This window comes from Streptomyces sp. NPDC047130 (assembly GCF_040643475.1).
Lineage (GTDB): Bacteria > Actinomycetota > Actinomycetes > Streptomycetales > Streptomycetaceae > Streptomyces.
Map to the genome: position 1 here is coordinate 390,450 of NZ_JBEYUK010000003.1, position 57,383 is coordinate 447,832.

The 57,383-nt window shown below is 74.2% G+C and carries 44 protein-coding genes and 2 pseudogenes (2 of these 46 cut by a window edge); 25 read left to right on the forward strand and 21 right to left on the reverse strand.

The window, feature by feature from the left end; translation table 11 throughout:
• From ABZ836_RS06905 to ABZ836_RS06925, 5 genes are all read left to right on the forward strand, one after another.
• Positions 1–1,422, forward strand: the 3' portion of a protein-coding gene (locus ABZ836_RS06905) for an ABC transporter substrate-binding protein (RefSeq protein WP_361140059.1). Its footprint begins 72 nt before the window's first position; only the last 1,422 of its 1,494 coding nucleotides appear in the window; its start codon lies off the left edge, out of view; it ends in the stop codon at positions 1,420–1,422.
• A gap of 82 nt (positions 1,423–1,504) precedes the next feature.
• Entirely contained in the window at positions 1,505–3,343 is a 1,839-nt protein-coding gene (locus ABZ836_RS06910; protein ID WP_361140062.1) for an ABC transporter permease subunit, read from the forward strand.
• Complete coding sequence (locus tag ABZ836_RS06915) at positions 3,340–4,410, forward strand: ABC transporter ATP-binding protein (RefSeq protein ID WP_361140065.1); 1,071 nt, start codon at positions 3,340–3,342, stop codon at positions 4,408–4,410. Before ABZ836_RS06910 ends, ABZ836_RS06915 begins: the two co-directional genes overlap by 4 nt.
• A gap of 14 nt (positions 4,411–4,424) precedes the next feature.
• A complete protein-coding gene (locus ABZ836_RS06920) occupies positions 4,425–5,171 on the forward strand; it encodes a dipeptide/oligopeptide/nickel ABC transporter ATP-binding protein (protein ID WP_361140294.1) in 747 nt (248 codons plus the stop codon).
• Entirely contained in the window at positions 5,168–6,151 is a 984-nt protein-coding gene (locus tag ABZ836_RS06925; RefSeq protein ID WP_361140068.1) for a succinylglutamate desuccinylase/aspartoacylase family protein, read from the forward strand. The genes ABZ836_RS06920 and ABZ836_RS06925 overlap by 4 nt, the downstream gene beginning before the upstream one ends.
• A 17-nt stretch (positions 6,152–6,168) precedes the next feature.
• Here the strand turns inward: ABZ836_RS06925 and ABZ836_RS06930 are convergent, their stop codons facing one another.
• Positions 6,169–6,591: a MerR family transcriptional regulator gene (locus ABZ836_RS06930; RefSeq protein WP_356128094.1), complete on the reverse strand. Its 423-nt coding sequence runs from the start codon at positions 6,589–6,591 to the stop codon at positions 6,169–6,171.
• A 153-nt stretch (positions 6,592–6,744) separates the two neighbouring features.
• On the opposite strand from ABZ836_RS06930, the gene ABZ836_RS06935 reads away from it, so the two are divergent.
• Positions 6,745–7,797, forward strand: coding sequence for an aldo/keto reductase (locus ABZ836_RS06935; protein WP_361140072.1), 1,053 nt, complete (start codon positions 6,745–6,747; stop codon positions 7,795–7,797).
• A 31-nt stretch (positions 7,798–7,828) separates the two neighbouring features.
• On the opposite strand, the gene ABZ836_RS06940 is transcribed toward ABZ836_RS06935, so the two are convergent.
• The 4 genes from ABZ836_RS06940 to ABZ836_RS06955 form a co-directional block, all read right to left on the reverse strand.
• Entirely contained in the window at positions 7,829–8,983 is a 1,155-nt protein-coding gene (locus ABZ836_RS06940) for an MFS transporter (RefSeq protein ID WP_361140296.1), read from the reverse strand.
• A gap of 378 nt (positions 8,984–9,361) precedes the next feature.
• A complete protein-coding gene (locus ABZ836_RS06945; RefSeq protein WP_361140075.1) occupies positions 9,362–14,476 on the reverse strand; it encodes a DNA-binding protein in 5,115 nt (1,704 codons plus the stop codon).
• A gap of 44 nt (positions 14,477–14,520) precedes the next feature.
• Positions 14,521–15,396: a DUF4132 domain-containing protein gene (locus tag ABZ836_RS06950; RefSeq protein ID WP_361140078.1), complete on the reverse strand. Its 876-nt coding sequence runs from the start codon at positions 15,394–15,396 to the stop codon at positions 14,521–14,523.
• 436 nt (positions 15,397–15,832) lie between these two features.
• On the reverse strand, positions 15,833–16,255 hold the full coding sequence (locus tag ABZ836_RS06955) for a secondary thiamine-phosphate synthase enzyme YjbQ (protein ID WP_356128104.1): 423 nt from the start codon (positions 16,253–16,255) through the stop codon (positions 15,833–15,835).
• 66 nt (positions 16,256–16,321) lie between these two features.
• On the opposite strand from ABZ836_RS06955, the pseudogene ABZ836_RS06960 reads away from it, so the two are divergent.
• Positions 16,322–17,380, forward strand: a pseudogene (locus ABZ836_RS06960) (NAD(P)-binding domain-containing protein); the annotation flags it as partial.
• A gap of 360 nt (positions 17,381–17,740) precedes the next feature.
• On the opposite strand, the gene ABZ836_RS06965 reads toward ABZ836_RS06960, so the two are convergent.
• Positions 17,741–19,543: an ABC transporter ATP-binding protein gene (locus tag ABZ836_RS06965; protein WP_361140081.1), complete on the reverse strand. Its 1,803-nt coding sequence runs from the start codon at positions 19,541–19,543 to the stop codon at positions 17,741–17,743.
• Positions 19,544–19,656: 113 nt separating this feature from the next.
• Here ABZ836_RS06965 and ABZ836_RS06970 point away from each other — a divergent pair, with 113 nt between their 5' ends.
• From ABZ836_RS06970 to ABZ836_RS06980, 3 genes are all read left to right on the forward strand, one after another.
• A complete protein-coding gene (locus ABZ836_RS06970) occupies positions 19,657–20,115 on the forward strand; it encodes a MarR family transcriptional regulator (protein WP_356128113.1) in 459 nt (152 codons plus the stop codon).
• A 160-nt stretch (positions 20,116–20,275) separates the two neighbouring features.
• A complete protein-coding gene (locus ABZ836_RS06975) occupies positions 20,276–20,740 on the forward strand; it encodes a DUF5709 domain-containing protein (RefSeq protein WP_356128116.1) in 465 nt (154 codons plus the stop codon).
• A 5-nt stretch (positions 20,741–20,745) separates the two neighbouring features.
• A complete protein-coding gene (locus tag ABZ836_RS06980; protein WP_356128119.1) occupies positions 20,746–21,054 on the forward strand; it encodes a type B 50S ribosomal protein L31 in 309 nt (102 codons plus the stop codon).
• A gap of 47 nt (positions 21,055–21,101) precedes the next feature.
• Here ABZ836_RS06980 and ABZ836_RS06985 read toward each other — a convergent pair whose 3' ends face one another.
• Complete coding sequence (locus ABZ836_RS06985) at positions 21,102–22,064, reverse strand: YihY/virulence factor BrkB family protein (protein WP_356128122.1); 963 nt, start codon at positions 22,062–22,064, stop codon at positions 21,102–21,104.
• 131 nt (positions 22,065–22,195) lie between these two features.
• Positions 22,196–22,990, reverse strand: a complete 795-nt coding sequence (locus ABZ836_RS06990) for a metal-dependent hydrolase (protein WP_356128125.1) — start codon at positions 22,988–22,990, stop codon at positions 22,196–22,198.
• A gap of 122 nt (positions 22,991–23,112) precedes the next feature.
• On the opposite strand from ABZ836_RS06990, the gene ABZ836_RS06995 reads away from it, so the two are divergent.
• The 3 genes from ABZ836_RS06995 (at position 23,113) to ABZ836_RS07005 (ending at position 27,145) form a co-directional block, all read left to right on the forward strand.
• Positions 23,113–25,626: a DUF3516 domain-containing protein gene (locus ABZ836_RS06995; RefSeq protein ID WP_356128128.1), complete on the forward strand. Its 2,514-nt coding sequence runs from the start codon at positions 23,113–23,115 to the stop codon at positions 25,624–25,626.
• A 130-nt stretch (positions 25,627–25,756) separates the two neighbouring features.
• Positions 25,757–26,623: an acyl-CoA thioesterase II gene (locus ABZ836_RS07000; RefSeq protein WP_361140088.1), complete on the forward strand. Its 867-nt coding sequence runs from the start codon at positions 25,757–25,759 to the stop codon at positions 26,621–26,623.
• Positions 26,624–26,716: 93 nt separating this feature from the next.
• On the forward strand, positions 26,717–27,145 hold the full coding sequence (locus tag ABZ836_RS07005) for a PPOX class F420-dependent oxidoreductase (RefSeq protein ID WP_361140091.1): 429 nt from the start codon (positions 26,717–26,719) through the stop codon (positions 27,143–27,145).
• Between the two features lie 10 nt (positions 27,146–27,155).
• On the opposite strand, the gene ABZ836_RS07010 is transcribed toward ABZ836_RS07005, so the two are convergent.
• From ABZ836_RS07010 to ABZ836_RS07030, 5 genes are all read right to left on the reverse strand, one after another.
• Positions 27,156–27,791, reverse strand: a complete 636-nt coding sequence (locus ABZ836_RS07010) for an ATP/GTP-binding protein (protein WP_356128136.1) — start codon at positions 27,789–27,791, stop codon at positions 27,156–27,158.
• Between the two features lie 195 nt (positions 27,792–27,986).
• Complete coding sequence (locus tag ABZ836_RS07015) at positions 27,987–28,439, reverse strand: DUF742 domain-containing protein (RefSeq protein ID WP_361140095.1); 453 nt, start codon at positions 28,437–28,439, stop codon at positions 27,987–27,989.
• A gap of 20 nt (positions 28,440–28,459) precedes the next feature.
• On the reverse strand, positions 28,460–28,915 hold the full coding sequence (locus ABZ836_RS07020; protein ID WP_361140098.1) for a roadblock/LC7 domain-containing protein: 456 nt from the start codon (positions 28,913–28,915) through the stop codon (positions 28,460–28,462).
• Positions 28,912–32,265, reverse strand: a complete 3,354-nt coding sequence (locus ABZ836_RS07025; protein WP_361140101.1) for a nitrate- and nitrite sensing domain-containing protein — start codon at positions 32,263–32,265, stop codon at positions 28,912–28,914. Before ABZ836_RS07025 ends, ABZ836_RS07020 begins: the two co-directional genes overlap by 4 nt.
• Positions 32,249–33,070 (reverse strand): MHYT domain-containing protein, encoded by an 822-nt coding sequence (locus tag ABZ836_RS07030; protein WP_361140104.1) that lies wholly within the window; start codon positions 33,068–33,070, stop codon positions 32,249–32,251. Before ABZ836_RS07030 ends, ABZ836_RS07025 begins: the two co-directional genes overlap by 17 nt.
• Before the next feature lie 138 nt (positions 33,071–33,208).
• On the opposite strand from ABZ836_RS07030, the gene ABZ836_RS07035 reads away from it, so the two are divergent.
• From ABZ836_RS07035 to ABZ836_RS07045, 3 genes are all read left to right on the forward strand, one after another.
• Positions 33,209–33,853 carry a methyltransferase domain-containing protein gene (locus ABZ836_RS07035; RefSeq protein ID WP_356128150.1) on the forward strand — a complete coding sequence of 215 codons (645 nt, stop codon included), beginning with the start codon at positions 33,209–33,211 and terminating at the stop codon, positions 33,851–33,853.
• Positions 33,854–33,997: 144 nt separating this feature from the next.
• Positions 33,998–34,270, forward strand: a complete 273-nt coding sequence (locus ABZ836_RS07040) for a hypothetical protein (protein WP_361140299.1) — start codon at positions 33,998–34,000, stop codon at positions 34,268–34,270.
• A gap of 82 nt (positions 34,271–34,352) precedes the next feature.
• Positions 34,353–35,258, forward strand: a complete 906-nt coding sequence (locus ABZ836_RS07045; protein WP_361140107.1) for a hypothetical protein — start codon at positions 34,353–34,355, stop codon at positions 35,256–35,258.
• A 36-nt stretch (positions 35,259–35,294) separates the two neighbouring features.
• Here the strand turns inward: ABZ836_RS07045 and ABZ836_RS07050 are convergent, their stop codons facing one another.
• The gene (locus tag ABZ836_RS07050) at positions 35,295–37,373 is read right to left on the reverse strand and encodes an NACHT domain-containing protein (RefSeq protein WP_361140302.1); all 2,079 of its coding nucleotides are present in this window, start codon (positions 37,371–37,373) and stop codon (positions 35,295–35,297) included.
• A gap of 189 nt (positions 37,374–37,562) precedes the next feature.
• Positions 37,563–38,099 (reverse strand): annotated as a pseudogene (locus ABZ836_RS07055) (helix-turn-helix transcriptional regulator); the annotation flags it as partial.
• Between ABZ836_RS07055 and ABZ836_RS07060 the strand changes: the two are divergent.
• From ABZ836_RS07060 to ABZ836_RS07080, 5 genes are all read left to right on the forward strand, one after another.
• The gene (locus ABZ836_RS07060; RefSeq protein WP_361140110.1) at positions 37,998–38,225 is read left to right on the forward strand and encodes a hypothetical protein; all 228 of its coding nucleotides are present in this window, start codon (positions 37,998–38,000) and stop codon (positions 38,223–38,225) included. The pseudogene ABZ836_RS07055 and the gene ABZ836_RS07060 sit on opposite strands and share 102 nt — an antisense overlap.
• 65 nt (positions 38,226–38,290) lie before the next feature.
• Positions 38,291–39,376 (forward strand): alpha/beta hydrolase-fold protein, encoded by a 1,086-nt coding sequence (locus ABZ836_RS07065; RefSeq protein ID WP_361140113.1) that lies wholly within the window; start codon positions 38,291–38,293, stop codon positions 39,374–39,376.
• Positions 39,377–39,432: 56 nt separating this feature from the next.
• A complete protein-coding gene (locus ABZ836_RS07070) occupies positions 39,433–40,584 on the forward strand; it encodes a serine hydrolase domain-containing protein (protein WP_361140116.1) in 1,152 nt (383 codons plus the stop codon).
• A gap of 236 nt (positions 40,585–40,820) precedes the next feature.
• On the forward strand, positions 40,821–42,173 hold the full coding sequence (locus ABZ836_RS07075; protein WP_361140119.1) for a hypothetical protein: 1,353 nt from the start codon (positions 40,821–40,823) through the stop codon (positions 42,171–42,173).
• A gap of 474 nt (positions 42,174–42,647) precedes the next feature.
• Positions 42,648–44,033, forward strand: a complete 1,386-nt coding sequence (locus ABZ836_RS07080; protein ID WP_361140122.1) for a tannase/feruloyl esterase family alpha/beta hydrolase — start codon at positions 42,648–42,650, stop codon at positions 44,031–44,033.
• 336 nt (positions 44,034–44,369) lie between these two features.
• Here ABZ836_RS07080 and ABZ836_RS07085 read toward each other — a convergent pair whose 3' ends face one another.
• Together ABZ836_RS07085 and xylA are read right to left on the reverse strand one after the other, a co-directional pair.
• Positions 44,370–44,549 (reverse strand): hypothetical protein, encoded by a 180-nt coding sequence (locus ABZ836_RS07085; protein ID WP_356128172.1) that lies wholly within the window; start codon positions 44,547–44,549, stop codon positions 44,370–44,372.
• Positions 44,550–44,765: 216 nt separating this feature from the next.
• Positions 44,766–45,932, reverse strand: a complete 1,167-nt coding sequence (gene xylA / locus ABZ836_RS07090; protein ID WP_361140126.1) for a xylose isomerase — start codon at positions 45,930–45,932, stop codon at positions 44,766–44,768.
• A 322-nt stretch (positions 45,933–46,254) separates the two neighbouring features.
• Here xylA and xylB point away from each other — a divergent pair, with 322 nt between their 5' ends.
• Positions 46,255–47,682 carry a xylulokinase gene (gene xylB / locus ABZ836_RS07095; protein WP_361140129.1) on the forward strand — a complete coding sequence of 476 codons (1,428 nt, stop codon included), beginning with the start codon at positions 46,255–46,257 and terminating at the stop codon, positions 47,680–47,682.
• A gap of 100 nt (positions 47,683–47,782) precedes the next feature.
• Positions 47,783–48,970 carry an ROK family transcriptional regulator gene (locus tag ABZ836_RS07100; protein WP_361140132.1) on the forward strand — a complete coding sequence of 396 codons (1,188 nt, stop codon included), beginning with the start codon at positions 47,783–47,785 and terminating at the stop codon, positions 48,968–48,970.
• A gap of 256 nt (positions 48,971–49,226) precedes the next feature.
• On the opposite strand, the gene rpmG is transcribed toward ABZ836_RS07100, so the two are convergent.
• Positions 49,227–49,391, reverse strand: a complete 165-nt coding sequence (gene rpmG, locus ABZ836_RS07105; protein ID WP_356128184.1) for a 50S ribosomal protein L33 — start codon at positions 49,389–49,391, stop codon at positions 49,227–49,229.
• Between the two features lie 204 nt (positions 49,392–49,595).
• Between rpmG and ABZ836_RS07110 the strand changes: the two genes are divergently transcribed.
• Both ABZ836_RS07110 and ABZ836_RS07115 read left to right on the forward strand, forming a co-directional pair.
• Positions 49,596–50,906: a GAF domain-containing protein gene (locus ABZ836_RS07110; RefSeq protein ID WP_361140136.1), complete on the forward strand. Its 1,311-nt coding sequence runs from the start codon at positions 49,596–49,598 to the stop codon at positions 50,904–50,906.
• 63 nt (positions 50,907–50,969) lie between these two features.
• Positions 50,970–52,493 carry an aldehyde dehydrogenase family protein gene (locus ABZ836_RS07115; protein WP_361140139.1) on the forward strand — a complete coding sequence of 508 codons (1,524 nt, stop codon included), beginning with the start codon at positions 50,970–50,972 and terminating at the stop codon, positions 52,491–52,493.
• Positions 52,494–53,459: 966 nt separating this feature from the next.
• Here the strand turns inward: ABZ836_RS07115 and ABZ836_RS07120 are convergent.
• The 3 genes in view from ABZ836_RS07120 to ABZ836_RS07130 are tightly spaced (at most 31 nt apart) and all read right to left on the reverse strand, a layout consistent with a single transcriptional unit that may run on beyond the window.
• A complete protein-coding gene (locus ABZ836_RS07120) occupies positions 53,460–54,806 on the reverse strand; it encodes an MFS transporter (RefSeq protein WP_356128193.1) in 1,347 nt (448 codons plus the stop codon).
• 26 nt (positions 54,807–54,832) lie between these two features.
• Positions 54,833–56,506, reverse strand: a complete 1,674-nt coding sequence (locus tag ABZ836_RS07125; protein WP_361140143.1) for an amidohydrolase — start codon at positions 56,504–56,506, stop codon at positions 54,833–54,835.
• A gap of 31 nt (positions 56,507–56,537) precedes the next feature.
• Positions 56,538–57,383: the 3' portion of an urease subunit alpha gene (locus ABZ836_RS07130; protein WP_361140146.1), read on the reverse strand. It continues 843 nt past the right edge of the window; 846 of the gene's 1,689 nt are visible here — the last part of the coding sequence; its start codon lies off the right edge, out of view; its stop codon occupies positions 56,538–56,540.

The following is a 57,383-nucleotide window of genomic DNA, read 5'->3' on the forward strand; positions in this document are numbered from 1 at the left end:
GCCGCCGGGCCCGCCACCGACGACGCCTCCGGTGACGGGGGCCGGCTGCGGGTCGTCATGATGCAGCCACCCCGTTCCGGGCTCTCCCCGCTGAGCGACGACGCCTTCAAGCTGTCCCGGTGGAGCACCGCCGAGACGCTGGTCACCCTGGACGCCGACGGCGACCCGCAGCCGGCGCTGGCCGAGAAGTGGGAGCGGTCCGGGGAGCGCACCTGGTCCTTCACCGTCCGGGAGGGAGTGACGTTCCACGACGGCACCGCGTTCACCGCCGAGGCCGCGGCCCGCTCCCTCACCGAGGCCGCCGAGGCCGCCCCCAAGCCCCGCATCCTCGACGGTGTCGAGCTGACCGCGAAGGCCGACGGCGACATCCTCACCGTCACCACCGGCGAGGGCGACCCGCTGCTCCCCCACCGGCTCTCCTCCCCGCAGCTGTCGATCCTCTCCGCGAAGGCGTACGAGGGCCGGTCCGTGAACCCGGTCGGAACCGGCACCGGCGCGTTCGTCCTCAGGAAGGTGAACGGCACCAGCTCGGCCGCGCTCGACCGGAACGAGGACTACTGGGGCGGCCGGGCGAAGGCTCCCGGCATCGACGTGCGGTTCGTACCGGACGGCACCGCCCGGGCCGCCGCCCTGCGCAGCGGCGAGGCGGACATCGTGGAGTCGGTCCCGGTCTCCCAGGCGTCGCTGCTGGAGGAGGACCAGATCACCGAGGTCCCGATGCCGCGCACCAACACGCTCTACCTGAACACCGAACGGGGCGCCTTCACCGATCCCGCGCTGCGGGCCGCCGCCCGCGAGGCGATCGACGCCGAAGCCCTGGTGGACGGCGTCTACGAGGGCCGCGCCGACGTCGCCGAGGGCCTGCTCGGCCCCGCCGTCCCCTGGGCCGACCAGCGCCAGGGCCGCACGAGGCCCGCCGAGGCCGGCGATCCGCGCGGCAGGAGGATCACCATCGGCACCTTCACCGACCGCGCGGAGCTTCCCGAGGTCGCCGCCACGCTCCAGCAGCAGCTGCGGAAGGCCGGATTCACGGTCGAGCTGGAGATCCGCGAGTACACCAACATCGAGTCCGACGCGCTCGCCGGGAAGTTCGACGCGTTCGTCCTGTCCCGGGCGACGGTGCTGGACTCCGGGGACCCGGCCGCCTACCTCTACAGCGACTTCGGGAGCGAGGGGACGTTCAACCTCTCCCAGCTCGCCGACCCGGTCGTCGACAAGGCCCTGCACAAGGCGAACACCACGGCGCCCGGCGCGGCCCGGCGCGCGGCGGTGCTCGAGGCGGAGACCGCCGTCCTGAACAGCGACGCGGCGATCCCGATGCTGCACGAGCGGGTGATCCAGGGCGACGCCGTCGACGTCGTCGGCTCCGCGAAGGACCCGCGCGAGCGTCTGCTGGTCACCGCCGACACCCATCGCCGGTAGGCACCGCCACACGCGTCCGCGCGGCACCGGCACGGGAGCGCCGGAGCACCGGCACACAGGATCGAGCAGGACAGGACAGAGGATGAGAACCGCCGCCGCGCGCGCTGCCGCGCTGGTGACCGTGATCGGCGTCATCGGGCTGCTGCCCTGGCTGTCCGGGCGCGACGCCGCACTGAGCGTGCTGCGCGCCCGGTCCGCCGAGCAGGCCGCGACCGACGAGGCGCTCGACGCGATCAGGGAGGACCTCGGCCTGGACGCCGGGCCGTCGACGCTGCTGGCCCGCTGGGCGGCGGGGCTGCTGCGCGGCGACCTCGGCTCGTCCTGGGTGTCCGGCGCGGAGGTGCTGCCGTCGGTGGCCGGCGCCCTGCGGGTGTCGCTGTCCCTGATGAGCGTGTCCCTGGTCGTGGCCCTGCTGGTCGCGACCGCCCTGTGCGCCGGCACGGTGGTCCGCGCGGCGCGCGGAACGCTGCGCCGCACCGGCACCGGGGCGCCGGCCGCCGTGCTCGCCTCCGTCCCGGAGTTCCTGCTGGCCACGGTGGGGCTGCTGGTGCTGGGGGTGTGGCTGGGGGCGCTGCCGACCTCGGGCTGGACGGGGCCGGAGTCCATGGTGCTGCCGGCCCTGGCCATGGGGCTCCCGGCGGGCGGTCTGCTGGGCCGGCTGGTCGACGACGCCGTGCCCGCCGTGGCCGGCGAGCGGTGGACCGGCCTGTGGCGGGCCTCCGGGGTCTCCTCCCCGCGGATCGCCGGGGCGGTGCTGCGGCGTGCCCTCCCGGCGGTGGCGCCGCAGTTCGGGCTGGTCGCCGTGGGCCTCACGGGCGGCGCCGTGGCGGTCGAGACGGTGTTCGCGGTGCCCGGCATCGGCCGGACCGCGCTGGGCGCCGCCAAGTCCCAGGACCTTCCGCTGCTGCAGGGCGCGGTGCTGGCCCTGCTGCTGCTGGGCCTCGCCGCCGGTGCCGCCGCTCAGGTGTCGCGCACGCGGTTGCTCGGCCCCGGCCTGAGGGACGCCGCGCTCGCCCTGCCCGCGCCGCGACGCGCCTCCACCGGCCGGGTGGGGCGTGCGGTGCCCGCGGTCCTCGCGGCGGTCCTGGCGCTGGTCACCGTCTGGGGCATGCTGCGGGACCCCTTCACGGTCGACACGGCGGCCCGGCTGATGCCTCCGTCGTGGACCCATCCGCTGGGCACGGACGGTCTGGGGCGGGACGTGCTGGCCCGGCTCGGGCACGGTGCCCGGGACACCGTCGGGGTGGCCGGGCTGGTCTGTCTGCTCAGCTATGTCTTCGCCCTGGTCATCGGCTTCCTGCCGCGCTTCGCCGCGGGCGTGGCGGACGTCGCCAACGCCCTGCCGCCGGTGATCGCCGGCATCCTGGTGGCCGCCGCCGTCGGCCCCGGCACGGTGGGCGCCTCGCTCGCGGTGGCGTCGATCTCCTGGCCGCCGCTGGCCGCGCACGCCTCCGCGCTGGTGCAGGAGACCCGCTCCGCCGGGTTCCTGTCCGCGCAACGGGCCATCGGGGCCACGGAGTTCTGGGTGCTGACCCGGCACGTCCTGCCGTCGGTGGCCGGACCGGTGGCCCGGCACGCGGTGCTGCGGCTGCCGGGCATCGCGCTGGCGCTGGCCTCCCTCGGATTCCTCGGCCTGGGCGCCCAGGCGCCCGCCCCGGAGTGGGGCCTGCTCCTCGACGAGTCCCGCACGTACATCGAGCGGGCCCCCTGGGCGGCGCTCGCTCCGGCCGTGGCCCTCGCCCTGCTAGCGGGCCTCGCGGTCTCCCTCTCCGCCCTCACCGTCTCCCGCCGCACCCTCGGCCCGTCGGCCGTGGCGGACGCGCCCCTCGCGAAGGACGCCTCCCCCATGAAGGACGCGTCTTCCGTGGCGGACCCCTCCGCCGTGCAGGACCCGTCTCCCGTGAAGGAGGTGACCGCGTGACCGGTCGCTCTTCGCTGCTCTCCGTGCGCGACCTGTCGGTCACCTTCCCCGGCGGTCGCACGAGGCCGGCGGCCCGGCCGGTCGGCGGCCTCTCCTTCGACCTCCGGGCGGGCGAGATCCTCGCGCTGGCCGGTGAGTCGGGAGCGGGCAAGTCGCTGACCGCCCGCGCCCTGGTCGGCATGGCGCCGCCCGATGCCCGGGTCACCGGCAGTGTCCGGATCCACGACGCGGAGGTCCTGCCCGGCACCGGCGGCCCGGCCGGGCGGAAGGCGTTCGCGGGTCTGTGGGGGCGGCGGATCTCGCTGATCCCCCAGGACTCCCTGTCCGTGCTCAGCCCCGTGCATCCCGTCGGTGACCAACTGGCCGCCGCCGCACGCTCGGTGAACCGCCTCGGGCGCCGTGCCGCGCGGGCCGCGGCGGTGGCCGCCCTCGACCGGGTCGGTATCGCCGACGCCGCACGGCGGGCCCGCGCGTATCCGCACGAGTTCTCCGGCGGCATGCGGCAGCGTGCCGTCATCGCCATGGCCACCGTCAACGAGCCGGATCTGGTGGTCGCGGACGAGCCGACCACCGCGCTCGACCCCGAGAGCCAGGACCAGGTCCTGGGAGTCCTCGGCTCCCTGCGCGAGACCTCCGGCACGGCGCTGCTGCTGATCAGCCACGACCTGCCCGCGGTCCGCCGTCACGCCGACCGGGTGCTGGTCCTGTACGCGGGCCGGCTCGTGGAGTCCGGCCCCGTCGGCACGGTGCTGTCCCGGCCCCGCGCCCCGTACACCGCGGGGCTGCTGGCCTCGCTGCCTCCCGACGAGCCGGTGACCGACCGGCGGCTGCCCGTCATCCACGGGGCGCCGCCGTCGCCCGAGGAGCTCGCCACCCTGACGGGCTGCGCGTTCGCGGCCCGTTGCCCCCTGACGGACGCCCGCTGCCGCTCGCACACCCCCGAACCCGCGGCCGTCGCGGGAACGGCCGGCCACGACGACCCCGCCCACCACGTGGTGGCCTGCCACCGCCACCAGGACGTGCCCGCCACCGCGCGGGACCTGTTCCGCGAGGAGAGCTCCGCGTGAACCCGCTGCTGAGCGTGCGCGACCTCACCGTCCGCCATCCCTCCCGCGGGCGCCGCCGCGGGACCCGGCCGGTGGTCGACGGGGTCTCCTTCGACATCGCGGCCGGTGAGACGCTGGCCCTGATCGGCCCCTCCGGCGCCGGCAAGTCGACCACCGCGAACGCCGTCCTCATGCTGCGCCGCCCCGACAGCGGGCAGGTGCTGTTCGAGGGCCGGGACCTGGCCGCCCTGGACGCGGCGGCCCTGCGGGCGACGCGTCCGGCCGTCCAGCCGGTCTTCCAGGACCCCTACGGCTCGCTCAGCCCGCGCCTGCGCATCCGCGACACGATCGCGGAGCCGTTGCGCGTGCAGGGCCGGTGGGACCCGGACACCGGCCCGGCCCGCGTCGACGAACTCCTCGACACGGTGGGCCTCGACGTCCGTCTCGGCGGGCGCAGGCCGCACGAACTCTCCGGCGGTCAGTGCCAGCGGGTCGGCATCGCACGGGCGCTGGCGAGCGGACCGCGGCTGCTGGTGCTCGACGAGCCCGTCTCCGGCCTGGACCCCTCGGTCCGCGCCGGCATCCTCAACCTCCTCACCGACCTGCAGGAACGCCTGCACCTCGGCTACCTGTTCATCTGCCACGACCTCGCCGTCGTCCGCCACTTCGCCCACCGGGTGGCCACCCTGCGCGACGGCAGGATCGTGAGCACCCTCCCCGCACGCGAGCTGTACTCCACTGGGCCGTCCACGGTCTCCGGGAACGAAAGGGCCGTCCGATGACCACCTCCGCCCCCTGGACGCTCGCCCCGCTGCGCCCGGAGCCCGGCCGCGTCGTCCGGGGCCGGATCCGGGTCGAGCTGGGCACCACCGCCGTCGAGGTGCCGCTCGTCGTGGTCGACGGGGCGCACCCCGGACCTCGCGTGGTGTTCACGGCAGGGATGCACGGCGGGGAGTTCACCGGCATCGAGGCCGCCGCCCGCCTCGCGGACCTCCTGGATCCCCGGCGGGTCCACGGCCAGGTGGTCATCTGCCCGGTCGCCAACCCGCCGGCGGTGTACGACGGCCGGCTGGCCGCGTCGCCGCTCGACGGCGTCAACATCAACCGGGTCTTCCCCGGCGATGCCGGGGGCCTGCCCACCGAGCGGCTGGCCGCCTGGCACTTCACCCACCTGCTGGCCGGCGCCGACGCCTACGTCGACCTGCACTCCGGAGGCATCGACGAGGACCTGCGCGACTTCGTCGGCCACCGGCTCACCGGCGACCCCGGGCTCGACCGCCGCACGACGGCGATGGCGCACGGCATCGGCATCGCCGACGTGATCGCGGGTCTCGACGCCGGCGGCGGCAACAGCCACGCGGCGGCCGCCCGCGCGGGTGTCCCCGCGGTCCTGGTCGAGTCCGGCCGGCTCGGGGAACGGGACCCCGAGGCCGCCGACCGGCTGAGCCGTGGGCTGCTGGGGCTGCTGTCCGTGCTGGAGGTCGTGGCTCCGTCGGATCCGGCGCCCCCCGCGGGCCCGGTCCGCGCGTGGACGTGGGCGGCCTCCGTGACCGCGCCGGCCACCGGCCTGTGGTACCCGGCCCTCTCCGCCGGGGACGACGTCGCGGCCGGCGGCGTGCTCGGGTACGTGCGGGATCCGGCGGACGGACGCCGGACCCCGGTCCTCTCCCCGGTGACCGGACGCCTCTTCTACGGCATGCGCGCGCTCACCGTCTCCACCGGCGCGGAGCTCGCCGCCCTGGCCCGCCGTTCGGGCGCGTAGCCCCAGCCGCTCCCGGCCTACTTCGCCGTGCCCGGGCCACGCGTGGCGCCGGGCTCGGCAGGAGAGGCGACGAGATCCTCGTAGACGGCGACCTTGTGCCGGATCAGTTCCAGACCGCGTCCGAGCTCGGCGATCTGCCCGGCCACCCGCGCCTCGTGCTCCCGCAGCAGGGCGAGCCGCGCGTGTTCGGTGCCAGCCCCCTCACGGGCGAGGTCGGTGTAGCGCCGGATGTCCGGCAGGGGCATGCCGGAACCGCGCAGCACGACGCACAGGTTGAGCCAGGCGACGTCGTCCTCGGTGTAGACGCGCTGTCCGCCGGCACGCCGGGCGGGTGTGGACAGCAGGACGCCCTCACGCTCGTAGAACCGCAGGGTGTGCACGGACAGCCCCGTGCGTCGCGCGACCTCGCCGATGCTCAGCCCGTCCGCCGGTCCCGGCATGTTCCCCCGCCTCCGCCCACCGGCCCGTCCGGGTGCGGCACTTGATCTAGAGCCGACTCCAGATTCTAGGGTCACCGTCGTCGGGGCGGCGAGTCCGCCCGGACGTCCCCTCGTGCGACGCACGAATCCCTCCCCCCGGCAAGGAGTCGCGCCATGCGCTACCGCACCCTCGGCAGGACAGGCATCGAGGTCAGCACGTTCTGCCTCGGGACGATGATGTTCGGCGCCGTCGGCAACCCCGACCATGACGACTGCGCGGGCATCGTCCACGCGGCGCTCGACGCGGGCGTCAACTTCCTCGACACCGCGGACATGTACTCGGCCGGCGAGTCGGAGGTCGTCGTCGGGAAGGCCCTCCGCGGACGCCGGGACGACGTGGTCCTGGCGACCAAGGTGCACTTCCCGATGGGCGAGGGACGCAACCGCGGTGGCAACTCGCGCCGGTGGATCGTCACGGCGGTGGAGGAGAGCCTTCGGCGGCTCGGCACCGACTGGATCGACCTCTACCAGGTGCACCGGCCCGACCACACGACCGACGTCGAGGAGACCCTGTCGGCGCTGACCGACCTGGTGCGGGACGGGAAGATCCGGGCGTTCGGATGCTCCACCTTCCCCGCGGAGGACATCGTCGAGGCGCACCATGTCGCCGAACGCCGCGCCCTGATGCGGTTCCGTACCGAGCAGCCGCCGTACTCGTTGCTCGCCCGCGGGGTGGAGACGAACGTGCTGCCGGTGGTGCGGCGGCTCGGCATGGGCGCGCTGACGTGGAGTCCCCTGGCGTCCGGGTTCCTCGGCGGCCGGTACCGCAAGGGCGGCCCGATCGATCTGAGCAGCGGCAGAGCGGCGCTCACCCCGGCCCGGTTCGATCCGGCGCTGCCCGTCAACGCGGCCAAGCTGGACGCGGTCGAGGAACTGGTGGGGGTCGCGGACGGCCTCGGCTGCACGCTGCCCGAACTGGCGGTGGCCTTCCCCCTCGCGCATCCGGCCGTCACTTCCGTGATCGTCGGTCCGCGGACCCGGCAGCAGCTGCGTGACGTGCTGAAGGGCGCCGAGCTCGTCCTCGACGACGACGCCCTGGACCGGATCGACGAGATCGTGCCTCCGGGCACCGACCTGTACGCGCCGGACGGGGCCTGGCGCCCCCGGCCGCTCACCGATCCGGTCCTGCGCCGCCGCTACCCCGTGGACGACAGACCGGCGGCGTGAGTCTCCCGACGGCCCGTCGGCACGAGCCGGATCACGGCCGCGCACCGCCGGGTGAGGCGGCGAGCACGGGGCGGCGGGCCGCCGTGAGGAGCGCCGCGGCGAGGACCGCGGTGGCCACCCCGAGGAGGGCGACGGCGGAGGCGAGGCTGCCCGCCGGTTCCTTGCCGGCCAGCAGGACCAGCGGGCAGAGGAACTCGCCGAGGAAGAAGGCCGCGGTCCACAGGCCCATGCCGCGTCCCCGGTCGGCGAACTCCAGGAGGGACATGGCCCGGGTGACCAGCGACGGCAGCAGCAGGCCGGTGCCGACGCAGTTGACGACGGCGCCGACGATCAGCAGCGGGAGGCTGTCCGCGAGGCCCATCAGCACGAAGCCCGCGGCGCAGAGCAGCAGCAGGGCGGGCAGGCGGTGGCGACGGTCCGGGGAGAGACGGGTGAAGAGGACGGAGCCGAGGACGGTCGCGGCGCTCGCCACCGCCGTGACGGCGCCGATGGTGCCGGTGGAGTCGGTGCCGAGGTCGTCCAGCAGGTAGGCCATCTCGACGGGCACGGTGTAGAAGACGACGGCGCCGAAGACGGTGAGGAGGCAGACGCCGGCCATGCGCCGGACAGGGAACGGACGTCGCGGGAGCGGCGCCCCGCTCGTGGCGCCGTGCTCCGTCGGACGGGGCGCCGGCAGGGCGCGGGCCATGAGGGGCGCGATGAGCAGGCCGACGGCGTAGAGCCAGAACGGAGCGCGCCAGTCGGCGGCCCCGAGCACGCCCCCGAGGACGAAGAAGACCGTGGCCGAGGCGGAGGCGCACATGGTCTGCAGGGCCAGGTAGCGGTCGCGGAGTTCACCGCTGTAGTAGTCGCCGATCAGGGTGGTGCAGGCCGTCATGATCGCCGCTTCGGCGATGCCCACGAGGACGCGGCTGATCAGGATGGCGTGGAGCGAGTCCAGCCAGAGGGGTGCCGTCCCGAAGAGCGCGTACAGGACGGTGGCGGCGACCAGGAGGCGCTTGCGGCCGAGCCGGTCGACGATCATCCCGGCGAACGGGGCGAGCAGGGCGAGGGCGAGCGCGGGGACGGTCAGCACGATGGGGACCAGCGCGGCGCTGCCCGGCACGTCGTCGAAGTGGTCCTGCATGCGCGGCAGTACGGGCGCGAGGAGCACCGCCCCCAGAACGGGCAGACAGCTTCCGGCCATCAGGAGCACGGCGGGAAGGCGTCCGGCCGGAGCCGTGTCGGGGGCCTGGTCGCGGGAGGGCGGTATGACGGAAGCGGGCATCACGGCGCTCCAGTAGGAGAGGGGCGAAAGCGGCGCCCGGTGGAGACGGCCGACGAGGACGGCACGGAAACCGGGCGCGGAATGCCCTTGACTATGCGGGCCGCGGGCCGCGCTGCCCACCCTTCGCGCCATCGGGTTCCGCTATGGCCGCCATCCGTCCGACGAATAGGGGGCCGCCCCGCTGATCCGCCGGCGCGTCGGGGGGCTGCCCCTCCCGGACTCCCGGAGGTGTGCACCCGTGCGGACGGGGACGGTCGGGCGTGAACGCCACGGCCGTCCCCGCCGTCGGGACGGGGCTCAGCGGCGGCGCCCTCGCGGTTGCGGGACCTCCAGTTCCTCCAGCTGCGGCCTGTCCCCGTCCTGGATCCGCCGCCATGCCTCACGGTAGAGAACGGCGACCGGCCGGGTGGGCACCACGACGCCCAGGACGGGCTTCTCGCCTTCGAGCGGGCCGTACATCGGCACCTTCCACCGCTCCAGCGGCAGGTGCGGGATCTCGAGCCGGGTCCAGCCGCCGGGCAGGAACAGGGAGCGTCCGGCCTTGGAGCGGCTGCCTTCCACCACGAGGTCGGTCGCGGCCAGTTCGGCACGGGCGGCACGGAGCCGGGCCGTGCCGCCGCGCCGCTGGGTCCAGCCGGTCCAGCGTGCGGTGTTCCGGTCGGTGGGGTCCGGCATGGCGAGCAGCATCAGATAGATGACCGCGGCGTCCTCCCCGATGCCGTACCGCTCGGCCGCCTCGCCGACCAGGTCGGGTACGGAGCGTGCGGGGTCCTGCGGCCACCACTGCCCTTCCGCGTCGCGCTCACCCGCCACCGGGTCCCCGGGGTCGGCGAGCAGACGGGCGAATGCCTGGTCGTGGACCAGGCGCAGCGCCGTCTCCTGGGCGTTGGGCCGTTCACCGGCGGACAGCGCCGACAGGTGCGGGTCGGTTCCCGCCGCGTCCAGCAGCGCGGGCCGGATGGCGGCGACGGTTTCGGCTCCCACGGTGCCCAGCACGACCGCGCCGTGGCGCACGTGGCCCTCGCCCGTTTCGGCGGGGTCGCCGGCGGTGCTGCGGAACGCCTCCCGGTCGACCCGACGGTCGAGGTGGAGCAGCAGGCCGGGGTGGGCCAGCCGGTCGCGCAGCGCGGTCAGCACGCCGGGCAGGACGGCCCGGATCCGGTCGCCGGCCGGGAGGCGGTGGGCGAGCCATGCGGCCAGCGCCACCGAGCCCTTGAGGACGTCGTTGGTGAAACCGGGCGTCTGCTCGGCGGATTCGAGCGAGTAGCGGCCGAACCGCCAGGTCAGGTCCCGGGTCAGCCGGGGCTCGGTGGCCATGCCGACGAAGCCGTACAGTGCCGCGGAGGGTGCCCACCCCGGGGACGCCACGGTGCGGACCGCGTCGTGGAGCACCTCTTCGGGGACAGGTGTGCGCCGGCCCACCCGCTCGTTCCAGATCTCGGCCGCGCGGGCGGCGTCAGGGCCGTCCGTCCAGAGCCGGGCCGGCTCCGTGGGAAGCAGCGCCGCCACGACGGCCTGCCGGGCACCCGCGTCGAGGTTCATCAGTTCGTCCTTGGCCACGCGCGCGTCGGCCGACGTCACCCCGATCGTCTTCAGCGTCGCCGGGGGCACCGCCTCGCGCTTGTCGTCGATCCTGGGCAGGCCCGCGACCACCAACCGGGCCATGGTCGGCGTGACACCGGTGAGCCGCGCGAACTCCTCGGCGGCCGACGGGAACCAGGGGGCCGGTCCGCGTTCGGCGAGCGTGGCGCGGAACGCCGCCGCCCAGCCGGGCGCCCGCGTCGGCCGCGGTACGAACGGTCCGGAGGCGATGAGGGTGTACGGCTCGGGTACCTCGAACCGTCCGGACGGATCGTGGAGGAGCGCCCCGAAGCGGACACCCCCGGGGTCCTCACCGGAGTCCCACTCCTTGAGGAAGTGGTACGGGCGGGAAGGGAAGAGCAGGAACGCGCCGCCCGCGAGCTGCAGCACGGTCTCCTCGCTCGTGCCGCTCGGCGCGTCGGGCCCTTGGAGCCGGCTCCGGTCCAGCCGCAGCCGGACACGGCGCCAGTGGTCGGGGTCGAGCTCCGTGAGCCCGTGGGTGTCGAACACGTCGAGGAACGCGTCCAGCGCTTCCCGGTGCTCCTCCACGGTGCACTCCGAGCCGGCCCGCAACGCCAGGATCGCGGGCAGCTCCGGCAGGGCCAGGGCGTCGAGTTTCTCCAGCGGCTTCTGCCGCACCAGTTCGACGTGGCCCAGGCCCTGCGGAGCCGGCTCGGCCGGGCTCCGCATCGACCGGGCCAGCAGACGGGGCAGGCCGTAGAGGTCGTGGGCGGAGGAGTAGTAGCGGGTGTAGCGGGCGAACGTGCCCCGGCCCGTCAGGCCGACGCCGTTCAGCGCGGCCTCGAGCAGTTCGTCGCCCGGTTCGGGGCGTGTTTCGGGCCGTGGTTCGCGCCCGGTGCCTCCGGCGATCGCCGCGTCGAGCCGCGCGCGTGCCGCGTCCAGGACGCGCTGCTGTTCCGCGGCGAACCGCGTCACCCCGGCGATTCCCGTGCGCAGTGCCGGGTGGCCGACTTCCGGCAGGAGCGTGCGGACCAGTCCGGACACCAGGTCCTGGTCGTCCGTCCTCGGCTCGCCCTGGGTCCCGGCGTCCTGGGTCCTGGAGTCCTGGTTCCCGGCATCCCGCTTTCCGGCCTCCTGGTTCCCGGCCTCCTGGTTCCCGGCGTCCCGCGGCCCCTCCGCGAGGGCTCCGGTGAGCAGGGCCGCCGCGGTCTCCTCGTCGATCCGGCGGAGCGCCGCGGAGCCCTGCGGGTCGCGGGGCTGCAGCAGATGCCAGTAGCGCACGGGCGGCAGCGGCGCGGTACCCGTGGCGAAGGGGCCTGGATCTCCGGCCTGCCGGGCCTGGGCGACCACCGTGCCGTCCGCGTCGAGCAGTTGGATGCCGTACCAGTTCTTGACCACGGCCAGCGTCCGGTCGGCGCCGGGGAACCGCAGCGCGTGCAGCGGAACCCTGTCCCAGTCGGCCGGCCCGGGCACCGAGCGTCCGGCCAGGTCCTCGCACCGCCGCGAGCCGTCGGGCCGCTTCACCACACGCCAGCCGAGGACTCCGTCGACGGGCGCGCACATCGGCCCCGGTACGGCGGAGGGAGCGGGCCGAAGCCAGCCGGACTCCAGGACGCTTCCCTCCGGTGCGGCGCGCACGCCCTCGCCGAACCACTCCGGCTCTCCGGGTTCCCCCGGCGTGTCGCCGACCGGGTCGTAGGCGTGCCATGCGCTGTCACCGTTCCCGGCCCGGTTCCTCGCCCACACCCAGTACGACGTGCCGTCCCCGATCACCAGCCGCCGCTGTGGGACGACGGTGTCCCCTCGGCGCAGCACTCCGTGACCGGTGGTCCGGCCGCCCCCGGGGAGCGGGAGGGAGACAGGGGACATGCCCTCGACGGATCCGTCCCGGGCACCCAGCTCCCTGACGCCGGAGTGCTCGGAGTTCTCGACCTGTATCGGCGGCGCGTCCGCGCTGCGGTGCCAGTAGCCCTGCCACCCGGAGGCGGAGGACGAGTACCACCGGACGAAGAGTTCGCCGTCCACGTACTGGCAGTCGACACGGTGGGGCCGGCCCGCCACGTCCGGCGGAAGGCACAACTCGTGCGTCAGGACGGTGCCCTCCGCCCCGATCACGCGGACCTGCGTGCCGACCAGTACGACGAGGTACGGCCAGGCGTCGGCGATGTGGACCGACCCGGCCCGCTCGCGCGAACCCACCGCCTCCTCCCAGGCGGGCCAGCCCAGTTCGTCCAGGATGCCGGTGCGCAGGGCGCGGGCCAGTGCCGGGGCGACGCCGGTGGCGAGCGCCTCCCGTACCGCCTCCTCGGCGACCGCCAGCACCTCTCCCGGCAGCCAGCTCAGCGTGCGCAGAGCCCTGGGATGGTTGGTGAATCCGGGCAGTTCCGCGGCGATGTACGTCCGGCCGACCTCCCCCACCCATTCGGCGAGCATCGGTCGCCCACCGGGCGACCCGGCCAGGGCGAGGAGGGTCTCCCTGTGGTGCGCCGAGTCGTCCTCGGGGCAACCGCGCCGGAAGGCCGGGCGGAAGCGGGTGTCGGCCTCCAACGCGGCGAGATCACGCCGGCCCTCGCGGGCCGCCCACGCGTCCAGCCCGAGCCGGTGGTGCTCCTGGGGCTCCGCCAGCGGTACGCGCAGGGACAGGAGCTGGTCGAGGAGGTCCACGTCACCGACCGGAGGGGGCAACGTGTCCCCGGTGGCGTCCAGTTCGGTGCGCAGCGTGTCGGCCATACGATCGACGAGCGGATACAGCTCCGCCGGGGCGAGCTGGTGGCGGTCCGCACGGCACAGCTGGAGGAACCTCCGCATCCATCCGGCCGTACCGTCGGGGGACCGCACGTCGGCCGGGAGCGTGCTGTCGCACAGCCCGGCGGTGGCGCCGGACTTCTCCAGCAGGTCAAGCCACTGGGACAGTTCCGCGCCCTCCCACTCCGCGGGCATCAGGCCCAGCAGGGTGCCGCGGAAGGCGGGCTCCCGCCGGGTGAGTTCCAGCAGGGCGGCGCGGTGCGCCTTCCACCAGCCGAGCGGTGCCTTGACGGTGCCGGGCAGCACCAGCATCTCGCGCAGATACGCGACCTCCTCGGCGAGGGCGTTCCTGCCCGCGACCGCCTTCGCCAGCCGGCGCAGATCCGCCGCGGCCGGGCTCGACGGAGGCAGTCCGTGTGCCGCGAGCCGGACGAAGAGCCCGCGCAGGTGCCGGAACGCCGTTTCGACCGGGACCCGGGACGACAGTCCCTTGGCGTAGCTGGACAGGACCTTCGTCGGCACGGCGTCGGCCAGGGAGAACTCCAGGAAGACGGCGTCCATGCGCGCCTCGTCGAAGGGCAGCCCGTGTGCCGTCTCGGCCTTGCGCGCGTTGACGAACATCAGGGACGCGTAGGTCTTCTCGTCGGCGGCGAGGAACACCCGGCCCGCCTGCTCGTAGAAGGTCGGCAGGAAGTGCGGTACGGATGCGGCGAGCCGTTCCCCGATCGACTCGTAGGCCGCACGGGCCCTCTTCGGGCTCGATTTCGCCTTCCGGGCGACCTTGTTCATCTCGTCGATCAGGGACATGGCGAGATGACCGTCCGAGGGGTGACGGACCAGCACCCATTCGGGGAAGCCCAGGGCCCGGGGCCGGCCGAGGCCGACCTCCACCGGCTCGCCATCGGGTTCGAGGCCGAGGAAGCCGGTGCGCGCGCCCTCGGACTGTTCCGCGGCGGTCAGGCGCACGACGATCCGGCCGTCCAGGCCCGGATGCCGGTAGGCCTGGGTGAACATGGGCACGGCGCGGTCGCCCGCCCCGGCGGTGCCCGGCGGCAGTACGGCGCCGGCGCGCAGCAGTTCCTCCGGGTCCGCCGGCGCCGCGTTCCGTGTCATCGGGTCGTTCATGCGTGCGCCTTTCGTGGGTGTGCCTGCTGCCGTGTCGTCCGCGTTCACGCGGCGCCGTCCGTGGTCGGGGTGCGGCCGGCGTGCAGTGCCGCGGCCATGCGCATGCCCTCGGACCAGGCCACGGGGCCGACATCGGTCAGCGGCAGGCGCCGGTGACCGTCCTCGTCGCTCCAGGTCAGCCTGCCGGTCCAGGCCTTCTCCTCGGTGTAGGGATTGCTCATGCCGACCTCTGCGGTGACGATGCGCCCGGCGTCGCGGATCCGGTCCACGACGCTGCCGCCGGAGATCTTGTAGCCGAGGGACGTGGCACGGGCGGAGAGGTGGAACCACGAGCGGTACTCGGCACCGGCGAACTCGGTGATCGCGTCGGTTCCGCCGTCGATCCCGTCGGGTTTGTGCCACGTGGCACGGTGGAGCTGCTCGACCCCCTGGACGACACCCGCTCCGACCGCGAACGAACGGAGTTCCTCCAGGTGCGGGAGGAGCACCGGATGAGGCATCGTCACCGTGCGGGGAGCCAGGCGAACGGTCTCACCATCCAGGTTCACCACCCGCAGTTCACCCGAGTCGTCGGCGTCGCGCAGCAGGCCGAACTCGGCGGGGTCGTCGCCGACGACGACGATGTCGCGCAGCACCGACCGCCACGCCTCGTCGGGCCACAGCCGGGCCAGCAGGCCGGCCGGTACCGGCAGGGAGGACACCATCCAGTTGTCGACCTGCGCCGCGCACTCGGCGGCATGCCGTTCCAGCCACTCGGCGAACCGCTGGAGTTCCTGCACCTCGGGGTGGTCCCGTATCTCCTCCGGCACGCTCCCCGCCCGTCCGGGCGGGGAGTCCGCGGACGCGGACCGGGTCCGGGCCACCACCCGCCCCCCTACCAGAGCGACTTCATGTGTACCGCCCGCCACCAGCCAGCCCATCGGTTCCCGCCTCTTTCCCACTCGGATCCGGCACAGCGCGTCCGGCGACCAGGTCGGCACGCCATGCCCCGCCGTGACTACGGCGGAAGACTAGGGACACCCACCGACAGCCCTCGGCCAGGCGGGTGACCGTGGTGTGCGGTCGCAGGTGGGACGGCCGCTCCGGCGGGGCCGGGTGGTGGCCGACGCGACGGGCAGTCGGTCCGTGCCACGGGCGCGGCCCGCTGTTCGGTGACGGCTCCGCCAGGTGCGCGCGTGCACGGCGGTGAGCGATGGCTGCGTACGGGGCCCTTGGGACGGGTGAAGTGCGTGGGCGCGGACGTGGTGAACCGCCTCTGCCGGACACCGGCCACACGCCGACGGCGCCGCGCGCATCCCTCCGGCGGGCGGGCCCGCCGGAGGGTGCAGACGGAGAGTGGCGGCGGAGGAGGCACCCCTACCCGAGGAAGCTCAACCGCACCTGCCGGTCGTGGTTCGAGACGTTCGTGTCCACCAGGCACACCGACTGCCAGGTGCCCAGTTCGAGGCGGCCGCCGATGACCGGGAGGGTGGCGTGGGGCGGGACGAAGGCGGGGAGGACGTGGTCGCGGCCGTGGCCGGGGGTGCCGTGGCGGTGGCGCCAGCGGTCGTCGGCGGGCAGCAGGTCGCGGAGGGCGGCGAGGAGGTCGTCGTCGCTGTGGGCGCCGGTCTCGATGACCGCGACGCCTGCGGTGGCGTGCGGGACGAAGACGTTGAGGAGGCCGTCGCGGCCGGCGGCGGCCTCGCGGAGGAACTCCTCGCAGTCGCGGGTGATGTCGGCGACGCGCTCGGAGGAGCCGGTGGTGATCTGCAGGACGCGGGTGCTGAAACGGTCTGACATGCCGGCCATCCTGACGCATCCGGGCCGCCGGGGAAGAGAGGCGGGCCCCCGGTCGTTCGCAGGGGTGTGGAGCAGCAGGGTGAACGTGGGACCGAGGTCGTGGTGGTGGGCGCCGGGCAGGCGGGGCTGTCGGCGGCCTACCACCTGAGGCGGGCCGGGTTCACGCCCGGGCCGGGCTTCGTGGTGCTGGACGACGCGCCGGGGCCGGGGGGCGCCTGGCAGTTCCGGTGGCCGTCGCTGACGTACGGCAAGGTGCACGGGATGCACTCGCTGCCGGGCATGGAGCTGACCGGGGCGGACCCGGCGCGGCCGTCGTCCGAGGTGATCGCGGAGTACTTCGCCGACTACGAGCGCGCGTTCGGCCTCCAGGTGCTGCGGCCCGTGGACGTGCGGGCGGTGCGGGAGGGGGACCACGGGCGGCTGCGGGTGGAGACCTCGGCCGGGGTGTGGTCGACGCGGGCCCTGGTCAACGCCACGGGAACCTGGAACCGGCCGTTCGTGCCGAGGGTGCCGGGCCAGGAGACCTTCCGCGGCCGGCAGGTGCACACGGTGGGGTACGCGGGGCCGGAGGAGTTCGCGGGGCTGCGGGTGGTGGTGGTCGGCGGGGGCGCGTCGGGGACGCAGCACCTGCTGGAGCTGGCCCCGTACGCGGCGGCGACGGCGTGGGTGACGCGGCGGCCACCGGTGTTCCGGGCGGGGCCGTTCGACGAGGAGGCCGGGCGGGCGGCCGTGGCCCTGGTCGAGGAACGGGTGCGGCAGGGGCTGCCGCCGCGCAGTGTGGTGTCGGTGACCGGGCTGCCGCTGAACGACGCGATCCGGGAAGGTCTGCGGAACGGGGTGCTGGACCGGCTGCCGATGTTCGACCGGATGACGCCGGAGGGCGTCGCATGGGCGGACGGCCGGAGTTTCGCGGCGGACGTGGTGCTGTGGGCGACCGGTTTCCGGGCCGACGTGGGCCACCTCGCTCCGCTGCGACTGCGCGAGCCGGGCGGCGGGATACGGCTGGTCGGCACGCGGGCGGCGGCGGACCCGCGGGTGCACCTCGTGGGGTACGGGCCGTCGGCCAGCACGGTGGGGGCCAACCGGGCGGGCCGGGCGGCGGTGCGGGAGGTCCGGCGGCTGCTGGAGGGGAACCGCGCGGACGCGCGGGGCGGTGCGGACACGCAGGGCGGCACGGACGCGCGGGGCGGTGCCGCTGTGCAGGGCGGCACGGACGCGCAGGGCGGCACGGCTGCGCAGGGCGGCACGGCTGCGCGGGACGGCACCGGCACGCAGGGCGGCACGGACGCGCGGGACGGCACGGGCACCCAGGGCGGCACCGGCACCCAGGGCGGCACCGGCACGCAGGGCGGTGCCGCTGCCGTGGCGGCCTGAGAGCGGGAGAAGCCGCGGAGCCGCGGAGCCGCGCGTCGGGCGTCGGGCGTCACGCCCTCGCGCGGCGCCCGACGGGAACGCCCCGGGCGCCGCGACCCGGTCGTCCCCCGCTCACCCCCCGGTCGCCTCCAGCTCCGTGTCCCGCCGCACCAGCGCGGCGTAGCGGCCGTCGAGGCGGAGGAGGTCGTCGTGGGTGCCGCGTTCGACGACGCGGCCGCGGTCGAGGACGACGATCTGGTCGGCGCCGCGGATCGTGGAGAGCCGGTGGGCGATGGTGATCGTCGTGCGGTCGGCGGAGAGGGCGTCGATGGCCTCCTGGACCGCGCGTTCGGTGCGGGTGTCCAGGGCGCTGGTCGCCTCGTCGAGGAGGAGCACCGGCGGGTCCCGCAGGATCGTGCGGGCGATGGCCAGGCGCTGTTTCTCGCCGCCGGAGAAGCGGTGCCCGCGCTCGCCGACCACCGTGTCGTAACCGTCGGGAAGCGCGGCGATGTGGTCGTGGATCTGCGCGGCGCGGGCGGCGGCGTGGAGTTCCTCGTCGGTGGCGTCCGGCTTGGCGAAGCGGAGGTTGTCGGCGACGGTGGCGTGGAACAGGTAGGTCTCCTGGGAGACCACGCCCACCGCGCGGGCGAGGGTGTCGAAGTCCAGGTCGCGGACGTCCACGCCGTCGAGGGTGACCCGCCCGCCGGTGACGTCGTAGAGCCGGGGCACCAGGTGCCCCAGGGTGGACTTGCCGGCGCCGGTGGTGCCGACCACGGCCAGGCTTCCGCCCGCGGGCACCGTGACGTCGACGCCGTCGAGCACGGGCTCGTCGTGCGGGTCGTAGCGGAACTCGACGTCCTCCAGGCGCACCTCGCCCTTGATCCGGTCGAGGTGGACCGGGTTCTCCCGCTCGGTGATGTCGACCGGGAGGTCGAGGTACTCGAAGATGCGCTGGAAGAGGGCGAGCGAGGTCTGGATCTGCACGCCGGTGGACAGCAGGCTGACCGTCGGGCGGAAGAGGCCCTGCTGGAGCGAGGTGAAGGCGACCAGCGTGCCCAGGGAGACGGCGGGTCCGCCGAGGTGGAGGGCGAGACCGGCCGTCCAGTAGATCAGCGCGGGCATCGCGGACATGACGATGCCGATGACGGCCATCCGCCACCGGCCGGCCATGTTGGACCGGACCTCGAGGTCCACCAGCTTCTCGGACTCGTCGGCGAAGGACCGGGTGAGGGAGTCGGCGCGCCCCATGGTGCGGCCGAGCAGGATGCCGCTGACCGAGAGCGACTCGGTGACGGTGGCCGCCATCGCCGCCATCTGCTTCTGCCGCTTGGTGGTGATCTTCTTGCGCTCGTCGCCGACCCGGCGGCTGATCCAGACGAAGACCGGCAGCAGGAGCAGCGAGACGACGGTCAGCCGCCAGTCCAGCGCCAGCATGGCGACCACGGTGGCGATGACGCCGGTGAGGTTGGAGACCAGCGAGGTGACCGTCGAGGTGACGGTGGCCTGCATGCCGCCGATGTCGTTGGCGATGCGGGACTGCACCTCGCCCGTGCGGGTGCGGGTGAAGAAGGCCAGGGACATCCGCTGGAGCCGCCCGTACACGGATGTCCGCAGGTCGTGCATCACGCGCTGGCCGACCGTGGTGGAGATGAGGGTCTGCAGCACGCCGAAGACCCCGCCCAGCACGGCGCTGACGATCATGCCCAGGACCAGCAGGCTCAGCAGGCCCGTGCGCTGCTGCGGGAGGGCGACGTCGAGTATCTCGCGGAGCAGGAAGGGGCTGGCCACCGAGACCAGCGAAGAGGCGCCGACCAGGACGGCGACCACGGCGAGACGGCCCCGGTAGGGCCGGAAGAGGCGCAGGATGCGGCGGACCTGCCGCGGCCGCTCGGGGTCGGCCGGGGGCGGGGTCCAGTCGATGCGGTCGGGACGCATGGGCTCCTTAGGGATGAGGACGGCCGATGAGGACGGCGGACCACGGATCGTCGAAGAGCTTAGCTCACTGTTACCTATATTCACAATGAACATGGTCCTGGTACCGTGCCCGCATGACGCCTCCCGACTCCGACGGGCTCCTCGCCGAGCAGCTGCTGCGCCTCACCCGCCGCGTCCACCGCATCCAGAAGCGCCATCTGGAGCTGCGGGGGATGGCGATCACCCCGGCCCAGTCCCGGCTGCTGCGCGCCCTCGCGGCCTGTGCCGCGCCCCCGCGGATGGCCGACCTGGCCGAACGCCTGGAGGTGGTCCCCCGCGCCGTGACGACGCTGGTGGACGGGCTGGAGGCGAGCGGCCGGGTGCGGCGTGCGCCCGACCCGGAGAACCGCCGGGTGACGCGGATCGAGCTGACGGACGAGGGCCGGGCCGCGCTGCGGGAGCTGCGGGCGGCGCGGCGGGCGGCGGCGGAGGAGATCCTGGAGCCGCTCTCCCACGACCAGCGCGAGGTGCTCGGAGGCCTGCTGAACACCCTCGTCGACGGCGCCCCCGCGGGCCGCCCGGGAGCCGTCTAGGGACGCGCCGGGGCCGGCTCCCGGACGCGCCCGGGAGCGGTCCGCGGACGCCCTCGGGAGCGGTCCACGGACGCTGCGCGGCCACCCCGCCGTTTGCGCGGTCCCCGGCCCCGGTGGACGCTGGACAGTGTGAACGGCCGCTACTCGGCGGGAGGAACTCGTGGGCATCGCCGACGGACCAGGGGACGACGTCTACCAGCCCGACGCGTCCGACATCCAGGACGACTCCGGTCTCCTCGACGTCGAGGACACGCTGGAGACCGACGACGTCGACGACCCGCTGGACCGCGGCTGGTCCCCGCCGGAGAAGCCGTGGGGCGTGGAGCACACGGGCGAGACGGCGGCCGAGCAGCACCGGGGCGAGTCGCTGGACGAGCGGCTGGCCAAGGAGGTGCCGGACGGGCCGGACCTCGGACTCGACGGCGACGGCATCGGCGACTCCGTGGACACCGACGGGGAACCGCTGGACGCCGAGGTCGGGTCGGCCCGGGCCGGACGGCTCGTGGCGCCCGACGAGGGCCTGCGCCGCGACACGGAGGCGGTCCTGGCCGCCCGTGACGTGGGCATCGACGGAGCGGCCGCCTCGGCGGAGGAGGCGGCCGTCCATCTCATCGACGAGGAGTGAGGACCGTGCAGAAGGACAAGCACCCCGACTACCGGCCCGTGGTCTTCCGCGACCGGGCGGCCGGCTACGCGTTCCTCACCCGGTCGACGGCGAGCAGCGACCGGACGATCGACTGGGACGACGGGCAGACGTATCCGGTGATCGACGTGGAGATCTCCGCGGAGAGCCACCCGTTCTACACCGGCAAGGCCCGCACGGTGGACTCCGAGGGCCGCGTGGCCCGGTTCGAGCGCCGGTACGGCGGGGCGGCCGGCGCGGGCGGCGGCGACCGGGGTGCCGGCGACGACCGCGGTGCCGGCGGCGACACCGCCTGACCGGGGGCGACCCGGCCCGAGTGCCTCGCGCCGCGGGCCACCGTCCCTCAGGACCCCGGGCCGGGGTCCGGGTGCACGGCGGCGTGCAGCCCGGCGCGGGCCGCCTCCAGCTGGGCGGCGAAGGCTATGCCGAGGAACAGGGCGATGCCGGTGAGGTTGGCCCACAGCAGCAGGGCGATGAACGCGGTGAGCGGCCCGTAGACGGCGCCGAAGCCGCCGGTGTTGCCCACGTACAGCTCGAGCAGCGCGGTCGCCGACACCCAGATGATCAGGTGGACGGCCGAGCCGAGGGCCAGCCAGGTGTAGCCGGGCTGCCGGCGGCGCGGGGACCACCGGAAGATCACGGCGGAGGCGGTCCACGCCAGCAGGAGCCCGAGCGGCAGGTCCAGGTGGTCCCACCACCGGGCGCCGCCGGACCAGCCGGCGGACCGCGCGACCGCGTCGCCGACCGCGTCCCCCGCGACGAGCACCAGGAAGCCGAGCACCATGGGCAGCCCCGCCGCCCCGGCGAGCACCAGGGCGCGCCCGTACTTGCGCAGGGCGGGCCGGTCGCGTTCGACGCCGTAGATGCGGTTGGCGCCCCGTTCTATCTGGCCCATGGCCGAGGCGAGGTTCAGCAGCGCGAACGCCAGGCCGAGGACCAGCGCCAGGTTGCTCCACACGCCGCCGTGCGCGGTGCGCCGGGCGCCCTCCAGCACCTCGCGGACGATGTCGTCGCTGGTGCCGGGGACGATCCGTTCGAGGGTGAGTTCGATGATCCGGCCGATGCCCTCGGTGTGGGCGGAGGTGGCGAGTCCGACCAGCGCGGCCGTGAAGGGCACCGCGCCCACCACGATCTGGAAGGCCAGCGCGCGGGCGTTGGTGAAGCCGTCCGCGTACCGGAAGCGGCTGAAGGCGTCCAGGAACAGCTGCGTCCCGCCGTACTCGCGCAGGGCGGTGAGCGCCTCGTCGCCGGAGAGTTCCTCTCCGAGCATGTCCCGGGTCTGGGGGACGTGGACGACGGTTCCCATGGCCTGAGGTCTCCTCGCGCGGTGGGGTGCGGTGCGGGGCTGGGTGCGGTCGGGGCGTGGTGCGTTCCCCTCCTCCTGCCCCGCGGCGCGGTTCCCCACCGTGGCCGGGGCCGATCGGGTCCGGGCGGGTCTCAGATGACGTTGAGCGCCGCCGCCGCGCCCACGCCCCCGAGGATCATGAAGCCGGGCATCAGGACCCGGACCTCCACCCAGCTCCCGGCACGGAAGCGCAGGGGCTTGGGCGGGCCCAGCGGGTACCAGCGCCTGCGGCCGATCGGGATGGGCCACAGGACGGGGCAGCCGGAGACGGTGAGGGCGTCACCGACGCAGTGGACCAGGGCGCCCAGCACGATCGGCAGCCCGAGCCACAGGTACTCCTGGCCGGGGCCGTCGAACATCCAGGTCGCGCCGTTGCCCGGCTTGTCCAGGATCCCCGCGATGATCCACGAGGTGGCGGCGGCCAGCAGCCACACCAGCACGTCGGCGCTCGAACCGCGGGTGGCCCGCCACAGCAGGCCCTCGATGGCCAGCACCAGGTGCACGAAGAGGATGAAGAGGACGCCCCAGCGGTCCCCCAGGGTGGCGATCGCCGCGGAGCCGCCGCCGATCAGCAGCGCCCACACCCAGGTGTGGGTCAGGGTGCGGTGGCCGCCGGAGCGCCGTGGGTCACCGGGTTTCTTCGTCGACTTGTAGACCGCGTAGGACAGCTTGTCGACGATCTCGCAGATCCACTTGGAGATCGGCCCGAAGGCGCGCGAGATGGTGGCCGCCTTGTGGTCGAGGTCGGGGGCGAGGGCCGCTCCGGCACAGATCAGCGCACCCGCCAGCAGGACGGGCCAGGGCATCGGCTCGCCCCAGGCGGCGGCCGCCGCTCCGACGCCGAGCCAGGCGGCCGCGCCCGACAGAGAATGTGCTGGTCCCATCATGGCGTCGCCCGCCCCGTTCTACGTTGTGCCGCTGTGGAGTTCGGCGGCCCAGCGTAGCGGTGACGATCTTCGTGCGGTGATCCGATTCCCTGATCGTGACCTGGTCCGGGCAAGATGGGGACGTGACCCTCATCGATCAGTTGCCGCAGACCGCCGATCCGGACGCCCTTTACGAAGCCTTCGAGTCGTGGGCCCAGGACCGGGGCATCACGCTCTACCCCCACCAGGAGGAGGCGCTGATCGAGGTCGTGTCGGGGGCGAACGTGATCGTCTCGACGCCGACCGGGTCGGGCAAGAGCATGATCGCGGCGGCCGCCCACTTCGCGGCGCTCGCCCGGGACGAGGTCACCTTCTACACGGCGCCGATCAAGGCCCTGGTCTCGGAGAAGTTCTTCGAGCTCTGCAAGATCTTCGGCACCGAGAACGTCGGCATGCTGACCGGCGACGCCTCGGTCAACGCGGACGCGCCGGTGATCTGCTGCACGGCCGAGGTGCTGGCCTCCATCGCGCTGCGCGACGGCCGGAACGCCGACGTCGGCCAGGTGGTGATGGACGAGTTCCACTTCTACGCGGAGGCGGACCGCGGCTGGGCCTGGCAGATCCCGCTGCTGGAACTGCCGCAGGCGCAGTTCGTGCTGATGTCGGCGACGCTCGGTGACGTCTCGATGTTCGAGAAGGACCTCACCCGGCGCACCGGCCGCCCGACCGCCGTGGTGCGCTCGGCCGTCCGCCCGGTGCCGCTGTCGTACGACTTCCGGTACACGCCGCTGACCGAGACGCTGACCGAGCTGCTGGACACCCGGCAGGCCCCGGTCTACATCGTCCACTTCACCCAGGCGCAGGCGGTGGAGCGGGCGCAGGCGCTGATGAGCATCAACATGTGCTCCAAGGAGGAGAAGGAGAAGATCGCCGACCTGATCGGCAACTTCCGCTTCACCACCAAGTTCGGCCGCAACCTCTCGCGGTACGTGCGGCACGGCATCGGCGTCCACCACGCCGGCATGCTGCCCAAGTACCGGCGCCTGGTGGAGAAGCTGGCACAGGCCGGTCTGCTCAAGGTCATCTGCGGCACCGACACCCTGGGCGTGGGCGTCAACGTGCCCATCCGCACGGTGCTGTTCACCGCGCTCACCAAGTACGACGGCAACCGGGTACGCACGCTGCGGGCGCGCGAGTTCCACCAGATCGCGGGCCGGGCCGGGCGCGCGGGCTTCGACACGGCGGGCTTCGTGGTGGCGCAGGCGCCGGAGCACGTCATCGAGAACGAGAAGGCGCTCGCCAAGGCCGGGGACGACCCGAAGAAGCGCCGCAAGGTCGTGCGCAAGAAGGCTCCGGAGGGCTTCGTCGGCTGGACGGAGAGCACCTTCGAGAAGCTGATCGCCTCCGACCCCGAGCCGCTGACCTCCCGCTTCCGGGTCACCCACGCCATGCTGCTGTCGGTGATCGCCCGCCCGGGCAACGCCTTCGACGCCATGCGCCGGCTGCTGGAGGACAACCACGAGCCGCGCAAGCAGCAGCTGCGGCACATCCGCCGGGCCATCGCCATCTACCGGTCGCTGCTGGACGGCGGGATCGTCGAAAAGCTGGACACCCCGGACGCCGAGGGCCGGATCGTCCGCCTGACGGTCGACCTCCAGCAGGACTTCGCGCTCAACCAGCCGCTGTCCACCTTCGCGCTGGCCGCGTTCGAGCTGCTGGACCCCGAATCGCCGTCGTACGCCCTGGACATGCTCTCGGTGGTGGAGTCCACGCTGGACGACCCGCGGCAGATCCTGCACGCGCAGCAGAACAAGGCGCGCGGCGAGATGGTCGCGCAGATGAAGGCGGACGGGGTCGAGTACGAGGAGCGCATGGAGCGGCTGCAGGAGGTCAGCCACCCCAAACCGCTGGAGGAGCTCCTCTTCCACGCGTACAACACCTACCGCAAGAGCCACCCGTGGGTGAGCGACTACCCGCTGTCGCCCAAGTCGGTGGTCCGCGACATGTACGAACGGGCGCTCACCTTCACGGAGTTCGTCTCCCTCTACGAGCTGGCCCGCACCGAGGGCATCGTGCTCCGCTACCTGGCGAGCGCCTACAAGGCGCTGGAGCACACCGTCCCCGACGACCTGAAGTCCGAGGACCTCCAGGACCTGATCGCCTGGCTGGGCGAGATGGTGCGCCAGGTGGACTCCAGCCTGCTCGACGAGTGGGAGCAGCTCGCCAACCCCGAGGTGATGACCGCGGAGGAGGCCCAGGAGAAGGCGGACCAGGTGAAGCCGGTCACCGCCAACGCCCGCGCCTTCCGGGTGCTGGTGCGCAACGCGATGTTCCGCCGGGTGGAGCTGGCCGCCCTCGACCAGGTCGGCGAACTCGGCGAGATGGACGCCGAGTCGGGCTGGGACGCCGACCGCTGGGGCGAGGCGATGGACGCCTACTGGGACGAGTACGACGACCTCGGCACCGGCCCGGACGCCCGCGGCCCGCGCCTGCTGATGATCGAGGAGGACCCGCAGCACGGTCTGTGGCGCGTCCGCCAGGCCTTCGCGGACCCCGACGGCGACCATGACTGGGGCATCAGCGCCGAGGTCGACCTGGCGGCGTCCGACGCCGAGGGCCGCGCGGTCGTGCGGGTCACCGGCGTCGGCCAGCTGTGAGCGGCCCGCCACCGGCGGCGCGGGCGGCGTGGGACGCGAATGACGTGGCACGCGAATGACGTGGCACGCGAATGACTTGGCACGTGCATGACGTGGACAGGAGTGACGTGGGACAGGAGAAGACATCCCCATGACGAATCCGGCGGAGGGCCTGGTCGCCCTGCTGGACCTGGAGCAGATCGAGGTCAACATCTTCCGGGGCCGCAGCCCGGACGAGTCCCTGCAGCGCGTCTTCGGCGGGCAGGTGGCCGGCCAGGCACTGGTCGCGGCGGGCCGCACCGTGGACGACGACCGGCCGGTGCACTCGCTGCACGCCTACTTCCTGCGGCCGGGGCGGCCCGGCGTGCCGATCGTCTACCAGGTGGAACGGGTCCGCGACGGCCGGTCGTTCACCACCCGCCGGGTGACCGCCGTGCAGCAGGGGCGCACGATCTTCAACCTGACGGCCTCCTTCCACCTGCCGGAGGAGGGTCCGTTCACGCACCAGCTGCCTCCGGCCCGTGAGGTGCCCGACCCGGAGTCGCTGCCGACGGTGGTGGACGCGATCCGCGAGCGCCTCGGGGCGCTGCCCGAGCAGCTGGAGCGGATGGCGCGCCGCCAGCCCTTCGACATCCGGTACGTCGACCGGCTGCGGTGGACGCCGGAGGAGGTGGCGGGGGCCGAGCCGCGCAGCGCGGTGTGGATGCGGGCGGTGGGCCCGCTGGGCGACGACCCGCTGGTGCACACCTGCGCGCTGACCTACGCCAGCGACATGACGCTCCTGGACGCGGTGCGGCTGCCGGTGGAGCCGCTGTGGGGGCCGCGCCACTTCGACCTGGCCTCGCTGGACCACGCGATGTGGTTCCACCGGCCGTTCCGGGCGGACGACTGGCTGCTGTACGACCAGGAGTCGCCGATCGCCGTCGGTGGCCGCGGGCTGGCGCGCGGGCGCATCTACGACCGCGAGGGCCGGCTGGTGGTGTCGGTGGTGCAGGAGGGCCTCTTCCGCACCCTGTAGGCCGGCGCCCCGGCGGCGCTGCCCCGGCGGCGGCGGACGCCGCACGGCGCAGCCCCGGTGGCAGCCCGGGGCCGGGATGCCGAGGATGGCGGCATGGCGCACAGGATGGACGACCGGGAATGGCGGGACTTCGTCACCGCCGGGACCCGCACCGGAAAGCTGGCCACCACCCGGGCCGACGGTTCGCCGCACGTCGCCCCCGTCTGGTTCACGCTGGACGGGGACGAGGTGGTGCTGACCACCGGCGCGGACACCGTCAAGGGCCGCAACCTCGCCCGGGACGGCCGGGCCGCCCTCTGCGTGGACGACGAGCGGCCCCCGTTCTCGTTCGTCGCGCTGACCTGCCGGGCGCGGCTCGTCGACGACCTGGACGAGCTGCGGCACTGGGCGACCCGGATCGCCGCCCGCTACATGGGTGAGGAGCGGGCGGAGGCGTTCGGGGCGCGCAACGCGGTGCCGGGCGAGCTGCTGGTGCGGCTGTCCGTCGAACGGGTCAGCGCCGTCGCCGGTCTCGCGGACTGACCGACCGCCGTCAGCCGACCGAGTCGAGCAGGCGCGCGGTGTGCATCCGTCCCGCGTGCTCCACCACGCTGATCAGGACCTCCTTGCCGGACTCCCGTTCCCGGGCGTCGCAGAGCACCACGGGCGTGCCGGGGTCCAGGTCGAGGGCGGCGGAGACCTCGTCGGGCGTGTAGGACCGGGCGCCCTCGAAGCAGTTGACGGCAACCACGAACGGGATGCCCCGGTGCTCGAAGTAGTCCACGGCCGGGAAGCAGTCCTCGAGCCGCCGGGTGTCGGCGAGCACGACGGCGCCCAGCGCGCCCTGGGCCAGTTCGTCCCACAGGAACCAGAAGCGGTCCTGGCCGGGCGTGCCGAAGAGGTACAGGGAGAGCCCGGCGCGGATGGTGATGCGGCCGAAGTCCATGGCCACGGTGGTGGTGGTCTTCTGGTCGACGCCCGCGGTGTCGTCCACCGTCCGGCCCGCCTCGGTGAGGAGTTCCTCGGTGCGCAGGGGCCGGATCTCGCTGACGGCGCCGACCAGGGTCGTCTTGCCCACACCGAAGCCGCCTGCCACAAGGATCTTCAGCGCCAGCGGGGCGGAGCCGTCGTCGGTGCCGGCGGTGCCCGTCGTCCCGCCGGAGGTGGTGTCCGTCTGCTGGGGGACCATCGATCACTTCTCTCGGGTGTCACGGGCGATCGGCTCGCCGCGAGGGGTCGGTCACGGTGGGGGTCGTTCGGTGGGAGTCGTTCGGTGGGGGTCGTCCGGCGGGGGGCGTTCGTGGGGGCGGGCACGGCCGGCGGCGAACCGGCTGACGCTGACGCGATCATAGGACTGATGCGCCCGGGAAGCCCCCACGGATTCTCACAGCGCGCGCAGCCCGGCGATCACCTCGCGCAGAACCCTCTCGTCGGGCAACCGGGCGGGCGGCACGGGCCGGCTGACGGTGACGCAGCCCAGTTCCAGCAGGTCCCCGAGGAGGACGCGGACGACGCCGACGGGGAGGTCGGCGCCCGCCGCGAGTTCGGCGACCGACTGGGTCTCGGTGCGGCACAGTTCCAGCAGCAGACGGTGCTCGGGGGCGAGGGCCGTCGCCGCGCCGGGCGGGGCCTCGGGGTCCGGGGAGATCAGCGCGATGAGGTCGAAGCCGGCACCGGCGGGTCCGGCGCTGGTGCGCCCGCCGGTCATCGCGTAGGGGCGCACCAGCGGTCCGGCCTCGCCGTCGAACCACTGGCTCTCGTACCACCGGCCGCCCGACGGGGCTGCCTCGCCCGGGCGCGGGGGGAACGGGGTGTGCGTCGGGTCGGTGTCGCGCATCGCGGAGTTCCGCCTCCCGGTCAGCCGACGGGCGGCCGCACGGGAACCCGCGGCTGCTGGTGGAGGTGTTCGCCGACCCGCTTGACCATCCGGGCCATCTCGTAGGCGATCAGGCCGATGTCGACCGTGGCGCCGGTGAGGACGGCGAGGCAGGAACCGGCTCCGGCGGCGGCGACGAACAGGTAGCCGTCGTCCATCTCGACCATCGTCTGGCGGACCCCGCCGACGCCGAAGTGGCGGCCGGCCCCCTTGGCGAGGCTGTTGAACCCGGAGGCGACGGCGGCGAGGTGGTCGGCGTCCTCGCGGCCGAGGCCGCTGGAGGAGCCGACGGCGAGTCCGTCGTCGGAGAGGACCACGGCGTGCCGCACCGCGGCGGTGCGGATCACCAGGTCGTCCAGCAGCCAGTCGAGTTCGACGGACCGCCGCGGCCCTCCGGTCAGGGGGTCGTGGGCGAGGGTCAGGGGGTCGTACGTCATGCGGGGTCTCCTTCGCTGCTGTCGGGGCGGCCGGGCGTTCCGGGGCCGCGGCCGGGCGGGTGCCCGCCGCCGCGCACCCAGCCGTCGCGGTAGGCGGCCATGCGGTCCCGGACCGCCTCCGGGGTGCGGTCCTCGGCCGGGGCGGGGGCCGGCGCGGCCGACGCGGGGGGCCGCTGCCGGAGTTGCGGGACGAGGTGGCGCTGCCGCACGCGCCGGGGCAGGGGGGCGCCGGCGGGACCGGTTCCCGCGGCGGTTCCGGGGCCGGTGGTTCCGGGGCCGGTGGCGTGGCCGCCCGGCCGGCCGGTGGCGGTTCCGGGGCCGACGGGGGCTCCCGGGCCGGAGGCGGTTCCGAGGCCGGAGGCAGGGCCGCCCGGCCGACCGGGCCCGGTTCCGGGGCCGACGGGGGCTCCCGGGCCGGTGGCGGGCCCGGGGGCCTCGGGCCTCGGGCCCGGGTGGGGCGTGGCTCCGGCAGGGGCGGAGGCACCCGGGAAGCCGGGGGTCGCGGACGGGGCCGGCCCGCCCGGGGAGCCGGTGGTGGAGTACGGGACGGAGGCGTCCGGCGTGGCCGCCCCGCCGCCGAAGGCCGGCGGGGCGGCAGGGGCCCGTCCGCCGGGCGGGCTGTCGTGGCCGACCGGTGCTCCGGTGACGGGTGCCGTGCCGTCCGGCGTCGTGACCGCCGGGCCGCCGGCGGAGGCGGTCCGGTCGTGCGCGGTGCCGAGCGGGTCGTCGGCCGTACCCGGTCGGCCGTGAGCCGTGCCGAGCCGGTCCGCGGTCACCCCCGGCCGTTGGTCACCGGCACCAAATCGATCCGCGGTCGCACCGGCACCCGCACCCGCACCGTCGTGACCGGTGCCGAGCCGGCCGCTGTCGACGCCGCGCCGGTCCGCGATCGCCTCCGCACGGTCATGACCGGCACCGCGCCGCTCCGCAGCCGCGGCCGTGGCCGCGCCCCGGCGGTCGGGGGCGGTGCCGAGAGGGTCGCGGGTGCCGGTGTGCCGGGGGACGGGGGACGGCCGCGTGGTGTCCGGGGTGGCGCCGTCGCCGGGGCGGAAGGGGCCGGTCGCGGGGCCCGCCTCGCGCGGGGCCGGGGCCGCACGGCGGGGGCGGAGGGCGGTCACACCGGGCGGCGGGTCGGCCGGCGGGAGTTCCTCGGCCGGCCCGGCCTGGGCGGTCAGTACCGGCCGGGCCCCGGCCGCCGCCGGCAGCGCCGCGCCCCGGTCCGTCCCCCGGTCGTCCGCACCGCCCGGCCGCCCGGCGTCCCCCGGGTCCGCCTCGGCGTGCAGCAGGTTCTTCGGCAGGAGCACCACCGCGGTGGTGCCGCCGTACGGCGAGGGGCGCAGGTGCACCTTGATCCCGTGCCGCGCGGCGAGGCGGCTGACCACGAAGAGCCCCAGCCGGTCGCTGTCGAAGAGGTCGAGCGCCTCGGACTGCTCGATCCGCCGGTTGGCCTCCGCGAGGGTCTCCGGCCCCATGCCGAGGCCCCGGTCCTCGACCTCCACCGCGTACCCGTTGCCGACGGTCTCGCCGGTGACCCGCACCTTGGTGTGCGGGGGCGAGAACTGCGCGGCGTTCTCGACGAGTTCGGCCAGCAGGTGGGTGAGGTCGGCGACCGCCGCGCCGGTGACGGCGGTCTCGGCGAGCTGCCGGACGTCGACCCGCGCGTAGTCCTCGATCTCCGAGACGGCCGCGCGGACCACGTTGGTGAGCGAGACCGGCCGGCTCCAGGCGCGGCCGGGGGCGGCGCCGGAGAGGATGATCAGCGACTCGGCGTGCCGCCGCATCCGGGTGGTGAGGTGGTCGAGGCGGAACAGGTCGCTGAGCTCGTCGGGGTCCTCGGCGCGGCGTTCCATGCCGTCCAGGAGGGCGAGTTGGCGGTGCACCAGCACCTGGCTGCGGCGGGCCAGGTTCACGAAGACGCCGGAGATGCCGCTGGCCAGTTCGGCGCGCTCCACGGCGGCGCGGAGCGCGGCGCGGTGCACGGTGCCGAGCGCCTCGGCGACCTGGCCGGTCTCGTCCTCGGCGGGCGGGCCGTGCGGGGCCTCGGCGTCGACGTCGATCTCCTCGCCGGCCCGCAGTTTGCGCATGGCCTGGGGGAGCTTGCGCCGGGCGATCTCCAGGGCGCCGTTGCGCAGCCCGACCAGGTCGGCGACGATGCCCCGGCCGATGCGCACCGAGATGAGCAGGGAGACGCTCACCGCGAGCAGGCCGAGCAGCACCGCGCCGCCCGCCGGGCTGATCAGCCCGCGCGTCAGCGGCCCGGCTCCCGCGGGGTCGGCGTGGGAGGCGTGGTCGGCGATGTCCCGCAGGGCGTCCTGCACCTGGGCGTGGGCGGCCTCCCAGTCCGCCGCGGGGACGGCGCCCGCGGCCGCCTCGCCGGAGCCGGCCCGCAGCACGGCGTCCTCGGCCTCGACCAGTTCCTCGTGTCCTCCGTCGCGGACGAGTTCCCGCCAGGCGCCGCGCTGGGGTTCGCGGAGGTCGGGGGCGGCGTGGTCGACGAGCGCCCGGCGGGTGGCGGTCGCCGCGGTGAAGAGGGCGCGTCGTTCGCCGTCGAGCGAGCCGTCGAGCCGTGCCGAGGCCAGCAGGGCGTCCTCCTGGGCGAGGGCCTCGCCGGCCCGGCCGAGTTCCAGCAGGATCCGGGCGTCGGAGCCCTCCCGGACGTGCGGGATGGAGGTGAGGGCGCCGTCCACCGCCAGGGCGTCGGCGATGACGTCGGTGTACGCGCGGTAGGTGTCCTTCCAGCCGGCGTCGCCCTCGAGGAGGGCGCCGCGCACGGAGCTCAGGGCGTCGGCCCCGGCCAGGAAGCCGCGGAGGCGCGCGGGGACCTCGGGCGGGAGCTCCCCGCTGTCGGCGACGGTGCCGGCGCGGCCGAGCCGCAGCTTCCCCACGGCCCGGTCGGTGGCGTCGGCGAGGGCGCCGGACTCGCCGCGCGGCGCCGCCTCGCCGCCCGTGGCGTGCCGCAGCGCGAAGGCGCGTTCGGCCTGCAGGGCGACGACCGCCTCGGCCGCGGGGACGCGGACCTGGGCGTCCACGCGTTCGGCCTGCCGGAGGGCCGCGACGTCCTGCACGGTGGTCACGGTGGCGTAGCCCCACAGGGCCAGCAGCGACATCACGGGCACCATCAGCAGGCTGACCACCTTGGCCCGGACGGTGCGCGGGCGCAGCCGCAGTCCCCGGGCGGCGACGGGGCCGCCGAGGGCTCCGCGGCCCGCGCTCGCGGCTGTGGCGGCTGCCGCGGCGGCGAGTTCCTCCGCCGTCTCGTCGGCCGGGGGCCCGGCGTGCGCCCGGCGGCCCCGTACCGGGGGCGGAGGTGTCCCGCGGCCGGTGCCGTCGGTCCTAGGGGATGTACGCATGGTTCCCTCGTTCGACAGGGGGCCATTCGGTGACCGCCGGGGTGCTGCGCCAGGCCCGCCGGGCCGCGTCCTCGGCGGCCCGCTCGCGCGCCGTCGGGGAGAGCGCCACGAAGGCCGAGGTCAGGAAGAGGTAGGAGCCGAGGCCCACGGCGAGCGGGAAGACGAACTGCATCGCGGTGGCTCCGGCGAGGGGTTCGGCGGACGGGAGCACCCGTACCCGCACCGCGTGCATGCCGGTGTAGTGCATGCTGCTGACCGCCAGGCCCATGACCAGCGAGGCGACGGTGACCGCGAGCGGCGCGGTGATGTTGAGGGCCGCCCAGAGGGCCGCGGTGGCCGCGACGACGGCGATCACCACGGAAACGGCGACCATCACCGGGTCGAACGAGACGTCACCGTGCAGGCGCAGCGCGGCCATGCCGAGGTAGTGCATGGAGGCGACGCCGATCCCGGTGGTCAGTCCGCCGAGGACGAGGGCGCGGGTGCGGTCGCGGCCGTACCCGACGGCGAAGACGCCGGCGCAGACCACGACCATGGCGACGACGAGGCTGAGCACGGTCAGCGGCACGTCGTAGCGCAGGTCGGTGCCCCGGACGGCGAAGCCGAGCATCGCGGTGAAGTGCATGGTCCAGATGCCGGTGCCGAGGGCGGAGGCGGCGGTGAGCAGCCAGTTGCGGCGCGAGCCGCCGGTGGTCTCGAGCGCGCGGACGGTGCAGCGCAGCCCGAGGGCGGCGCCGGTGCAGGCCATCGCGTACGACAGCACGGGGGTCAGCCAGCCGAAGGCTGCGTGGTCCAGGTGTCCCATGGGACCGGGACGCTAGCCAGGCGCCCGTCACGCGCGGCGTCGGCTTTCGAAAGGTGCCGGAACATGACCCTTCACCGCGCCCGACGGGTCGTCATGTGACCGAACGTGCACCGTCCGTTACGGCGATTCCGAGGGATCATGCGGAGTATGAGCGAGCACCGCACACCTGTGTACGACCGCGACCGGGTCCGGGAGTTCTTCGCCGCGCGGGCGGACGACTGGGACCGTAGATTCCCCGACGACGGGCCCGCTTTCGACCGGGCGGTGGCCGCCATGGGACTGCGTCCGGGTGACCGGGTGCTGGACGCCGGCTGTGGCACGGGGCGCGCGCTTGCCGCGCTGCGGGCCGCGGTGGGGCCGTCCGGGGTGGTACTGGGGGCGGACGTCACCGCGGAGATGCTGCGGGCGGCGGCGCGGGCCGGGCGCGACCGGCACGGGACGCTGCTGCTGGCGGACGCCGCCGCTCCCCCGGTGCGGACGGGGGCGCTGGACGCCGTGTTCGCGGCGGGGCTGGTGGCGCACCTGCCCGAGCCGCGGCGTGCCCTGGCCGCGCTGGGACGGGCGGTGCGGCCCGGGGGCGTGCTCGCGCTCTTCCACCCGGTGGGGCGGGCCGCGCTGGCCGCGCGGCAGGGGCGGGAGCTGACCCCCGGTGACCTGCGGGCCGAGGAGAACCTGCGGCCCCTGCTGGAGTCGGCCGGGTGGCGGCTGACCGAGTACGCCGACGAGCCGTCGCGCTTCCTCGCGCTGGCCGTGCGGGAGGGGGCCGGCGGGCAGGGGCGGTAGGCCCTCTACTGCTCCGGCCGCTCCGAGCCTAGCGTGGGAGGGCTTACGTTGGAGGAAGGCCGAACGCCAGGCAAACACGTCACGGACAGACCCGGAAGAAGGTGGTCCGCAGTGCTCGGCAAGCTGCGCACGGTGCTCGCCCGGTTGACCCGCCCCGCGACGCCCGCCCCGGCGGCCCCGGGGCCGAGGCCGCGGGCCCACAACCTCTTCGACGCGGCCGCGGCGTACGTCGCCGCCTCGGCGACGGACGACGAGGAGGCCATGGACGAGGCCGCGTCCTGGGTCTCCCCCGAGGCGCTGTCCTTCGGCGTGAACGAGCTGGCCTGCAGGGCGGTGCTCACCCTGTCCCGGGAGCGCGGCGTGAGTCCGGACGTGATGGCCCGCGACCTGCTCGGCCTGCCGGCTGCACGGTCCTGAGACGACCCTCCTCGTCAGGTGACAAGGCCGCCACCCTCGGTCTAGGGTGCGCCGACGAACGGTGACGAAGGAGGCTGCCGGCATGGCCGGAACGGACGGGTCCGCGGTCGGCGCGAAGGGCTTCGACGGGGCGGACGCGGGGGCGGTCGCGGGAGCGGTCGCCGGAGTGGGCGCCCCCGCGGGCGACGAGGACGCGCTGGCCGTGCTGACGGCCGTCCTGCTCACTCCCGCGCGGTTCCCCGGGGTCCTGGGCGACGACTACCCGGCGGCCTGCGGCGCGCTGGGGCTGGAGGCGACGCTGGGCGGCTACGGGCTGGTCTTCGGCCAGGACGGCGACGGCGCGCGCTGGACCGTGGTGGTCGACGACGTGTCGCTGGTCGCCACGGCCATCGCCTCCTGGGACTGCGGCATGGAGTACGACCTCTCCCCCGACGAGCGTTCCATGGTGGTCGCGCTGCCGGGGTGGCCGCTGTCGGTGGCCGTGAAGGCGCCGGGCCTGCCCGCGCCGCACGACCCCGACCCGGAGGAGGCGGGACCGGCGCTGGCCCCGCCGGACCCCACGGTGTGGGGGCCCGCCCAGCGCCGGCTCGGCGCGGACGAGATCGCCGCGCACTGGGGGCACTGGCGGGGGCAGCTCGACGACGCGGACTTCGCCGCGGCTCCTCCGGCGGCGGGCGGGGCCGCGCCGGCTGCCGGTTCCGCGGGCGGGGACGGTCCCTCCCACCAGGGCGTCCGCCGCGTCCTCGCCGAGGCGCGCGGGTACCTCGACGCCCCTCCCCCGCCCGGCCGGGTCCGGGCCGCCTTCGCGGGCGGCGGCGCGCGCACGGTGCGGGCGGACGGCCCCGGCTGGTCCCTCGCCGCCCGGACCGACGACATCGCGCTGGTCCTCCTCGACGAGGAACCCGGCGAGGTCATCCCGATCGGCCGCGGCCCCGAACTCCCCGCCCTCCTCTCGGGTTTGGCCGACCTGGCCGCCGACCCGGCCTGATCCCCGCACCTTGCCGCGCCCGGGCAGTGGTCGTCGTCAGGCCTGGCGACGGAGCGAGGTGTGAGCGAGGTGCTGCTGGAGGTGGATGTGGCGGAACTGGTAGACCGCGCCCGTCCTCCGGAGGACTCCTCGGTGGTACGCGTCCTTCAGGAACGCGTCGGTGTTCCAGGGCAGCCGGCCCCTCAGGGGCAGCAGGAGGCGGACGAAGATCAGCCACTGTCCCCATGCGGTGAAGCACAGGGCGTACGACAGGCCGCCGCCGATGCCGCCCACCGTGCCGATGACCACCGCGTCCTGCGGCAGCCAGACCAGAGGGCCGAGGAGCGGGTCCAGCAGTGAGGTGATCAGCTCCCCGCCGAAGGCGATCGCCAGGGCCAGTGCGGGAGCGATGACGGACAACTGGCTCCGCACGGCCCTGCGGTTGGCGTCCAGGAGGCTGTCGGGTGTGGCCGCGGAGGACACGTCCAGGGGGGCTTCCAGCATGGCGGTCAGTCCGAAGACCGTGCCGAAGGCGAGACCGAAGATCAGCCCGAGCAGCAACGCGTCGGTCGCCAGGACCCGGAGCACCTCGGACGACGTGAGCGCCCAGTCGAGGTAGAGGACCCGCTGCAGCGTCGTGGTGCAGGAGACGCCGACGCCCAGGGCGAGCCCGGCCAGCAGCATGGCGCCGAAACGGGCGGCGAACGTGCGGGCGAGGGATCGCCCGGTGCCGAGCCCGCCGGGTGGGCGCAGGCGCAGTCGGGTGCGCGACGGGGCGAAGGCGCTGCCGCCGAACGTGGTCATCCCCGCGTACAGGGCGCCGCAGGTGATCCCCGCGCCGAGTCCCAGGGCGGCCCCTTGGGTCATCGCCGGGACGAACGTGATCTCCTGGAGGAACACGGAGATGAGGGCGTTGGTCAGCCAGACCGTCAGGGCGACGCACAGCGCGGACACCGCCGCCACTGCCAGCGCACGGGTCGAGGTGGGCAGCGACCGGCCGATCTGCCACCACGCGATGTCCTGCCGCTGCCGACCGGTGCGGGCCAGGTGGCGGGCGAGGTGGCCGAACCAGTGCCGGGCGCGCTCGGGCGTCCATTGCCGGGTCCGGTCGCCCCGGGTGTGTCCCTCGGACGCACGCGGCCGGTAGACCGTCGGTACGAAGGCGGCGAGCAGATGGCGCCGCAGGGAGTCCTCGGTGGGGAAGCGTGCCGCGTCCGTCAGTTCCCTCGGGTCCCCGGCCTCCCCCTCGCCGTACACCGTGCGGGCCAGGAACACCATCAGCGGGGTGCTGAGGACCTGACGCAGCCGCAGCTCCGGCTCCGTACGCCCCGCCAGGACGCGGCGCCACGAACCCTCGCCGGACGTGGCGGAGCGGGTGGCGCGGGGCATGTAGTCGAGGAGGTCGGCCGGCGTGACGTCGGCCAACTCGACCGCGGCGGCCCACTTCAGCGGCGTCGCCGCCCTGTCGGGCGCGGGCCGCACGGCCGTCGCGTACTCGTCCGGGCGGCTGGTCAGGACGAGCGGCAGCGACGTCCGGTTGAGCTCCTCGAGCGCCCTGCGCCGCAGGCCCTCGGCCATCTCGTCGAAGCCGTCCAGGACCGGAAGCACGTACCCGTCCTCCACGAGCGCCACGGCCGGCGACCCGTCGGGGGAGGAACGGCGGTCCGGGTACGGGCGGTCCAGGTACGGGTGGTCGCGCAGCAGCCGGTCGGTGAGCCAGCCGCGCAGGGTGTGGGCGGTGGGGTCCCAGGCACCGATGTCGAAGATCACCGGTACGGGGTCGGTTCCGGAGCGGGTGCCGTCCCGGAGGAGGTCGAGGACGAGCCGGACGGCGAGCACCGACTTGCCCGAGCCCGCCCGGCCGAGGACGACCAGCCGCCGCGAGCCGATGCTCCGGTACAGGTCGCCGATGCTGTCCCGATCACCGCTCAGGTCCAGCGGCTCGGCGTCGGCGCCGGGCGGAAGTCGCCGGATGTTCGCGTCGAGGTCGGTGATCCAGGAGGACCCGGACACGGGACGCCACCGCACCGGGAGCGGATACGGATCGAGGACGAGGCGCTGTTCCTCCTCCCGCTGTAATCGGCGACGCGTTTCCGTGGCCAGTTCGGCGGCGGCTTCGACGATCCGGCTGTTCACCGGCCCGGGCAATTCCCGCCGCATTTCCGGCGGTGGAGGGGACGGGGAAAGCGAAGGGGTGACGGAAGGCGAAGGCGAGGCGGAAAGCGAAGGAGGGGCGGAAAGCGAAGGCGAAGGCGTTTCCGTGACAGGTTCGGCGGGGGTCTCGACCTGAAGTGCGGTGAGTACCGCCGCCATTCTGCGGCGGTCGTCGGCGTCCGGCTCCATGGCGTCGAGGAGCTGGATCACGGTGTCCCTGCGGACGTTGCGTGCCCTCCCGGTCTCGATCCGGCTGATGTGGGTCGCGCTGATGCCCGAGCGTTCCTCCAGCTTCAGCTGGCTCAGGCCCGCCTTCCTCCTCAGCTCCCTCAGCAAGGGACCGAGCTCGTCCGTCACTTCGACACCCCTCCCGCCTGCGCTTCCACGCCCCCCGTGGCCCGGTGACCCTGGCGCCGCAGTGTACCGGGACGACCTTGACATATATGTCCAGGCCCATGTCATGGCCTCGTTCCCGGGTCGGACACCACGCTGGGAGCACCTGCACCGCCCGTGCCAAGGGGGGAGGCGACCGCCCGGCCGGTGACGGGTGTGACCGGACGGTCGGCCGCCGGCACGGGCGGTGCGGGACGGAAGACAGGAATCGACATGGCCTACCGCTACTGGTGCGGTGACTGTGGCCACCGGACCTTGTGGCTGCGTCAGTCCGACGCCGAGCAGAAACACCTCGACCATTACGTGACCGAGCATCCGCGCATCGCGCCAGGAGGACGGATCGAAATCAACAACAAGAATCCCGAAGGGGTGTCAGGAAGCCTGCTGGTTCTGATCGCTCTCGTGCTTCTGCTGGTTCTCCCTGCCGCCTGCCAGCGGTAATGGGGACCGGCGGGAAAAGCCCGGAGACGGCGATCACCGACCCACGAGAAGGAATGCGACCCACCATGACTCGTCCCACGTCCCGTGTCCGGCACCACGTCCGCCGGGCCATGTCCACCGCCGCGGCGGCGGTGGCCGTGCTGGGCGCCCTGTCGGCGCAGCCGGCCCACGCCGCCGCCCCGCAGGTCCCCGTCTTCCGCGACGGGTTCGGCCTGACCCAGGTCGCCGGCGGATCCGTCGCCCACAGCGACACGGACTTCACCCTCACCGTCACCACCGCCGAGGTCGCCGGTCCCCACCGGATCCGGGTGTTCCTGCCCTCCGGGTACGCCGCGGACCCCGACCGGCGCTGGCCCGTCACCTATTTCCTGCACGGCGGCCCCGGCACCGTCGACGACGCGGCGGCGGTGCCCGCCCTGCGCTCCGACGACATGATCACCGTGGTCCCCGACGGCGGACGCAAGGGCTGGTACGCCGACTGGGTCATGCAGAACACCGCGCTGGGCGCCGCCAACTGGGAGACCTTCCATCTGGAGCAGGTCGTCCCGTTCATCGACGCCAACCTGCGCACCCGGCCGGACCGCGCCCACCGCGCCGTCTCCGGGCTGTCCATGGGCGGCAGCGGCGCCCTGCACTACGCCGAGGCACGGCCCGACCTGTTCGGCCACGTGGCCGCCCTGTCCGGCGGCCTCGACTTCAGCATGGCGGAGGTCCGCGCCACCGTCCTGGCCACGGAGCTCAACCTGCCGGGCGTCTGGTGCGCGATCAGTTCCGCCGCCCCCGGCACCTGCGCGGGCTACGGCCCGTACGTCGACAGCGACGCGATCTTCGGGTCGCCGTACCCGATCTTCGACGACCGGGTCTGGAAGGCGTACGACCCTGCCTCTCCCACCAACCTGGCCCGCCTCGCCGACACCGGCATCACCCTCTACACCGGCGACAACGACCTCATCGAGAGCCACACCGCCAGGGCCTCGCACACCGTCAAGTCCCGTCTGGACCGGCTCGGCATCGGGAACCGCCTCGTCGACTACGGGAACGGCGCCTCCCTCGACCCCGCCTGCAACGGCACGCACAGCTACACCTGCTGGGCGCCCGCGTTCGCGGACTGGGTCCCCCGCGTGACAGCGGCCTTCGCAGCCGCCCCCTGACGGCCGCCCTGCTCCTGGCCCCCTGCCCGACCACCGAGTCATCGAGGAGAACCCGCGTGACCACCCGCCGTAACAGAACCAGGCTCTCCGTCGTCGTCGGCGCCGTGTGCGCGATGGCGATGACGCTCACCGCGCACAGCGGCACGGCGTACGCCCGGACCGACGACCACGCCGCGACCCTCGCGGCGCTCCGGACGCTCCAGGCCGCCGCCGGCCCGGGAGCCGCAGTCCACGCCGGCGCGGACGGCACCGACTGGACGCTGTCCGCCGGCACCGGCACGTACGGCGCCGACCGGCCGATCCAGGAGGACGAGCACTTCCTCGTCGGCAGCCAGACCAAGACCTTCACGGCCACCGTGGTGCTGCAACTGGTGGACGAGGGCAGGATCGCCCTCGACTCGCCCATCGAGACGTACCTGCCCGGTCTCGTCACCGGCAACGGCCACGACGGCACCCGCATCACCGTGCGGCACCTCCTGCAGCACACCAGCGGCATCGCGGCGTACAGCCCGGGCCTGCCCCTCGACGTGCTGACGGTCCAGCCCCCGCGCCGGTCCGACGGTACGTACGATCCGCGGGAGGTCGTGCGGACGGGCCTGCGCCTCGATCCCGTCTCGGTGCCGGGCGCGGCTTTCACGTACTCCAACACCAACTACGTGATCCTCGGGCTGCTCGTCGAAGCGGTCACCGGAGCACCGGCGCGCGAGGCGGTCCGGAGCCGCGTCATCGAGCCGCTGGGCCTCACCAGGACCTTCATCCCCGCCCCCGGGGACCGCGCACTGCCCCTCCCGGCCGTCACCGGCTACCACGGCGTCCGGCTCGGCGGCTTCTTCGCCTGGACCCGGGCCCAGGTCATCGACCCGTCCCTCTACGGCGGTGCCGGAGCGATGGTGTCCACCCTGGAGGACGTGACGGCCTTCTACCAGGCGCTTCTCGGTGGTGAACTGCTCTCCCCCGAGTCCCTGGCCGAGATGATGGACGTCGCGGACGTGGGTGACCTGGGCGTCGGCCTGGGACTCGTGGCGAGGCAGTTGTCCTGCGGCGTCACGGCGTGGGGCCACAGCGGCGCCATGCCGGGCTACCAGTCGTACACCCTGGTCACGGAGGACGGCCGGCACGCCTCCGCCATGACCAACGTGATGTTCCAGTTCGGCACACCCGCTCCCCAGATGCACGCGGTCGTGGAGACGGCCATCTGCGAAAGCTGACCCGCGCCTCCCGGTGGCCGCCTCCCCCGCATGAGTCCGGCGGGGGAGGCGGCCGGAGCCGGCTGATCTCCTGGCAACTGCCTCCGTGCCGCCCCTGAATGTGACCTTCCTCTCGCACCGGCGGCACGCCACAACGTTCCGCCGCCCTGATCGTCTGACGCTCCGTCGGGGCGGAACCGGATCGCGCGTCGAGCGGTGTCCCCGGCCTCCGGTGTCAGGACGAGGAAAGAGGCATCATGAGATCGAAGTCCTTCAGCCGCGCGCTGCGGCTCGGCGTGGGGGCGGTCGCCGGGGCGGTGATCGCCGCCGGCTCGAGCATCGCGCCCGCCGTCGCGGACGAGGAGTCGGACCAGCTCTGGATCAACGCGCCCTACGAGGTGCCGGTACTCACCGCGCCCGCGGACGGACCGGCCGCGTACCGTGACGTCTTCGTCAGCCTGTACCACGACAACGACCACTTCACCGTCACCGACGGGCGTCTGTCCGTGGATGCCTCCGGCCTCGCCGGAGTGGCGGAGGTGGCATGGCCGGAGAGCTGCTCGCCGAGCGGCGTCACGGCCGTCTGCGAGGTGCCCGAGGTCGCCTCCATCAACGACGAGGACTGGCCGGGCGTGACCCTCAGGGTCCGGGCGGCGGCGGGGGCCGCCGCGGGCGTCGAGGGACGGATCACCTACGAGGCGGAGGCGACGGGCGGCCCCGAGGGCCGGCTGGTGGCGCCGACGGAGTCGGCCGAGACGACCGTCCGGGTCGCCTCCGGCCCCGACCTGGTCGTGAAGACCTCCTCACCCGAGGGCGTCGTTCCCGGCGACACCGTCACCCTGCCCTTCGCCGTCACCAACGAGGGCAACGAGCCCGCGCGGGGCTTCACCCTCTGGATGGTTGGCACCTACGGCCTGGACTTCCCGGAGCGGTTCCCCGGGTGCACCTACCGTGACCCGGACCTGACCGACGGGTACATACCGATGACCACCGTGGACTGCGCGTTCGACACGGTGCTGGAGCCCGGCGACACCGTGGAGCTGCCGGAGCCGCTGCGGATCGCGGCCAAGTCGTTCGCCCTGGCCGAGCGCGTCGACATGAGGGCCCTGCCGGCCGACGGCGCCGTGGACGCGAACCCCTCGGACAACTACGCCATCGCCGGGGTCGCCGTGCGCAGCAGCGCCGACTTCGCCGTCCGCGGTGCCGAAGTGACCGCCGCCGCCGGGGAGACGGTCCAGGCCAGGGTCCGGTTCCGCAACCGCGGACCGGCCTGGGTCGCCAACTCGGGCTCCGGAGACCCTGTCGCCCGGATCGCGTTCTACGTCCCCGAGGGTGCCAAGGTGACGACCGCGCCGTCCGGATGCCGCCCCAGGACCCTGACGGGCGGCTACTACCAGGGCACGGCCGGTGCGCCCCGCTACGACTGCACCATGCCGATGTGGGTGACCGCGGACGCCGTGCGTGACTTCGTCTTCACGCTCCGGGTGGAGACGGTCGTGCCCGACGCCGCCGGACGGCTGGAGCTGACGAGCGACTACGGCGGGCCGCTCCCCTTCGACCCGAAGGACGCGAACAACCGCTCCGCGATCGTGGTGAACCCGTCCGTCTGACCGGTTCGGACCGATCGCGGGTGCCGACCGACGCACCGCGCTGTTCACCGGCCGGAGCCGGGACGCCCCGGCGGCGTCCCGGCTCCGGCCGTTCCCGCGGGCACGCACCATCTGGTCCTCGGGCACGCCACCTGGGGGCGGCGGCGTGCGCCTCACGCCCGGCCGACCGGTGCCGCCACCAAGGCCGCCACCGAGGCCGCCACCGAGGCCGCCACCGCGCCAACGCCGCGCCACCGCCGTGCCGCCACCGCGCCGCCACCGGAAGGGGAAAGGCCTCCCCGCGAGGGGATGTGGCGGCCCCCACCACCCAGGCACCCCCATCCCTGGTGTTCCGCCACATGGTTGACGGGCCGCCAGGCCACCACCATGAGGCAGCCCGCGGCCCCACCGCCCCGCCGCAGCCGCGCCCGTGCGCGCCACCGCGGGGGCGGCCGGCCGCCGCCCGTTCCGCTCCTCAGCCTCTGGAGGCCGTTCATGCGTCTGTCCCCAGGTGTGCCCTGGGTCGCCGCGACCCTGCTGGCCGTGACCGCACTCGGCGCCTCGCCCGCCGCGGCGGGCACCTCCGCGCCGGCCGGCGCCCCGGGCCACTGCGCCCGTCACGCCCTCCTGAAGGTGCCCGCCGCGGACCACCAGAGGAGTGCCTGTCTCGACGACCTGACCACGACGGGCCTGGCCGGCACCCCGTACACCGACATGGCCGACCAGGCGGGCCTGACCTCCGTGGCCACCCGCAAGCCCTCCGGTGTTCCCGGCGTGCAGATCGACGGCTACTTCCCGGACACGTCCTCCTTCAACACCACCCACGGCTGGAACCACGACGCCCAGTTCGTGATCCGCCTCCCCGACGACTGGAACGGCGGCCTGGTCGTCGCCGGCGCACCGGGCACCCGCAAGCAGTACGCCTCGGACACCGCCATCTCGGACCACGTGCTGTCCCTGGGCTACGCGTACGCCGCCACCGACAAGGGCAACAGCACGCCGGACTTCTACACCGACGGCAAGCGCCCGGGTGACGCGATCGTCGAGTGGAACGACCGCGTCACCCAGCTCACGCGCGCCGCCAAGGCGACCGCCGCCCAGCGGTACGGCACCGCCCCGCGGCGGACGTACGTCACCGGCATCTCCAACGGCGGCTACCTCGCCCGCTGGCAGCTGGAGAACCACCCGGAGCTGTACGACGGCGGCGTGGACTGGGAGGGCACGCTGTGGACCGCGGACGGCCCCAACATGTTCACCTCCCTGCCGACGACCGTCGCCCACATGCGTGGCGCGGCCGACGACGAGGACCTCTACTCGGTCGGCTTCGCCCACGGCTCGGAGTTCCTGTGGCCGTACCACGCCACCGCGTACTGGGGCGTGACGCAGAAGACCTACCGTGCCGAGTTCGACCCGTCGTACGACCCGGCCTGCCCGGGCCCGTCCGCGGGCTCCACGGTGGCGGAGATCCTCGCGCCGTGCGCCTCCGACGCGGAGTACGACTACGCCTCCCGGCCCCGGGCGGTGCGTGACGCGGTGAAGCGGGTCTCGCTCACCGGCCGCATCGGCCGCCCGATGATCACGCTCCACGGCGACCTGGACACCCTGCTGCCCAAGGCCGCGGACTCCGACGTGTACGCCCGCATGATCGACAGGGCCGGCCGCGGTCACCTGCACCGCTACTACGGCATCGAGGGCGGCACCCACGTCGACGGCCTGTACGACACCTACCCGGCGTCCCTGCGGCCGATGCTGCCCTGCCACCGCTCCGCGTTCGACGCGCTGACCGCCTGGGTGGAGGACGGCGTCCGGCCGCCCGCCGACCACGACGTGGCCCGCCCCGCCGAGGGCGACGTGGTCAACACCTGCCCGCTGAACGGCTAGCGGCGACCCACCCGCCACCCTCCGGAGCGGAGACCGGCACGCCCCCGGCGTCCGGCCTCCGCTCCGGTGCGTCGGAGCAGCTCCGGATCACCGCGGTCGGTCTCGTGCGGCAGCAGCGGCCTCAGCACCAGCCCCCGCCGCGGGGGCGGGGGGCGGGCGTGGGTCGGTGCGCGCTGCACGGGTCGGGGCGAGCGGGGGCGGGCGGTACGGGTGCCACCACCCCGTTCGCCCGCCCGCAGGGGCCCGCGAACCCGGCCGGCAACCCCGGCTGCACACCGGATGCCCCGACCCGAGCCGGCCCGATCAGGGCGGAGCCCCCGGTACGCGCGGGCGGACTCAGCGCCCCAGCTGCTTGCGGGACACCCGGCGGAGCCGGCGCCGCTGGCCCGGGTCCAGGGCGAAGTAGGCGGCCGGGACCCCGAGCACTATCAGCAGGGACACCCACCACGGCAGCCAGAACAGCAGGACCAGCCCGGCAGCCGTGGCCCCTGCGGCGATCTTCGCGTTCCTCGACATCTTCGTCGCCTCCTCCGCGGCGCGTTGCCGCTCTCCTCCAGTGAACGCCTCCGGACGACCGGACGGTTCCTCCCGGGTCCCCCACTCGGCCCCGACGCGACCCTGAGAAAACCCTGAGGCGGCCCTTACACGGACGCGTGCCGTGCCGGAGACGCGGATCGCCCCGCACCGCCGAAGCGGTACGGGGCGATCCGGGGCCGTGCCTGACGAGGAGGATCAGCCGCGGGCGCCGAGCAGGTGCTCCATGGCCAGCTGGTCGAGGCGCTCGAACGCCATGCCCCGCGCGGCGGCGGCGTCGACGTCGAACTCCTCGAAGACGGAGCGGTCGGCGAGGAGGCCCTCGAGGCCGTCCGCGGCGGTGGGCTGGGCCAGCTCGTCGAGGCGGGCGGCGCGCAGCGCCTCCTGGACCTCCGGGTCGGCGCGGAACGCCAGGGCGCGCTCCTTCAGCAGGAGGTAGTTGCGCATGTTGCCCGCGGCGGACTCCCACACGCCGTCGAAGTCCTCGGTCCGCGGCGGCTTGAAGTCGAAGTGCTTCGGGCCGGCGTAGTCGGAGCTCTCCAGCAGGTCGACCAGCCAGAACGCCTGGCGCAGATCACCGGCGCCGAAGCGGAAGTCCTGGTCGTACTTGATGCCGGACTGGCCGTTGAGGTCGATGTGGAAGAGCTTCCCCGCCCACAGCGCCTGGGCGATGCCGTGCGGGAAGTTGAGACCGGCCATCTGCTCGTGACCGACCTCCGGGTTGAGGCCGACCAGCTCGGGGCGCTCGAGGCGCTCGATGAAAGCCAGGGCGTGGCCGATGGTCGGGAGGAGGATGTCGCCGCGGGGCTCGTTCGGCTTGGGCTCGATGGCGAAGCGCAGGTCGTAGCCCTGGGAGACGACGTAGTCGCCGAGGAGGTCGAAGGCCTCCTTCATCCGGTCGAGGGCGACGCGGACGTCCTTGGCGGCACCGGACTCGGCGCCCTCGCGGCCGCCCCAGGCGACGTAGGTGGTGGCGCCCAGCTCGACGGCGAGGTCGATGTTGCGGATGACCTTGCGCAGCGCGTAGCGGCGGACGTCGCGGTCGTTGGCGGTGAAGCCGCCGTCCTTGAAGACCGGGTGGGTGAAGAGGTTGGTGGTCGCCATCGGCACCTTCATGCCGGTGGCGTCCAGGGCCTCGCGGAAGCGCTTGACGATCGCCTCGCGCTCGGCGTCCGAGGAGCCGAAGGGGATCAGGTCGTCGTCGTGGAAGGTCACGCCGTAGGCGCCGAGCTCGGCGAGACGCTGCACGGTCTCGACCGGGTCGAGGGCGGGACGCGTCGCGTCACCGAAGGGGTCCTTGCCCTGCCAGCCGACGGTCCAGAGACCGAAGGTGAACTTGTCCTCAGGGGTGGGCCGGGTGCTCATGACGTGGCTCCTCGCTCGGATCGACTATTTCGTCAGGCCGGTTTACAAATTAGTATGCAACCACGTCGCTGGGAAGAGACAACCCGGGGCTCGGACCCCCGAAGGCCCACCAGGGCCCGCCGGGGCCGGGTCAGGACCCGACAAGGCCCGTCAAGGCCCTGGGCAGGGTCCGGGAAGCGGGTCCGGGAAGCGGGTCCGGGAAGCGGGTCCGGGAAGCGGGTCCGGCCCGGCGACGCAGGTGGGACCGTGACCGACGGGGGTCGCGAGCACCGCCGTCCACCAGGCACAATCCCGCAAGCCGCGGAATCACAGGGAGAGCCCGATGTCAGCCACCGAGGGTACGTACGTCGTCGGTGTGGATACGTCCACCCAGTCCACCAAGGCGCTGGTCGTCGACGTCGCCACCGGGCGCGTCGTGGCGAGCGGACAGGCCCGGCACACGGTCACCGGCGGCGACCGCCGGGAGAGCGACCCCGGCGAGTGGTGGGACGCCCTGTGCTCGGCCCTCGAGCAGTGCGGCGACGTGGTCCGCGAGGCGAAGGCGATCTCGATCGGCGGCCAGCAGCACGGCCTGGTGACGCTGGACGCCGCCGGCGAACCGGTCCGGCCCGCGATGCTGTGGAACGACGTCCGCTCCGCGCCGCAGACGCGCCGCCTGATCGAGGAGCTCGGCGGCCCGGAGGCGTGGGCCGAGCGCACCGGCAGCGTGCCCAGCACCTCGTTCACGGTCACCAAGTGGGCCTGGCTGACGGAGAACGAGCCGGAGGCCGCCGCCCGTGTCGCCGCCGTGCGGCTGCCGCACGACTACCTCACCGAGCGGCTGACCGGCGAGGGCACCACGGACCGCGGGGACGCCTCCGGCACCGGCTGGTGGGCGTCCGCCACGGAGGAGTACGACGCCAAGACGCTGGAGCACATCGGCCTGGACCCGGCCCTGCTCCCCCGGGTGGTCCGCCCCGGCGAGGCCGCCGGCACGGTCCGCGCCGGGCTTCCGCTGGCCGAAGGCGTGCTGGTGGCCCCCGGCACGGGTGACAACGCCGCCGCGGCGCTGGGCCTGGGCGTGCGCCCGGGCACCCCGGTGATGAGCCTGGGCACCTCCGGCACGGTGTACGCGGTCACCGGGCGCCGCCCGGCCGACCCGACCGGCACGGTGGCCGGTTTCGCCGCGGCCAACGCGGGCTGGCTGCCGCTGGCGTGCACGCTGAACTGCACGCTGGCCGTGGACCGGACGGCCGAGCTGCTGGGCATCGACCGGCAGGCGGTGGAGCCGGGCTCCGGCGTGACGATGCTGCCGTACCTGGACGGCGAGCGGACCCCCGCGCTCCCGCACGCCTCCGGTCTGATCCACGGCCTGCGCCACGACACCACCGCCGGCCAGCTCCTGCAGGCCGCGTACGACGGCGCGGTGCACGCGCTGCTGGCCGCGCTCGACCTGGTCCTGGACGAGGACGCCGACCCGGCCGCGCCGCTGCTGCTGATCGGCGGCGGCGCCCGCGGTACGGCCTGGCGGGACACCGTGCGCCGCCTGTCCGGCCGTCCGGTGCAGATTCCGCAGGCCCAGGAGCTGGTGGCGCTGGGCGCCGCGGCGCAGGCCGCGGGGCTGCTCACCGGTGAGGACCCGGCCGCCGTCGCCCGCCGCTGGAACACGGCCGACGGTCCGGTGCTGGACGCCGTGGAGCGGGACGACGCCGCGCTGGAGCGCATCGGCTCCGTGCTGGCCGCGGCGAACCCGCTGCTGGACCGTCCCTGACCGGGCCCGCGCGGTCCCGACGGCGGGACCGCGCGGACGGCAGCCAGGCGGACGACCGCCCGGCCCCGCACCCGCGCGGCGGCCGGGCCCAGGAAGAGGTATGACCGCACGCAAGCAGCTCCCCGACACCCAGGCCGGCATGCGCCGCCGCAACCTCGGCCGCGTGATGCACACCGTGCGCGGCGAGGGTCCGCTCTCGCGCGCCGCGGTGGCCTCCCGCATCGGCCTGACCAGGGCCGCCGTCTCCACCCTCGTGGACGACCTGGTGCGCTGGGGGCTGCTGGAGGAGCTCGGCCCCGAGCGCAACGGCGCGTCCGGCCGCGGGCGGCCCGGCTCGGCGCTGACGGTGAGCGCGCAGGGTCCGGCCGGCATCGGTGCCGAGGTCGGCGTCGACCACCTGGCGGTGTGCGCGGTCGACCTGCGCGGCGAGGTCCGGGCCCGCGCGGTCCGCTACGGCCCCAACCGGGGGCGTCCGCCGGAGCCGGTCCTGGAGGAGCTGGGGACGCTGGTCCGCCAGGTGGTGGCGGAGGCCGCGGCGCTGGGGCTGTGGGCGGCCGGGCTGACGGTCGCGGTGCCCGGCCTGGTGGCCCGCGACGCGCGGACCGTGGTCAGGGCGCCCAACCTGGGCTGGCACCGCACCGACCTGGGCGCGCTGCTGTCCTGCGGGCTGGAGCCGGTCGTGGACAACGAGGCCAACCTGGGCGGCCTGGCCGAACTGTGGCTCGGCAAGGACACGCCTCCCGACTTCCTGCACGTCTCGGCGGAGATCGGCATCGGCGCGGCCCTGGTGGTGGACGGCAGGCTGCTGCGCGGTGTGCGGGGCTTCGCCGGTGAGCTCGGCCATGTGCCGGTGCGGCCGGACGGGCCGCCGTGCGGGTGCGGCGGCATCGGCTGCCTGGAGCAGTACGCCGGTGAGGACGCGGTCCTGCGCAAGGTGGGTCTCGAACCGGGCGAGGGTCGGGTGGGCCTGCTCGCGGAGCGCGCCGAGGCGGGCGACGAGGCCGTCCGCTCCGCCCTGCACGACGCCGGCACGGCCCTGGGCATCGCCCTGACCGGGGCGGTCAACCTGCTGGACCCGCAGGCCGTGGTCCTGGGCGGCGAGCTCTCCGCGCTGGCCCCGTGGCTGCTCCCCGCGCTGCGTTCGGAGCTGTCCGCGCGCACGGCGGGGCGCTCCTGCGAGGTGTCGGTCTCCGGCCTCGGCCCGGAGGGGCCCCTGCTCGGAGCGGCGCACTCGGTGATCCGCGGCGTCCTCGACGATCCCGCCTCGGTGGCGGAACGCGACTCCTGACCACCCGCGGGCCGTCCGCGACCGTTCGCGACCACCGCGGGCCGTCCGCGACCACCGCCGGCCGTCCGCGATCACCCGCAGGCCGGAGCGGCCCGCCGGCCCGTGGCGGCCGACGGTCAGGGACGGCCGGCGGTCAGGGACGGCACGCGGGCCAGGACGGCATGCGGAGGGGCGGCCCCGGCGTCGTGCATGCCAAGGCCGCCCCTCCGCCCACGCCGCGGCCCGGTGCTCCCGCGCCCGGGCGGCGGGCCGGGGTCTACCGCTCCTCGCGGAACAGGACGTGCTCCCGGGCCACCGGGTCGTACTTGCGCAGGGTCAGCCGGTCGGGATCGCTCAGCCGGTTCTTCCGGGTCACGTACGTGACACCCGTCCCGGCCGTCGACCTCAGCTTCACCACGGGACGCGCGGTACTGCGTGCCATGGGTCCTCCTTCCGTTCGGTCCATGTCAACGGCGGCGGGGGTCTCCGCATTCCCGGGACGGGATGCGCGTCCCGGGGCGCCCATCCCGTCCCCACCCGCCCGTTCTCCACCGAATCCCTTCGGTGCGACGCCTTGTCGCCCGTCCCGCCCCGCATGAGGATGTGACGCGGACCGCATGCCGTCGTCGCCCTGCGGGAGGCCGAGTTGACCGATCCATGGGTGGCCCTGGAGCCGGGAGCCGATCCGGCGGCGCGGACACGTGCGCTGCGCCGGGCCCACGAGGTGTTCACCAAGGTGGGGACCGTGCCCCGTCCCGTGCGGGCGGTGGTGGCCGACTCGTGGCGGCGGTCCGCCCGGGCCGGGGTGGGACCGGACCGCACCGCCGACGTCGAACTGGCCGACGCGGACCTCCAGGCCTACCGGGCCGAGCACCCGCTCTCCCGGATGATGCCGCTGATCCGGGAGCTGGTGGGCACCTTCGCCGACGACGGCGGCCACCTGCTCGCGGTGTGCGACGCCCACGGACGTCTGCTGTGGGTCGAGGGCTGCCCGTCCACGCTGCGGCGCGCGGACGCGATGAACTTCGTGCCCGGCGCCCGCTGGTCCGAGACCGCCGTCGGCACCAACGCGCCCGGCACCGCGGTCGCCGTCGGCCGGCCCGTGCAGGTGTTCACCGCCGAGCACTTCTGCCGCCAGGTCCAGCCGTGGACCTGCGCGGCCGCCCCGGTGCACGACCCCCGCACCGGGCGGATCCTCGGCGCCGTCGACATCACCGGCGGCAACGGGCTGGCCCACCCGCACTCCCTGGGCTTCGTGCAGGCCGTCGCCCGCGCCGTCGAGTCCCAGCTCGCCCTGCTGGAACCGCCGTCTCGCGGCGGCGGCGCGCTGGAGCTGACGGCGCTCGGCAGGGACGAGGCGCTGCTGCGGACCGGCGGCGGGCGCCGGGTCCGGCTGAGCCGCAGGCACTCCGAGATCGTGGTGCTGCTCGCCCGCCACCCGGAGGGCCTGACCGGCGACGAACTGGCCTGTGCCCTCTACCCCGACGAGGCCGTCCCGCCCGTCACCCTGCGCGCCGAACTGGCCCGCCTGCGGCGAGTGCTGGGAGCGGACGTGCTGGCCTCCCGGCCGTACCGGCTGACCTCGCCGGTGGACTGCGACCTGGGTCTGGTGGAACGGCGGCTGGAGACCGGAGCCGTCGCCGCGGCGGCGGCCGCGTACGCGGGACCGCTGCTGCCCTCCTCGCAGGCGCCCGCGGTCGCCCGGCTGCGCCGCCGTACGGCGGACGCGCTGCGCGCCGCGCTGATCGCGCGCGGCGACCCGGACCTGCTCGCCGACTGGGCGCACGCCCCGTGGGGCGAGGACGACCTCGAGGTCTGGCGGGCCCTCGCCGCCGTCCGCCCCACCGCCCCGGTACGGGCCCGACTCGCCGCGCTGGAACGCGAACTCGGCGTCCCGCTCCCGCCGTTCGGCCTCCGCCGCCCGGTCGCAACGTCCGCGCAACGTCGGCCCGCCTAGCCTCCGCGACCGAAGCTGATGAGCCGTCCAACGGCGGGCGGCACTTCTCCGGGAGGCAGACAGATGACCCGTTACGCAGCGCCGGGCACCGAGGGCGCGATCGTCTCCTACCAGGCGCGTTACGACCACTTCATCGGCGGCGAGTACGTGCCGCCGGCCCGCGGCCAGTACTTCGAGAACCCGTCCCCGGTGAACGGGCAGCCGTTCACCGAGGTGGCGCGGGGCACCGCCGAGGACGTGGAGCGCGCCCTGGACGCCGCGCACGCCGCCGCCCCGGCCTGGGGCCGCACCTCACCGGCGGCCCGCGCCGACATCCTGCTGCGGATCGCGGACCGCATGGAGGCGAACCTGGAGAAGCTGGCGGTCGCCGAGAGCTGGGAGAACGGCAAGCCGGTCCGCGAGACCCTGGCCGCCGACATCCCGCTGGCCGTCGACCACTTCCGCTACTTCGCGGGCGCGGTCCGGGCGCAGGAGGGCTCGCTGGCGGAGATCGACGACGACACCGTCGCCTACCACTTCCACGAGCCGCTGGGCGTGGTCGCACAGATCATCCCGTGGAACTTCCCGATCCTGATGGCCGTCTGGAAGCTCGCCCCGGCCCTGGCGGCGGGCAACGCGGTGGTCCTCAAGCCGGCCGAGCAGACCCCCGCCTCCATCCACTACTGGCTGAGCCTGGTCTCCGACCTGCTCCCGCCGGGCGTCCTCAACATCGTCAACGGCTTCGGCGTGGAGGCCGGCAAGCCGCTGGCGTCCAGCCCGCGGGTCGCCAAGGTGGCCTTCACCGGCGAGACCACCACCGGCCGCCTGATCATGCAGTACGCCTCGGAGAACATCACCCCGGTCACCCTCGAACTGGGCGGCAAGTCGCCGAACATCTTCTTCGACGACGTCTCCCGCGCCCAGGACGACTTCCTGACCAAGGCGCTCGAGGGCTTCGCCATGTTCGCCCTCAACCAGGGCGAGGTCTGCACCTGCCCCTCGCGCGCCCTCATCCAGCGCGGCCACTACGGCGACTTCCTCGCCGCCGCGGTCGAGCGCACCGAGCGGATCGTCCCCGGCCACCCGCTGGACACCGACACCATGATCGGCGCGCAGGCCTCCAACGACCAGCTGGAGAAGATCCTCTCCTACCTGGACATCGGCCGCCAGGAGGGCGCCAAGGTGCTCACCGGCGGCGAACGCATCGAGCACGAGGGCGAGTTGCAGGGCGGCTACTACGTCCAGCCCACCATCTTCGAGGGCGACAACCGCATGCGGATCTTCCAGGAGGAGATCTTCGGCCCGGTCGTCTCGGTGGCCTCCTTCGGCGACTTCGACGACGCCATGAAGATCGCCAACGACACCCTCTACGGCCTCGGCGCGGGCGTCTGGACCCGCGACGTCAACACCGCCTACCGCGCGGGCCGCGCCATCCAGGCCGGCCGCGTCTGGACCAACTGCTACCACGCCTACCCGGCGCACGCCGCCTTCGGCGGCTACAAGGGCTCGGGCATCGGCCGCGAGACCCACAAGATGATGCTGGACCACTACCAGCAGACCAAGAACCTCCTGGTCTCCTACTCCGCCAAGGAGGTCGGGCTCTTCTGAGGGCCTGGAAAAGGGTGCTTGACCTGCGCGAACGCAGGTCAAGCACCCTTGCCTCCACGACTTCGAACAGCGGAGCGGGGATGACCGGCTGCTCCCGATCCCTCCCACCGGTTTCCCGTCCCGGACCAGCTGTCCCGGTCTGTTTCCGGTCCAGGACGGCCCTGCCCAAGGTCATCGACGCCGCCTCGGAGCGGACTGGGACACCCGGTCCCACTCCCGGATCGCCCGGTCGATCAACTGGTTGGCATGTTCCTGGAAACCATCGAGGAACCCGTTCGACGAGTCCCGCGGCCAACCCCCTAAGGAACAGACGGCCGTCATCCACTACGCCGAAGCGCTCAACGTGCTCCCTCACCACAGCTCCCGAGCACTGGCGGTATCGGAACGGGGAAACCGTCGTTGCTCCACTCCTTGCCCGCGGTCACCACTCACCGAATCAGGTTGAGCAGACCCCACCCTCCAAGCGGCACATGACACAGCGATATCCGGAGGTGTATCACTTCCGCAGGACGCATGGCGAGACCGCGCCCGGCAGGCGCGCCATCTGGGGAAGATCCGGGAGGCCCGCAGGGTCTATCTCGTCGCTGACCGCGATTGCGCTCCACCGGATGCCGAACAGCGGATTCCTCCGGAAGTTACCTGTCTCCACTGCCCTGTTGAGCACGTCACTGGGCGCCGTGCTCTTCCGCCGCGCGGTCGTGGCAGCCATCGGCGTGCCGTCGATTTCCGGCAGAGCGCATCAAGCGCCCGGCGTAGGACCTCGACCTGCTCCAGGGAACTGACCGACAGAGAGTTACGCTCCATCCAACCGCAAAGCCCGGTGCCACTCTTCGTTCTGCTCCTGCGCCCGGGCATGCTTGCTGACGAATGCGGATGAGCACAGGGCTGCCGGAGCTGGCCGCCCTGCGATGGCGAAGGCCCCGGTCACCAGGAGAATCTCCTGGTGACCGGGGCCTTCGGGCAGGGTCAGGCGGATGCGTCGGCGGAGACCACCGAGTCCTTCACTCGCATCCGCTCGCCGTAGAAGCCACCGAGGGCGGTGGCCAGCGACAGCCCCACCAGGAGCAGACCCACCGGCCACGAGGCACCGCCGCTCATGTCGAGCAGCGCGGTCGCGGCGAACGGCAGGAAGCCGGTGAGTGCGCCCGCCAGGTTGTACGCGAGGGCCACACCGCTGTAGCGGAGGTTCGCCGGGAAAAGCTCGGTGAGGAGTGCGCCTGAGACGGCGTAGGCGACCGAGAGGCAGGCGATGCCGAGCGTCACCGCGAGGACCACCAGGGCGGCGTTCTCGGTGTCGATCATCCAGAACACCGGGAAGGCGATCAGGGCGCTGGCGAGTCCGCCCCAGAAGGTGACCCGGCCGGGGCCGAGCCGGTCCGCGTAGCGGCCCACGACCAGGATCACCGCGATCTCCACGACGGCCGCCACCAGGGTGGCGTTGACCATCAGGCTCCGGGACAGGCCCAGGGTGTCGGCGCCGTAGCTGATCACGAAGGTGGTCAGGATGTAGAAGCCGCCGACGCCCAGGAGCGCCGAGACGATGGCGATCAGCAGGCGCCGCCACGCGGTGCGGAAGACGGCCACCGCGGGAACCTTGGTGCGCTCGTCCTGCTTGAGCAGCTCCTCGAAGAGCGGCGATTCCTCGACCCGGCGACGGATGTAGACGGCGATGAGGAGCATCGGGAAGGCGGCCAGGAACGGCAGACGCCAGCCCCAGGAGTCAAAGGTGTCCTCGGGCATCAGCAGGACGAGGGTGAAGGCACCGGAGGAGAGCAGGGTGCCGACCGGGGAGCCGATCTGCGGCAGGGCCGCGTATCGGGCGCGCTTGGCGGGCGGCGCGTGCTCGACGGCCAGGGTGACGGCGCCGCCCCACTCACCGCCCACCGCGATGCCCTGGAGCAGGCGCAGCAGCACCAGCAGCAGTGGCGCGGCGATACCGATCGTGGCGTATCCGGGCAGCAGCCCGATCAGGCCGGTGGCCACACCGATCATGACGACGGTTATCAGCAGGGCGGGCCTGCGGCCGATGCGGTCGCCGAGCCAGCCGAAGACGACGGCGCCGATCGGGCGGGCCGCGAAGCCGACGCCGAAGGTCGCGAAGGCGGCCAGGGTGGCGGCTGTGGGGTTGAGGGAGGTGAAGTACAGCCGGTTGAAGACGATGGCTGCGGCCGTGCCGAACAGGTAGTAGTCGTACCACTCCAGCGCGGTGCCGACGAAGGAGGCGAAGGCCACCCGTCCCGCGTCCTTCTCGGACACCACGACCTTCCCGGTGTCCGGGGCGGCGGCGCCCTGGGCGGTTTCCAGCTTGCTCATGTGCAGGTGCTCCTTGCGTACGGCCGTCAGACGCCGGCCAGGGGGAGGGAACCGGTCACCGAACCGGCGTCCCGGAGGGCGTCGGCGCCGTACACGCAGGTGCCGGCCACGAAGGTGGCGAGCACGCCGATGGCGCCTATCCGGCTGCCGTCGACCTCGACCGGGTCGTCGGACAGCAGTACGAGGTCGGCGAGTTTGCCGGGGGTGAGGCTTCCCCGCCGGTCCTCGTCGTGGCTCGCCCAAGCGGCGTCCAGGGTGTACGCGCGCAGGGCCTGCTCGGAGGTGACCCGCTCGTCGGGTCCGAGGACCACACCGTCCCGGCTCAGTCTCTCGACCATGGACTGCATGCCGAGCAGCGGGGCGCCGGGGGCGACCGGGCGGTCCGAGCTGCCGGGCACGCGCAGTCCGTGGTCGAGGAAGGACCGGTGGCGGTACAGCCACGCGGTCCGGGCCGGGCCGAGCGCTTGCGCCATGGTGTCACCCACGGCGTGCAGGAAGCGGGCCTGTGGGACGGGAGTCACCTTGAGGTCGGCGAGCCGGGCGAGCTGGTCGGGTCGGACCACGCCCGCGTGTTCGATGCGGTGTCTGACTCCCGGGCGCGGTGCGACGCGGCGGGCCTCGGCCAGCGCGTCGAGGGCGAGGTCCACGGCGGCGTCGCCGATCGCGTGGGCGGCGACCCGCCAGCCCGCCCGGTGGGCGGCGACCACCAGGCGGCGCATCCGGTCCGGATCGTCCTGGTAGACGCCGGTGGAGTGGTCGTGGCCGCAGAAGGGCTCGGTGACGGTGGCGGTGCGGCCGATCAGGGAGCCGTCCAGCCAGATCTTCATCGGGCCGATCCGCAGCCGGTCGTCGCCGAAGCCGGACCGCAGGCCGAGGTCGATGCCGTGGGTGATGCCGTCGTCGGCGTGCGCGTCGAGGGGGTGCAGGTTGTCTGCGGCCACCATCAGCTCGACCCGGGTGAGCAGCGTTCCGCGCTCCCGGGCCGTCTGGTAGGCGACGGCCTCGACGGGGCTGCGCCCGATCAGTCCGCGGCCGATGCCCGCTTCGGTGACGTGGGTGAGCCCTTCGGAGGCGTAGACGGCGCTGGCCCGGCCGATCGCGTCGGCCAGGCCGGCCACCGGGTAGGGCATGACCAGGCCGGTCACCAGCGACTGGGCGCGCTCCTGGAGCAGTCCGGTGGGGGCCCCGGCGGCGTCGCGGACGACCACTCCGCCGTCCGGCTCGGCGGCGCGGCCGTCCAGGATTCCGGCGAGCCGGAGCACTTCGCTGCTCACCGCGCACATGTGGCCGGAGCGGTGCTTGAGCCACACCGGCCTGCCCCCGGCGGCCCGGTCGAGCGCTTCGCGGTGCGGGTGGGCGCCCATGACGGTGTCGTCGTAGCCGGAGCCCACGATCCAGGCGTCCGCCGGGAGGGCGGCGGCGCGGCGGGCGACGGCGTCGTGGACCTCGCCCGGGGTGGTGGCACCGGACAGGTCGAGTTCGTCGAGGGACTGGCCGAACCAGGCCATGTGGTTGTGGGCGTCGCCGAAGCCGGGGACGACGGCCGCGCCGCCGCAGTCGACGGTGGTGCGGGCGGGCAGGTCCGCGACGGTGTCGTCCAGGCCGACGATCCGGCCGTGCAGGACACCCAGGGCGACGGCCCTCGGGTGGGCGTCGTCCACGGTGCGGATCCGGGCGTTGACGAGTTTGAGGTCGAGCATGGCTGTTCGCTTCCTGCGGTGTGTACCGGCGTCAGGCGAGGTTCTGGAGCCGGGTCAGCGGCAGGGTGGTGGCGTGGTGGATCTCGACGGGGCGTCCGTCGACGAGGACCGAGTCGGCGGTGGTGGGCACCCGCACGTCCGGGACCGCGGTGTTGCCGACCATGTCGGCCCTGCTCAGGCCACGGCTGTCGCGGACCGGCGTGTAGCGCACCCCGCGGGGCAGCGCCTGGGCGGCGGCCCGGTCCTCCAGGCACTCCTGGGAGACGAAGACGCGGGACAGGCGGCGCGGCGCGCCTCCGAGGCCGCCGAAGTAGGGCTTCATCACGCGCGGCTGGGTCAGCCGGGTGGAGCCGGAGCCCGAGCCGGTGACGCCCCAGGCGACGAAGCCCGATTTCAGGACGAGTTCTGGCTGTGCACCGAAGGCGGCGGGCCGCCATAGGACGACGTCGGCGAGGCTGCCGGGGCGCAGTGCGCCGACCTCGCGGGCCATGCCGTGGGCGATGGCCGGGTTTAGCGTGATCTTGGCGAGGTAGCGCAGCACCCGCTCGTTGTTCACGAAGCCCGGTCCGGTCTCACCTGCGAGGTGCGCCTGCACATGGGCGAGCTGCCAGGTGCGGCGAGCGGTCTCGGCGATCCGGCCCATGCCCATGGAGTCGGAGTTCACGATGCTGATGGCGCCCAGGTCGTGGAGGGCGTTCTCGGCGGCGATGGCGTGCTCGCGCACCCGGCTGGCGGCGATGGAGACGTCGGACTCCACGCCGTGGTGGCCGCGGTGCACGGTCATCGTCATCGGCAGGAGTTCCGCCACGGTCGCCGGGGTGAGCGGCAGGGTGGGTGTGGTGGAGGAGGTCAGCACGTGCGGCTGGGACACGATCTC

Excerpts from the sequence above, each read along its gene's own strand:
- ABZ836_RS06910 (WP_361140062.1), top strand. The coding sequence starts at position 1,505 with ATGAGAACCGCCGCCGCGCGCGCTGCCGCGCTGGTGACCGTGATCGGC.
- ABZ836_RS06925 (WP_361140068.1), top strand. The coding sequence starts at position 5,168 with ATGACCACCTCCGCCCCCTGGACGCTCGCCCCGCTGCGCCCGGAGCCC.
- ABZ836_RS06930 (WP_356128094.1), bottom strand. The coding sequence starts at position 6,591 with ATGCCGGGACCGGCGGACGGGCTGAGCATCGGCGAGGTCGCGCGACGC.
- ABZ836_RS06935 (WP_361140072.1), top strand. The coding sequence starts at position 6,745 with ATGCGCTACCGCACCCTCGGCAGGACAGGCATCGAGGTCAGCACGTTC.
- ABZ836_RS06940 (WP_361140296.1), bottom strand. The coding sequence starts at position 8,983 with ATGGCCGGAAGCTGTCTGCCCGTTCTGGGGGCGGTGCTCCTCGCGCCC.
- ABZ836_RS06945 (WP_361140075.1), bottom strand. The coding sequence starts at position 14,476 with ATGAACGACCCGATGACACGGAACGCGGCGCCGGCGGACCCGGAGGAA.
- ABZ836_RS06950 (WP_361140078.1), bottom strand. The coding sequence starts at position 15,396 with ATGGGCTGGCTGGTGGCGGGCGGTACACATGAAGTCGCTCTGGTAGGG.
- ABZ836_RS06955 (WP_356128104.1), bottom strand. The coding sequence starts at position 16,255 with ATGTCAGACCGTTTCAGCACCCGCGTCCTGCAGATCACCACCGGCTCC.
- ABZ836_RS06965 (WP_361140081.1), bottom strand. The coding sequence starts at position 19,543 with ATGCGTCCCGACCGCATCGACTGGACCCCGCCCCCGGCCGACCCCGAG.
- ABZ836_RS06970 (WP_356128113.1), top strand. The coding sequence starts at position 19,657 with ATGACGCCTCCCGACTCCGACGGGCTCCTCGCCGAGCAGCTGCTGCGC.
- ABZ836_RS06985 (WP_356128122.1), bottom strand. The coding sequence starts at position 22,064 with ATGGGAACCGTCGTCCACGTCCCCCAGACCCGGGACATGCTCGGAGAG.
- ABZ836_RS06990 (WP_356128125.1), bottom strand. The coding sequence starts at position 22,990 with ATGATGGGACCAGCACATTCTCTGTCGGGCGCGGCCGCCTGGCTCGGC.
- ABZ836_RS07000 (WP_361140088.1), top strand. The coding sequence starts at position 25,757 with ATGACGAATCCGGCGGAGGGCCTGGTCGCCCTGCTGGACCTGGAGCAG.
- ABZ836_RS07005 (WP_361140091.1), top strand. The coding sequence starts at position 26,717 with ATGGCGCACAGGATGGACGACCGGGAATGGCGGGACTTCGTCACCGCC.
- ABZ836_RS07010 (WP_356128136.1), bottom strand. The coding sequence starts at position 27,791 with ATGGTCCCCCAGCAGACGGACACCACCTCCGGCGGGACGACGGGCACC.
- ABZ836_RS07015 (WP_361140095.1), bottom strand. The coding sequence starts at position 28,439 with ATGCGCGACACCGACCCGACGCACACCCCGTTCCCCCCGCGCCCGGGC.
- ABZ836_RS07020 (WP_361140098.1), bottom strand. The coding sequence starts at position 28,915 with ATGACGTACGACCCCCTGACCCTCGCCCACGACCCCCTGACCGGAGGG.
- ABZ836_RS07025 (WP_361140101.1), bottom strand. The coding sequence starts at position 32,265 with ATGCGTACATCCCCTAGGACCGACGGCACCGGCCGCGGGACACCTCCG.
- ABZ836_RS07030 (WP_361140104.1), bottom strand. The coding sequence starts at position 33,070 with ATGGGACACCTGGACCACGCAGCCTTCGGCTGGCTGACCCCCGTGCTG.
- ABZ836_RS07035 (WP_356128150.1), top strand. The coding sequence starts at position 33,209 with ATGCGGAGTATGAGCGAGCACCGCACACCTGTGTACGACCGCGACCGG.
- ABZ836_RS07045 (WP_361140107.1), top strand. The coding sequence starts at position 34,353 with ATGGCCGGAACGGACGGGTCCGCGGTCGGCGCGAAGGGCTTCGACGGG.
- ABZ836_RS07060 (WP_361140110.1), top strand. The coding sequence starts at position 37,998 with ATGGCCTACCGCTACTGGTGCGGTGACTGTGGCCACCGGACCTTGTGG.
- ABZ836_RS07065 (WP_361140113.1), top strand. The coding sequence starts at position 38,291 with ATGACTCGTCCCACGTCCCGTGTCCGGCACCACGTCCGCCGGGCCATG.
- ABZ836_RS07075 (WP_361140119.1), top strand. The coding sequence starts at position 40,821 with ATGAGATCGAAGTCCTTCAGCCGCGCGCTGCGGCTCGGCGTGGGGGCG.
- ABZ836_RS07080 (WP_361140122.1), top strand. The coding sequence starts at position 42,648 with ATGCGTCTGTCCCCAGGTGTGCCCTGGGTCGCCGCGACCCTGCTGGCC.
- ABZ836_RS07085 (WP_356128172.1), bottom strand. The coding sequence starts at position 44,549 with ATGTCGAGGAACGCGAAGATCGCCGCAGGGGCCACGGCTGCCGGGCTG.
- xylA (WP_361140126.1), bottom strand. The coding sequence starts at position 45,932 with ATGAGCACCCGGCCCACCCCTGAGGACAAGTTCACCTTCGGTCTCTGG.
- xylB (WP_361140129.1), top strand. The coding sequence starts at position 46,255 with ATGTCAGCCACCGAGGGTACGTACGTCGTCGGTGTGGATACGTCCACC.
- ABZ836_RS07100 (WP_361140132.1), top strand. The coding sequence starts at position 47,783 with ATGACCGCACGCAAGCAGCTCCCCGACACCCAGGCCGGCATGCGCCGC.
- rpmG (WP_356128184.1), bottom strand. The coding sequence starts at position 49,391 with ATGGCACGCAGTACCGCGCGTCCCGTGGTGAAGCTGAGGTCGACGGCC.
- ABZ836_RS07115 (WP_361140139.1), top strand. The coding sequence starts at position 50,970 with ATGACCCGTTACGCAGCGCCGGGCACCGAGGGCGCGATCGTCTCCTAC.
- ABZ836_RS07120 (WP_356128193.1), bottom strand. The coding sequence starts at position 54,806 with ATGAGCAAGCTGGAAACCGCCCAGGGCGCCGCCGCCCCGGACACCGGG.
- ABZ836_RS07125 (WP_361140143.1), bottom strand. The coding sequence starts at position 56,506 with ATGCTCGACCTCAAACTCGTCAACGCCCGGATCCGCACCGTGGACGAC.